The 48,920-nt window shown below is 35.1% G+C and carries 42 protein-coding genes and 1 pseudogene (1 of these 43 only partly in view); 19 read left to right on the forward strand and 24 right to left on the reverse strand.

All coding sequences use genetic code 11. From position 1 onward, the window contains the following. Window positions 1-822: the 5' portion of an MDR family MFS transporter gene (locus CO726_RS20420; RefSeq protein ID WP_099685497.1), read on the reverse strand. It extends 792 nt beyond the left edge of the window; only the first 822 of its 1,614 coding nucleotides appear in the window; the start codon lies at window positions 820-822; the stop codon falls past the left edge of the window. Window positions 823-841: 19 nt separating this feature from the next. After that, entirely contained in the window at window positions 842-1,300 is a 459-nt protein-coding gene (locus tag CO726_RS20425) for a MarR family winged helix-turn-helix transcriptional regulator (protein ID WP_001132362.1), read from the reverse strand. Between the two features lie 270 nt (window positions 1,301-1,570). On the opposite strand from CO726_RS20425, the gene glpT reads away from it, so the two are divergent. The 6 genes from glpT (at window position 1,571) to opp4A (ending at window position 8,839) form a co-directional block, all read left to right on the forward strand. Continuing rightward, a complete protein-coding gene (glpT, locus tag CO726_RS20430) occupies window positions 1,571-2,920 on the forward strand; it encodes a glycerol-3-phosphate transporter (protein ID WP_099685498.1) in 1,350 nt (449 codons plus the stop codon). A gap of 283 nt (window positions 2,921-3,203) precedes the next feature. Further along, a complete protein-coding gene (locus CO726_RS20435; RefSeq protein WP_098761544.1) occupies window positions 3,204-4,223 on the forward strand; it encodes an ABC transporter ATP-binding protein in 1,020 nt (339 codons plus the stop codon). Beyond that, window positions 4,210-5,136: an ABC transporter ATP-binding protein gene (locus tag CO726_RS20440; RefSeq protein ID WP_099685499.1), complete on the forward strand. Its 927-nt coding sequence runs from the start codon at window positions 4,210-4,212 to the stop codon at window positions 5,134-5,136. Before CO726_RS20435 ends, CO726_RS20440 begins: the two co-directional genes overlap by 14 nt. A 14-nt stretch (window positions 5,137-5,150) precedes the next feature. Continuing rightward, a complete protein-coding gene (opp4B, locus tag CO726_RS20445; protein WP_099685500.1) occupies window positions 5,151-6,119 on the forward strand; it encodes an oligopeptide ABC transporter permease in 969 nt (322 codons plus the stop codon). A gap of 18 nt (window positions 6,120-6,137) precedes the next feature. Further along, on the forward strand, window positions 6,138-7,043 hold the full coding sequence (locus tag CO726_RS20450) for an ABC transporter permease (protein ID WP_000880731.1): 906 nt from the start codon (window positions 6,138-6,140) through the stop codon (window positions 7,041-7,043). 14 nt (window positions 7,044-7,057) lie between these two features. Then, the gene (gene opp4A, locus CO726_RS20455; protein ID WP_099685501.1) at window positions 7,058-8,839 is read left to right on the forward strand and encodes an oligopeptide ABC transporter substrate-binding protein; all 1,782 of its coding nucleotides are present in this window, start codon (window positions 7,058-7,060) and stop codon (window positions 8,837-8,839) included. A 104-nt stretch (window positions 8,840-8,943) separates the two neighbouring features. On the opposite strand, the gene CO726_RS20460 is transcribed toward opp4A, so the two are convergent. From CO726_RS20460 to CO726_RS20475, 4 genes are all read right to left on the reverse strand, one after another. Continuing rightward, window positions 8,944-9,069 (reverse strand): DUF4027 family protein, encoded by a 126-nt coding sequence (locus tag CO726_RS20460; RefSeq protein ID WP_000738299.1) that lies wholly within the window; start codon window positions 9,067-9,069, stop codon window positions 8,944-8,946. Window positions 9,070-9,428: 359 nt separating this feature from the next. Then, complete coding sequence (locus CO726_RS20465; RefSeq protein WP_098761548.1) at window positions 9,429-9,851, reverse strand: universal stress protein; 423 nt, start codon at window positions 9,849-9,851, stop codon at window positions 9,429-9,431. A 65-nt stretch (window positions 9,852-9,916) separates the two neighbouring features. Then, window positions 9,917-11,368 (reverse strand): SulP family inorganic anion transporter, encoded by a 1,452-nt coding sequence (locus CO726_RS20470; RefSeq protein ID WP_099685502.1) that lies wholly within the window; start codon window positions 11,366-11,368, stop codon window positions 9,917-9,919. A gap of 305 nt (window positions 11,369-11,673) precedes the next feature. Further along, window positions 11,674-12,885, reverse strand: a complete 1,212-nt coding sequence (locus CO726_RS20475) for a cell wall-binding repeat-containing protein (RefSeq protein ID WP_099685503.1) — start codon at window positions 12,883-12,885, stop codon at window positions 11,674-11,676. Between the two features lie 174 nt (window positions 12,886-13,059). Here CO726_RS20475 and CO726_RS20480 point away from each other — a divergent pair, with 174 nt between their 5' ends. From CO726_RS20480 to CO726_RS20500, 5 genes are all read left to right on the forward strand, one after another. Beyond that, a complete protein-coding gene (locus CO726_RS20480) occupies window positions 13,060-13,737 on the forward strand; it encodes a response regulator transcription factor (RefSeq protein ID WP_099685504.1) in 678 nt (225 codons plus the stop codon). An 11-nt stretch (window positions 13,738-13,748) separates the two neighbouring features. Beyond that, complete coding sequence (locus CO726_RS20485) at window positions 13,749-15,143, forward strand: sensor histidine kinase (protein ID WP_099685505.1); 1,395 nt, start codon at window positions 13,749-13,751, stop codon at window positions 15,141-15,143. Between the two features lie 958 nt (window positions 15,144-16,101). Continuing rightward, the gene (locus CO726_RS20490) at window positions 16,102-16,863 is read left to right on the forward strand and encodes a class I SAM-dependent methyltransferase (RefSeq protein ID WP_169513058.1); all 762 of its coding nucleotides are present in this window, start codon (window positions 16,102-16,104) and stop codon (window positions 16,861-16,863) included. A 320-nt stretch (window positions 16,864-17,183) separates the two neighbouring features. Continuing rightward, window positions 17,184-18,494: a CapA family protein gene (locus CO726_RS20495; RefSeq protein WP_099685507.1), complete on the forward strand. Its 1,311-nt coding sequence runs from the start codon at window positions 17,184-17,186 to the stop codon at window positions 18,492-18,494. Between the two features lie 29 nt (window positions 18,495-18,523). Beyond that, window positions 18,524-19,813, forward strand: a complete 1,290-nt coding sequence (locus CO726_RS20500; protein WP_099685508.1) for an MFS transporter — start codon at window positions 18,524-18,526, stop codon at window positions 19,811-19,813. Between the two features lie 249 nt (window positions 19,814-20,062). Here CO726_RS20500 and CO726_RS20505 read toward each other — a convergent pair whose 3' ends face one another. From CO726_RS20505 to CO726_RS20550, 9 genes are all read right to left on the reverse strand, one after another. Continuing rightward, window positions 20,063-20,443 (reverse strand): OsmC family protein, encoded by a 381-nt coding sequence (locus CO726_RS20505; RefSeq protein WP_099685509.1) that lies wholly within the window; start codon window positions 20,441-20,443, stop codon window positions 20,063-20,065. Next, window positions 20,418-21,845 carry an amino acid permease gene (locus CO726_RS20510; protein WP_099685510.1) on the reverse strand — a complete coding sequence of 476 codons (1,428 nt, stop codon included), beginning with the start codon at window positions 21,843-21,845 and terminating at the stop codon, window positions 20,418-20,420. Before CO726_RS20510 ends, CO726_RS20505 begins: the two co-directional genes overlap by 26 nt. Before the next feature lie 204 nt (window positions 21,846-22,049). Beyond that, complete coding sequence (locus tag CO726_RS20515; RefSeq protein WP_099685511.1) at window positions 22,050-22,694, reverse strand: amino acid ABC transporter permease; 645 nt, start codon at window positions 22,692-22,694, stop codon at window positions 22,050-22,052. Beyond that, window positions 22,695-23,351 (reverse strand): amino acid ABC transporter permease, encoded by a 657-nt coding sequence (locus CO726_RS20520; protein WP_099685512.1) that lies wholly within the window; start codon window positions 23,349-23,351, stop codon window positions 22,695-22,697. A 100-nt stretch (window positions 23,352-23,451) separates the two neighbouring features. Then, window positions 23,452-24,279, reverse strand: a complete 828-nt coding sequence (glnH, locus tag CO726_RS20525; protein ID WP_000916482.1) for a glutamine ABC transporter substrate-binding protein GlnH — start codon at window positions 24,277-24,279, stop codon at window positions 23,452-23,454. Between the two features lie 12 nt (window positions 24,280-24,291). Next, entirely contained in the window at window positions 24,292-25,020 is a 729-nt protein-coding gene (locus CO726_RS20530) for an amino acid ABC transporter ATP-binding protein (protein WP_169513059.1), read from the reverse strand. 135 nt (window positions 25,021-25,155) lie between these two features. Next, window positions 25,156-26,616 (reverse strand): alanine/glycine:cation symporter family protein, encoded by a 1,461-nt coding sequence (locus CO726_RS20540; protein WP_099685514.1) that lies wholly within the window; start codon window positions 26,614-26,616, stop codon window positions 25,156-25,158. A 157-nt stretch (window positions 26,617-26,773) separates the two neighbouring features. Next, window positions 26,774-27,745: a phosphotransferase enzyme family protein gene (locus tag CO726_RS20545; protein ID WP_099685515.1), complete on the reverse strand. Its 972-nt coding sequence runs from the start codon at window positions 27,743-27,745 to the stop codon at window positions 26,774-26,776. 23 nt (window positions 27,746-27,768) lie between these two features. Continuing rightward, window positions 27,769-28,455 (reverse strand): CPBP family intramembrane glutamic endopeptidase, encoded by a 687-nt coding sequence (locus CO726_RS20550; RefSeq protein ID WP_099685516.1) that lies wholly within the window; start codon window positions 28,453-28,455, stop codon window positions 27,769-27,771. Between the two features lie 150 nt (window positions 28,456-28,605). Here CO726_RS20550 and gerKA point away from each other — a divergent pair, with 150 nt between their 5' ends. Genes gerKA through gerKC form a run of 3 tightly spaced genes read left to right on the forward strand, consistent with a single transcriptional unit; the run spans window position 28,606 to window position 32,300 of the window. Next, complete coding sequence (gerKA, locus tag CO726_RS20555; RefSeq protein ID WP_099685517.1) at window positions 28,606-30,108, forward strand: spore germination protein GerKA; 1,503 nt, start codon at window positions 28,606-28,608, stop codon at window positions 30,106-30,108. After that, on the forward strand, window positions 30,089-31,195 hold the full coding sequence (locus CO726_RS20560) for a GerAB/ArcD/ProY family transporter (protein WP_098761565.1): 1,107 nt from the start codon (window positions 30,089-30,091) through the stop codon (window positions 31,193-31,195). Before gerKA ends, CO726_RS20560 begins: the two co-directional genes overlap by 20 nt. Further along, entirely contained in the window at window positions 31,176-32,300 is a 1,125-nt protein-coding gene (gerKC, locus tag CO726_RS20565; RefSeq protein ID WP_099685518.1) for a spore germination protein GerKC, read from the forward strand. The genes CO726_RS20560 and gerKC overlap by 20 nt, the downstream gene beginning before the upstream one ends. A 32-nt stretch (window positions 32,301-32,332) precedes the next feature. Here gerKC and treC read toward each other — a convergent pair whose 3' ends face one another. The 3 genes from treC to treR all read right to left on the reverse strand — a co-directional run bounded on the left by treC (window position 32,333) and on the right by treR (window position 36,286). After that, window positions 32,333-33,994, reverse strand: a complete 1,662-nt coding sequence (treC, locus tag CO726_RS20570) for an alpha,alpha-phosphotrehalase (protein ID WP_099685519.1) — start codon at window positions 33,992-33,994, stop codon at window positions 32,333-32,335. Window positions 33,995-34,007: 13 nt separating this feature from the next. Next, window positions 34,008-35,435, reverse strand: a complete 1,428-nt coding sequence (gene treP, locus CO726_RS20575) for a PTS system trehalose-specific EIIBC component (protein ID WP_099685520.1) — start codon at window positions 35,433-35,435, stop codon at window positions 34,008-34,010. Window positions 35,436-35,575: 140 nt separating this feature from the next. Next, on the reverse strand, window positions 35,576-36,286 hold the full coding sequence (gene treR, locus CO726_RS20580) for a trehalose operon repressor (RefSeq protein ID WP_099685521.1): 711 nt from the start codon (window positions 36,284-36,286) through the stop codon (window positions 35,576-35,578). A gap of 450 nt (window positions 36,287-36,736) precedes the next feature. On the opposite strand from treR, the gene CO726_RS20585 reads away from it, so the two are divergent. After that, entirely contained in the window at window positions 36,737-38,134 is a 1,398-nt protein-coding gene (locus tag CO726_RS20585) for an amino acid permease (RefSeq protein WP_099685522.1), read from the forward strand. A 28-nt stretch (window positions 38,135-38,162) separates the two neighbouring features. On the opposite strand, the gene CO726_RS20590 is transcribed toward CO726_RS20585, so the two are convergent. The 3 genes from CO726_RS20590 to CO726_RS20600 form a co-directional block, all read right to left on the reverse strand. Then, window positions 38,163-39,869 carry a putative bifunctional diguanylate cyclase/phosphodiesterase gene (locus tag CO726_RS20590; RefSeq protein ID WP_099685523.1) on the reverse strand — a complete coding sequence of 569 codons (1,707 nt, stop codon included), beginning with the start codon at window positions 39,867-39,869 and terminating at the stop codon, window positions 38,163-38,165. Window positions 39,870-40,360: 491 nt separating this feature from the next. Next, window positions 40,361-40,702: a cobalt transporter gene (locus CO726_RS20595; protein WP_099685524.1), complete on the reverse strand. Its 342-nt coding sequence runs from the start codon at window positions 40,700-40,702 to the stop codon at window positions 40,361-40,363. 28 nt (window positions 40,703-40,730) lie between these two features. Then, complete coding sequence (locus CO726_RS20600; RefSeq protein WP_245916706.1) at window positions 40,731-41,003, reverse strand: hypothetical protein; 273 nt, start codon at window positions 41,001-41,003, stop codon at window positions 40,731-40,733. A gap of 136 nt (window positions 41,004-41,139) precedes the next feature. Here CO726_RS20600 and CO726_RS20605 point away from each other — a divergent pair, with 136 nt between their 5' ends. The 3 genes from CO726_RS20605 (at window position 41,140) to CO726_RS20615 (ending at window position 45,577) form a co-directional block, all read left to right on the forward strand. Next, entirely contained in the window at window positions 41,140-42,669 is a 1,530-nt protein-coding gene (locus CO726_RS20605; protein WP_099685525.1) for a cardiolipin synthase, read from the forward strand. A 127-nt stretch (window positions 42,670-42,796) separates the two neighbouring features. Then, window positions 42,797-43,690, forward strand: coding sequence for an ATP-binding protein (locus tag CO726_RS20610; RefSeq protein ID WP_099685526.1), 894 nt, complete (start codon window positions 42,797-42,799; stop codon window positions 43,688-43,690). A 3-nt stretch (window positions 43,691-43,693) separates the two neighbouring features. Then, window positions 43,694-45,577, forward strand: a complete 1,884-nt coding sequence (locus CO726_RS20615; RefSeq protein ID WP_099685527.1) for a vWA domain-containing protein — start codon at window positions 43,694-43,696, stop codon at window positions 45,575-45,577. 38 nt (window positions 45,578-45,615) lie between these two features. Here the strand turns inward: CO726_RS20615 and CO726_RS20620 are convergent, their stop codons facing one another. Genes CO726_RS20620 through CO726_RS20630 form a run of 3 tightly spaced genes read right to left on the reverse strand, consistent with a single transcriptional unit; the run spans window position 45,616 to window position 48,298 of the window. Beyond that, complete coding sequence (locus tag CO726_RS20620) at window positions 45,616-46,038, reverse strand: NUDIX hydrolase (RefSeq protein ID WP_099685528.1); 423 nt, start codon at window positions 46,036-46,038, stop codon at window positions 45,616-45,618. Window positions 46,039-46,097: 59 nt separating this feature from the next. Further along, the gene (locus CO726_RS20625) at window positions 46,098-47,063 is read right to left on the reverse strand and encodes an L-threonine 3-dehydrogenase (RefSeq protein ID WP_099685529.1); all 966 of its coding nucleotides are present in this window, start codon (window positions 47,061-47,063) and stop codon (window positions 46,098-46,100) included. 44 nt (window positions 47,064-47,107) lie between these two features. Next, window positions 47,108-48,298, reverse strand: a complete 1,191-nt coding sequence (locus tag CO726_RS20630) for a glycine C-acetyltransferase (RefSeq protein ID WP_000095906.1) — start codon at window positions 48,296-48,298, stop codon at window positions 47,108-47,110. A gap of 174 nt (window positions 48,299-48,472) precedes the next feature. On the opposite strand from CO726_RS20630, the pseudogene CO726_RS20635 reads away from it, so the two are divergent. Continuing rightward, window positions 48,473-48,790 (forward strand): annotated as a pseudogene (locus CO726_RS20635) (SAM-dependent methyltransferase); the annotation flags it as partial. Window positions 48,791-48,920: the final 130 nt, after the last annotated feature.

The raw sequence follows: 48,920 nt of genomic DNA on the forward strand, positions 1-48,920 counted from the left end.
AAAGAATCCAATCGCATTCAGTAATGTAAATGTACGATTTTTAAAGAAATGCATCGGTAAAATTGGTTCTTCTGCTTTCGTTTCAACGATAACAAAGCTAACGATACCAATTAGAGCTAATGCAAATAACCCGATAATTTGCCAAGAATCCCATGGGTAATCTTTTCCGCCAAATGTTAACGCAAGTAATAAACTTACAACACCGAGAATCATCGTGAAGATTCCAGCGATATCAATTTTAATTGGTCCTGTTTGTTTATGTGACTTTAATCCCATTGCGATAAAGATTGTCGCTAAAATACCAACTGGTAAGTTAATGTAGAACACCCATCTCCAGTTCACTGCGTCTACAATCCAACCACCAACTTGTGGTCCAATTACAGAAGCAAGACCGTATAACGCCCCAAAAATCCCTTGCCATTTCGCACGTTCTTTTCCCGTGAACATATCTCCGATAATAATCATAGCCATTGGCATCATAATACCGCCACCAAGCCCTTGAATACCACGGAAAATAATTAATTCTGTCATACCATTTGCCATACCACATAAAGCTGAGCCACCCATAAAGATGACTAGCCCTGTTATATATACGTTACGACGACCAAGTAAATCCGCTAATTTACCCGCAATTGGTACAACTGTCGTTGATGTTAACATATAAGCTGTCGTTAACCATGTCATTAAGCTTAGTCCGCCTAGTTCACCGACGATACGCGGCATTGCTGTACCAACGATTGTTCCATCTAATGCTGCAAATAACATCGCAATTACTAAACCGATTAACAGCAACTTTCTATTTATATTTTCTTGTTGCTCCATGTAATCTCCTCAATTCCTCTTAGTTATTCTCTTTTTTCTCTTGTGTCCCGCAAATAATTGTTTCTAGCTTCTCAAAGAGGCGTAACAAATCTTCTCTTTCTTGCAACTCTAAATGTGAAAAGTATTTTGCAATATGCTCGTTACGAGCGGCCATTGCCTCTTCTACTCTAGCTTTCCCCTTTTTTGTTAACTCAATGACAACAACACGACGGTCATCTTTGTCGTGATAACGTTCTACAAGCTCCTGATCAATTAGGCGATCGATCATCACTGTAATTGCACTAGGCTTTACATACATCTTTTTTGCTAATTTTGTTGCTCTTGACGCTCCATAATGATCTAAAATCTTTAAAATATAAAACTGCGGTGGTGTAAGTCCTGTTGCTTGCATTTGTTCTAATAACTCCGTCTGCATTTTCTTTCCAATCGAAAAGGCAAGAGCTTGAATTTTATCGATATGCGTCATATCATTTGGCATGTTATCCACCTCTTATTTAAACAATAAAATATTTAACCTATTTAAATATTAATACCACGAATAAAATCCGTCAACACTTTTTATTTATAAAAACGTTTACATTTTTGTCACAAAGTTGTATAATTTTCGTCGAAGTTAATATTGACAGTCACGGAGAATTGGAATACACGGCTATGAATCATAAAAAAGGAAACTTTTTTATATTTCATGGCCTTTTTATATTCTCTGTCTTACAACACTTCGAATTAATTAGGGGAGGATTTTCATTTTATGTTTTTCACACAATTCTTTAAACCTGCGCCCCACGCAGAACGCTTACCAGCTGATCGCGTTGATAGCGAATACCGTAAATTACGTTTACAAGTATTCTTGGGTATCTTCATCGGCTATGCAGGTTACTACTTTGTTCGAAAAAACTTTTCACTAGCAATGCCATACTTAATCGAACAAGGATTTAGTAAGGGGGAACTTGGAGTTATCCTTTCAGCAGTTTCTATCGCTTACGGATTAAGTAAATTTCTTATGGGTATCGTATCCGATCGTTGTAATCCTCGCTACTTTTTAGCAGCTGGGCTATTTTTATCAGGTATCATTAATATTATTTTCGGCTCATTTTCTTTCATTACAACGAGCATTATACTTATGTTTGTACTTCAGTTTTTAAATGGATGGGTACAAGGTATGGGATGGCCTCCTTGTGGCCGTACGATGGTTCATTGGTTCTCTATTAGTGAACGTGGTACAAAAATGTCTATTTGGAATGTCGCTCATAATGTCGGTGGCGCACTTATGCCTTCTCTTGTGACATTAGGGTTATATTTCTTTGCAAATGACTGGAAGAGTATTTTTTACTTCCCAGGTATTCTTTCAATTTTAGTTGGTGTTTATGTATTAATTACAATGAGAGATACACCTCAATCTTGCGGATTACCTTCTATTGAAGAACATACTGGAGAATATCCACCAGATGAAAAAGTACAAGATCGCGAACGCGAACTTTCGGTAAAGGAAATTTTATTTAAATACGTACTAAACAATAAATTTTTATGGTATATCGCTATTGCGAACGTTTTTGTTTATTTCGTTCGTTACGGTGTTGTAGACTGGGCTCCTACTTACTTAGTAGAAGAAAAAAACTTTACTCATAGTAGCTCACGTACTGCTTACGCTCTATATGAATGGGCTGGTATTCCAGGTACACTTCTTTGCGGATGGATGAGTGATAAACTATTTAAAGGACGCCGCGCACCTGCTGGCATTTTATTTATGGTTGGTGTATTTATCGCAGTCCTTGTTTATTGGCTAAACCCTCCTGGTAATCCAATGGTTGATAGTATCGCACTTGTCGCAATTGGATTTTTAATTTACGGACCCGTTATGTTAATTGGTCTACACGCCCTTGACTTAGCACCAAAGAAAGCTGCTGGAACTGCAGCTGGCTTAACTGGCTTCTTCGGTTACTTAGGGGGAGCATCTTTCGCTAGTGCCGCTATGGGCTTTATCGTCGATGCATTTGGATGGGATGGCGGATTCATCTTATTACTTGCATCTTGTGTACTTGCAATGTTCTTCCTTGCCCTTACTTTAAATACAGGGTCAGTAAAACAAAAGCAAGCTTAAGCACTAATATTATTCTTATCAAAAAAAGAGAGACTGTTCTTTCGAGAATGCCTCTCTTTTTTCTACAAATAAATCTTTTTTCTTACAAAAGATTTATTTGTCCCCATTATGCATGTTAGCGTTTCCAAAACACTCCAACTACTTATATAAATGCATCCAATCTTTATATAAAAAGATTTTTGAATATTTTCTTAACTTATGCTTGTCAAACATTGTCAATTTATATTAAAATAACAACAACATACAAAATATTTAGTCTTTTCAGAAAGATGGAGGGATAGCCATGAAGAATCCACTTCTTCGCATTGAAAACTTACAAACTTCCTTTCGCATACAAGATCAATATCATGCAGCAGTTGATAATGTTTCGTTAACTGTCCATGAAAATGAAATTGTCGCGATAGTTGGTGAATCAGGTTGCGGAAAAAGTGCACTTGCCCTTTCTATTATGCGACTGCATAATGAAGCAAATACAAAATTACAAGGGCAGCTTAACTATAGAGATAAGGATTTACTAACTATGTCAGCCGCAGAGATGAATAAAGTACGCGGATCAAACATCGGCATGATTTTCCAAGAACCTCTTACAGCACTTGATCCTCTTATGACAGTTGGAAAACAAATCGAAGAAAACTTAGACTACCACACAAGCCTTTCAAAAGTTGAAAAGAAAGAACGCACCTTAGAACTACTTCATCAAGTTGGTATTCCAAAACCAGAACTTACATATAAACAATACCCACACGAATTATCTGGCGGAATGAGACAAAGAATTGTTATCGCAATTGCAATTGCTTGTAACCCAGCACTCATTATTGCGGATGAGCCAACAACTGCACTTGACGTAACAATTCAAGCACAAATTTTAGACTTACTAAAATCTATTCAAGAACAAACAAAAATGGGCATCATTTTAATTACTCATGATTTAAGTGTTGTCGCAGAAACAGCCGATCGTATCGTCGTTATGTACGCTGGACAAGTTGTAGAAACAGGAAAAGTTGAAGAGATTTTTAACAACCCTCTTCACCCATATACTCGTTCTCTATTAAACTCCATTCCATCTGCGTATGCTGAAAAAGAAAAATTACATGTAATTCAGGGGGTGGTTCCTACGTTAGCGAAGCTTCCTCGCACAGGTTGCCGCTTCCAAGCTCGAATTCCATGGATTAGACCTGATCAACACGAGGAAAATCCAATTTTACATGAAGTAAAACCAGACCACTGGGTGCGTTGTACTTGCTACAAGCATTTCAACTTCCAAGATAAGAAAGGAGATGACGTAACTCATGGCACTGCTTAAAGTAGAAGATTTAAAAGTACATTTCCCAATTAAAGGTGGTTTCTTCGGCCGCACATTAGATTACGTTCGTGCTGTTGATGGCGTAAGCTTTGAACTACAACCTGGCGAAACGTACGGAATCGTTGGGGAATCTGGGAGTGGCAAATCAACAACTGGAAAAGCAATTATGCACTTAACGAAAGCAACAGGCGGTAGCATTCATTTTAATAATAGAGATTTAACAAAGTTAAGTCGCTCTGAGCTACGTGAACAACGAAAAGATATTCAAATGATTTTCCAGGACCCATATTCATCATTAAATCCGAAGAAACGTGTTCTCGATATTATCGCTGAGCCTCTTCGAAATTTCGAGAAGCTCTCACCTGATGAAGAACGTAGAGCCGTTCAAGAATATCTTGATAAAGTTGGTCTAAATCCAGAGTCAATTTATAAATATCCACATGAATTTTCCGGTGGGCAAAGACAGCGGATTGGTATTGCACGCGCTCTTACTTTAAAACCGAAACTTATTATTGCTGATGAGCCAGTATCTGCGCTTGACGTGTCTGTACAGGCACAAGTATTAAACTTCTTACAAGATTTACAATCTGAACTCGGACTAACGTACTTATTTATCAGTCATGATTTAGGTGTAATTCGCCATATGTGTGATCGTATCGGTGTTATGTATCGCGGACGCATTGTGGAAGAAGCAACTAGTGCAGAAATTTATAGTAATCCGCAACATATTTATACGAAGCGCCTAATATCAGCAATTCCTGATATTCGTCCAGAAAACCGCGAGCAACAACGTAATTTGCGTCGTGAGGTAAGCGCTGAGTACGAGAAATCATACGAAAATTATTTCAATGAAAATGGACGTGCTTACGATTTAAAACCAATCTCGCCAACTCACCGGGTGGCATTACCATAAGGGAGTGATAAAACATGTGGAAATTTATATTACGCCGGGTTTTAGTTATGATACCCCAATTATTCATATTAAGCGTACTCGTCTTTACACTGGCTAAAGCAATGCCAGGCGATGCATTAAGTGGCGCTGAACTAGCAAACCCAAAAGCTGATCCAAAAGTGATTGAAGAACAACGTGAAAAACTAGGTTTAAACGATCCGATTCCCACTCAATATGTACGGTGGATTTCAAATGCCGTGCAAGGGGATTTCGGTATTTCTTACGCACATAAAATAAAAGTAACAGATATTATTGGGGAACGTCTTGGCAATACAATACTGTTAGCTCTTCTTATTCTTATTCTTACTTACTTAATTGCTATTCCACTTGGAGTTATAAGTGGACGTTGGAATGATACGTGGGCTGATCGACTCATTACGCTCTATAACTTTTTAGGATTCGGTACACCACTGTTTATTTTCGGATTAGTAATGTTATTCTTATTCGGCTTTTTATATCCAATTTTCCCTACGAGTGGTAGCGTTGACCCACAAGTTGCAACCGGATCATTTGATTACTATTTAAGTAAATTAAATCATATGATTTTACCAGCTTTATCTGGGGCATTAATTGGAACTGTAGGAACTGTCCAATATTTACGAAGTGAAATTATCGATACGAAACATAAAGATTTTGTACGCACGGTAAAAGCAAAAGGTGTACCAGAATCTAAAGTATATTCCAGACATATTTTACGAAATTCATTTTTACCAATCGCAGCATTTTTAGGATATGAAATTACAGGTTTAGTTGGGGGCTCTATTATTCTAGAAAATATTTTCGGCTACCCAGGAATTGGACAACTATTTTTCCAATCTATCACTCAACGTGATTTCAGTGTCGTAACTGCTCTTGTATTATTTACTGGATTCGCAACGCTACTCGGGACTCTTCTTTCCGATATTATTCTAAGCATCGTTGATCCACGTATTCGTATTGATTAATGGAGGTGAAGAAACGTTATGTTAGCAAATCCTGAAAAACAAACTGAAGTCATTCATTACGAAAAGAGCCCTTCTGGTTTCTCCATTATGTGGCGAGAATTTCGTAAAGATAAACTAGCAATGTTTTCTCTATTCTTTTTAGCTTTAATATTAATAGCCGTTTACGCAACTTCATTTATTATGAAGCAAGAAGATATCGTCCGAGTCGATCTATTCGCCATTTATGATCCTCCTTCTGCTGAACATTGGTTAGGAACTGATTATGGGGGTCGCGATATTTTCGGACAATTAATTATTGGTACACGTAACTCCTTTACAGTTGGTTTAGCTATCACTCTTTTATCAACCCTTATCGGTCTTACGATGGGACTAATTGCTGGCTATTTTGGAGGAGTTGTCGATAACATCATTATGCGTTTTATCGACTTTATGATGATTTTACCATTCTTAATGATTGTTATCGTGTTTATCTCACTCGTTCCAACTTTCAATATTACGACATTTATTCTCATAATGACCGCTTTCTTATGGGTCGGAAAAGCAAGGCTTATACGTTCTAAAGTATTAACTGAGAAAGAACTTGATTACGTATCTGCATCAAAAACATTAGGAACACCAAATTGGAAAATAATCTTCCAGCAAATATTACCTAATTTAAGTTCTATTATCATCGTAAATATTACATTAAATCTTGCTGGTAACATCGGAATTGAATCTAGTTTAACTTACTTAGGCTTCGGTCTACCAGAGAGCACACCAAGTCTTGGTACACTTGTAAGTTACGCAACTAACCCAGATGTATTGCAAGAAAAGTGGTGGATTTGGTTACCCGCATCAATCATGATTTTAGTGTTGATGCTGTGTATAAATTTTATTGGTCAAGCGTTAAAGCGTGCGGCTGATGCGAGACAAAGAAAAGGATAAGGGGTGGAGAAGTTATGAACAAACCAAAACTGTACAAAGTATTAAGTACACTTGCTGCTTCAACATTATTACTATCTGCATGTGGAGGTGCTGATAGCGGTAGTAAAAAAGCAAACACAAAAAAAGTAGAAACAAATAAATTTAGTGCTGCTGTAAAAAATGACGGTAAAGAAATTAAAGACGGATCATTAACTTATGGACTTGTTTCAAATTCACCCTTCGCTGGTGTTTTAAGTAGAGTAGTGTATGAAGTTGCTCCAGATTCAGAGATTATGGATTTCTTTGATGAACAATTATTAGCTACAGATAAAAACTGGGAAATTACAAATGACGGTGCTGCAACTTATACAATTTCTGAAGATAAAAAAACGATTACAATTAAGATTAAAGATAATGTAAAATGGCACGATGGTAACCCTGTAACAGCTGAGGATTTAGAATATTCTTACTTAATAATCGGTAATAGCAAATATACAGGTATCCGTTACGATACACAAATGCAAATGATTGAAGGTATGGAAGAATATCACACTGGAAAAGCTGACAAAATTTCTGGTATTAAAGTAGTCGATCCAAAAACAATTTCCATTACTTATAAAGAAGTAAACCCTTCACTAAAAACTGGTATTTGGACATATCCTACACCTAAAAAATATTTAGGTGATGTACCAATTGAAAAACTAGCTGAATCAGATAAAATCCGTCAAAATCCAATTGGATTCGGTCCATTTAAAGTGAAGAAAATCGTTCCTGGTGAATCAGTTGAGTATGAGCGTTTTGATGATTACTGGGGCGGCAAACCTAAGCTAAAAAATGTAACATTAAAAGTTGTAAATCCATCTATTGTTAGTGCATCTTTGAAAAAAGGTGATATTGATATTGCAGCAATTACTGCTGATCAATATCCGAACGTAAGTAAATTAAAAAACACACAACTAATTGGTAAAACTGACCTTGCTTACACTTATATCGGATTTAAGTTCGGACATATGGACAAAGCAAAGAATGAAGCTGTAATGGATAACGATAAGTTCAAAGACGTTCGTTTACGTCAAGCGATGGCACATGCAATTGATAGAGAAAAATTAGGAGAGAAAGTATATCACGGACTTCGCGTTCCAGCTAACTCTCCAATTCCACCATCTATGCCAAAGTACCATAATAATGATGTTGGTGCGTATAATTTCGATGTAAATAAAGCGAAAAAACTATTAGATGAAGCTGGGTATAAAGATAAAAATGGTGATGGATTCCGTGAAGATCCAAAAGGTAATGAATTGAAGATTAACTTCTTAACTAGTAGTGGTAGTGAAACAAGTGAACCGCTGGCTAAATTCTACATTCAATCTTGGAAAGATATCGGCTTAAAAGTAGAACTTGTTGATGGACGCTTACACGAATTTAATGCTATGCGTGACATGATTAAAAAAGATGATCCGAAGGTTGATATTTTTGCCGGTGCTTGGAACACTGGCTCTGACCCTGACCTTTCTGGCCTATGGGGCAAAAATGCCGGATTCAACTACCAGCGCTGGGTAAATGATGAAAATACGAAGTTATTAGAAGCAGGATTATCAGAAAAAGCTACTGATGAAAAATATCGTAAAGAAGTATACGATAAATGGCAAAAATTAATTCATGACGAAGCACCGATGATTCCAATTCATTACACATTTGATTTAACAGGTGTTAATAAGCGCGTAAAAAATTATGATGTCAACACTGAAGTGAATCAAATAACTTCACATTGGAAAGACGTTACTGTAACAAGTGAGAAGCCAGAAGTAGAAAAATAATCATAAAAATAGCTCTTAGCATCTACATACATGCTAAGAGCTATTTTTTATTTTCATTGCTGTTCCTACTAATGATAACAACCAATTCCTTCCCCACTCTAAAATTAAAAGATTTGATGAATCATCTTTATTACAACAGCTAACGTAACAGATGCAGCAAATCCTCCTAAACAAATAAGACCGACACCTTGACTATATGATAAATTTTGAAGTGCTTTCATTTTTTTCATCCTCCCTATCTCCCCTTCGTTATTTTTATTTTACCAATAGAATAATTTTCATAACATCGATTTTTCTGACAACAAACTTACAAATTTGTAAGTTAACAATTTCTCTTTAAACTTATATATCTAGTATGTCCACGCCCTCCTCCTTTATACGTTAAAAAAGACCTCGCATTATATGAAGGCACTGAAAAAGTGATTGCTTTGAAAAAACAACGTGCATTTTATCAATATATAGAAACAAACAAAGGGGTCCATCGCCTGTATATAGTAGGTGATGGGCTCCTTTTGCTTGTTAGGCGGACTTTTTCAGTGGCCTCCATTATATCAAGGTCTTGCTTACACTACAGAATATATCACTCAAATTATTTAATAATCATCACCGGGCATTTCACTCGTTTTGCTATTTTATGACTTACACTACCAAGCACCATCTCTTGCAGTGTATTTAATCCTCTACTCCCAGCAATAACAAGATCTATATCCCCTGTATTTACATATTGAACGATTGTATCTCCAGGATCACCATGTAATATCGTAATTGTATAAGAAATGTTCTCTTTCTTTAATAAACCTTCAATCTCTTTTAATTTATCTTTTCGACTAGCTGATACTGTTTCTAAATCTGTTTGACCTTGTATAATATCTGACTTTGCCGTTCTATTGTCTACAACATACACAACTTCAACATTTGTTTCTTCGTTAAATTTTGCAATATATGTCGCATGCTCTGCTGCTCGAAGTGCATGTTCAGAACCGTCACATGCTAATATAATTTGTTTATACATATGCTGAATCCCCTTTTCGTTATCCTACTCATATTATATAGTAAAGCCCCCTAAAAAGGAGGCTTCTAACTAGCAATTCTTTTATTATAAGTAGCTAAATTTACAACAAGTTTTAAGCTACGTTCATTTAATCCTGTTATATTTACTTTCACACCAATTTGTTCATACTTCATGATAACTTTATCAATTGATGCCACTGCTGAATCATCCCATACATGCGCATGAGTAAAGTTCATCTCAATTTCTTTTACATCTTCCTCAAATGAAAAAGCATTTATAAAATCTGCTGTAGACGCAAAGAAAAGTTGACCGTGAATTTCGTATATTTTCTTATTTTCAATATATAAATGTTTCACGTGAATCTTTGCCATATTGAATGCAAATAAAACCGCACTAATTACTGTTCCGATAATTACACCTAATGCTAAATTATGTGTAATTAGGACAATCACAACTGTTACGATCATAACAAATGCGTTTCCTTTTGGTACTTTATGAATTGTTGTTACAGAGTTCCAATCAAACGTTCCGATTGAAACCATAATCATAACCGCAACTAAAGCTGCCATCGGAATATGAACGACATAATCTCCTAAAACGAATAGTAATACGATTAAAAATCCGCCCGCTACAAATGTTGATAGGCGACCTCGTCCACCTGATTTAATATTAATAACAGATTGACCAATCATTGCACAACCTGCCATTCCTCCGAAGAAACCAGCAACAATGTTTGCACTCCCTTGTCCACGTGCTTCCTTATGCTTATTACTTTCCGTATGCGTCATATCATCTAAAACCGAAGCTGTTAATAATGACTCTAGTAAACCGATAATTGCAAGCATAACTGCGTACGGTAAAATAATCCCTAATGTCTCAAGTGTAAAAGGCACATCAGGAATGCTAAAGAACGGTAATTCTTTCGGCAGGCTTCCCATATCCCCTACTGTTTTCAACTGTAATCCACTCATAATTGCAATACATGTCACAATAATAATGGAAATAAGTGTAGACGGGACAGCCGTCGTAATACGTGGAAATACATATATAATTACAAGTCCTAATGCGACAAGTGCATACATTTGCCAAGTTGCATTTTTAAAATGCGGCAATTGTGCTGTAAAAACTAAAATTCCAAGTGAATTTAAAAAACCACTCATAACAGATTTCGGAACAAACTTCATAAATGAGCTCAGTTTGAACACGCCAAAAATAATTTGGACAATACCCGTTAATATTGTTGTAGCAAATAAATATTGCAAACCATGATCTTTAACAAGCGTTACCATTAATAATGCCATTGCACCTGTTGCAGCTGAAATCATCCCAGTTCTTCCGCCAACAAATGAAATGGTAACTGCAATACAAAAGGCTGCGTATAATCCAACGGTCGGATCCACACCTGCAATAACAGAGAAAGCAATTGCTTCAGGGATTAACGCTAAAGCAACAACTATTCCTGATAGCACATCCCCTTTCACGTTGGAGAACCAATCATTTTTTATCGTTTGAAACAAAATACCACTCCTCTACTCTTTTATCATTTGATCTTCTCCATAAGAAAATCTAGCCGACTGCACGAAAGCTATTATATAACGAGTAGAGATATCTGTGCTATGTAAAAATTTCCTAAAGAAAAAGGCCCTATCTTAGTAGCGCCTTTGCTCCTTTTACCCCGCATTAACGGGCAGTAAGACCCCACCTCAAAATTCAGCGAAAGCAAAGAAGTTAAGTGGAGATCAACTGCCCGTAAAAGCCCGATTGGTTCAACTAATAATCAATGGGGGAGGAATACCCCCCCACTGATTAAAGTTTCACTGTATTAGTGTCCACCGTGCCCTTGACCACTTTCTTGCACAATCTCTAACCTCTCATCCAATATACCTTGTGTTTCAAATGAAATATCACTCGTACTTCCTAATAAGAAGCCGTGGTTATACGGTCCAAGTGTTGGGTCATCTTTAAACTTCGGTTGAATAGTAGCAAGAAAATCATACACTGGTTGTGAAGCTTTTTCTTCCTCTAACAAGACAACAGGTGCGTGTTTACCCATATGTGAAAAAGGTGCCCCAGCAACTGCTAAGTCTGGTTTTGTGAACCCACATCCAAATTTTGTTTGTTCATCTTTAAACTTTGCAAATGCAATAGAATTTTCTACTGGAGTCTCTCCACTAATACACGTTACTTTCCCGTATTTGCTTAACTCTTTTTCTACTTCTTTTGAAACAATTTTTTCTGGCCCTAATACATATATATTTGCTTTATCTTTTCTCATTTTTAATGCCTCTATTGTCGCTTTTGGCACTTTTTCCTTTTCTGTATACAAAAGTGGCTCTGGCATATGAGAAATCCAATTTACAGCGGGTGTTGTATATAAACGTCCTTCTTCTTCAGACGAACCGATAATAACGCTATTTGGATAGCTTCCTGTTATATCGGCATATTCTTTATCCACATCTTTAGCAAATATAGCTGGATCCGTTTCTTTTATTTGCTTTACTTTATATGCTTTTAATTGTTCAAGGATAGATGCACCTACATCCCCCATCACCATAATTTGTGTGCCATCTTTCGTTCCGAGCGGATTTAATCGTTTTATTTCTTTTAACGTCATTTCGGGTATCTTTTCTTTTTCTATAAATAAAATCGGCCCGTTATTCGGATGGTGAATAAGGTCCGCACTCGCAATACCTAATTGCCATTCGTTTACTGGTACTAAAATAATAGCGCCTGGCTGATTCTCTTTATGTGTTGCTGGCCATATCGTTTGCGAAGTTAATACTGCCATTTGCAAAGGATCGTTTGTGTTTAATCTCGTTACATTTTTTAAACTTGTCGTTAATAAACCATTCGATGCACCTTCGTTCATTTCTTTCGGCGCAGTTACCACCGGATTCATTTTCATTTCCTTTTGCTCTGTTTTTTTCTCTTCTTTAGATTCATGATTTTTATGATCCGTGTTCGTTTGTCCACATGCAGCAAGACCAACTGCTGTAATTATTGTTATCCCAAAGATTCGGGTCATCTTTTTCACTATACCGCCTCCGTATGAATCGTTTTCGAGCCAATATGATTACCTAAAATGGAATTTCACCTTTACAATAACAAGCAATTCTGAAGAAATTATGCAGATGCATGATAATCTGCACCATTTCTTCATGATTTTGACTTACAATTTAAGTAATAACTACAAATGCGGAGGTACTCTATGGTCGATATACTACTCGTAGATGATGAGCCGAGAATGCTTGAATTATTAACGCTTTATCTTACTCCAATCGGATACAACTGCGTATGTACAGCGTCCGGAGAAGAAGCTATTTCACATATAGAAAATCAAAACTTCAAATTTGTTTTACTCGATATTATGATGCCAAAGATGGATGGGTGGGAAACGTGCAAAAGAATTCGATCATTTAGTAACGTTCCTATCATTATGGTAACGGCTCGTGATCAAACGGTAGATGTCATCCAAGGGTTAAAACTTGGAGCAGATGATTACGTGACGAAACCTTTCCATGAAGAGGAGCTTTTCGCAAGAATTGAAGCTGTTTTAAGGCGAACGAATCAACACGCACAAATCCAATATCACGGTATTTTATGGGATGAAGCAAAGCATTTCGTCTCTGTCTATAATGAAGAACTTCTTCTCACTCCAATCGAATTCTCTTTACTCGGATTATTTTTACATCATGTGAACTACGTGTTAAGCCGCGATCAGCTCATTGAACGAATTTGGGGACTAAATACAAATACAGAAGATAGAACAGTCGATTCACATATTCGTAATTTGCGTGATAAATTACGAAAAGTAAATTTCCCTATTGATCACCATTTAAAAACTGTTTACGGAGTCGGGTATCGATGGGTTGATACTCTAAAGTAAGGAGCAAAACGATGAAGCGAATTTCTATTCAACTCGGATTTTATTTTTTAATTGTTACACTTTTAATCGAAAGTGTTCTATTTGTCTTGCTTTATTATAGCCTTGTCAACAATAGAGTAAATGAAGAAATGACGGCTTTATTAAAGCGCGGAAATAGTCACCGAGATGTTCTTGAAAAGTATTTTGATAAGCAAACAATCTCCCATGTTGCACTAATGGAATCCGAAGCCGAAACCACTGTCGTTATTACAAATGCACATAAGGATGTGCTAGCTAAATCTAATGAAATAAATGCTACGATAAAAAAGCATATTGAAAAGATGCAAACACGAACAGATCATGACGGAGCAATTATAGAGAATCATTGGAAAACATCTAATTATATATGTACAGTTAGCCCCATTGTAGTGGCTGGAAAAACGGAAGGCTACGTATATATGTTTCTCGGAACAGAATCAATCGAGGAAATGGTTAACGGGCTAACAAGACAATTCATTATTGCCGGAGTCATTACGTTTCTATTAACTGTCATCACCATTTTTCTATTATCACGGTTGTTAACAAAACCATTGTTACACATGAAACATGCCACTGAAAAAATGAGTAAAGGCGATTTATCCGTTTCGTTAACGACTACTCGAAATGACGAAATTGGTGAACTAGCATCGTCTATTCAAACGCTTGCTAATGATTTACATTATATGAAAACAGAGCGAAGTGAATTTCTAGCAAGTGTTGCTCATGAATTACGAACACCATTAACATACGTAAGAGGTTATGCTGACATTGCTTTAAAAGAAACCACATCTCCTGAGCAACGTTTGCGATATTTATCTATTATAAAAGATGAGTCTGATTATATTACGAACTTAGTTCAAGATTTATTTTCACTTGCACAAATGGAGCAACATAACTTTTCTATTCAAGTAAAGGAAGTACATTTACACACTTTCCTGACTCGCATAGCCGAAAAACTAAATGCCATGTATAAAGAAAGATACATTACAGTCTCTTTCTCTTGTCCTCCTACACTGCTAGTAAATTTAGATGAACAGCGATTTGAACAAGTTATAATAAACATTTTAAATAACGCTTATAGACATTCAAAAGAACATTCTCATATAAATATTTCTGTTACAGAAGAACATAAAAGTATCTCTATTACAATTGAAGATGAAGGCGAAGGTATTCCTCCTGAAGACGTCCCTCACATTTTCGACCGCTTTTATCGAGTTGATAAAGCAAGATCACGAGCTACAGGCGGAACTGGTTTAGGGCTATCTATCGTAAAAGAAATTGTAGAACTACACGGCGGGAATATTACTGTAACGAGCGAAGTCAATCATGGGTCTTGTTTTATTATCACTATACCTATAAAACTTTTATTTAAATACAAGGAAAACTAAATTTCAAGTATGACTATCATTACACAACTAACTCCATTATTTTTTCAAAATTTATGAAAATAATGGAGTTATGCTATTCATATAGACTCAAACCAGTTAATCCAATTATGGTGAGCTTTGAGAAAAAACTAAGAATATTTTAATTATTTAGATATTAATCAATTAAAATTTTTAATCTCATCACAAAATAAAGTCAAATCAAGGAATCGAACATACTAAATTAATAAAATCAAGAATCATTTCATCTAGCATCTATGATGAATTCTTATTTCAAGAAAAGTAGTGGACATTCAATTGTACAACATATGAAAACAAATTCTTTAGTTAAAGCACCAGAGAATTCTTACTGTATAAACAACCACTTTAAGTTTGCATTCTACATGCCACATTTAATATTCTTTCAATATGGAGAAAGTTTAAACACACGTGAATTTATATTAGTATTCGCTATGAAACTCCTCAATTGATAAAAATGCTAACTTGGGTTTAATTTTCTATATCACAAATCCTGCTCCCTGCCCATTCATCTACTATATTTTTTAAAAAATTTATACATCTTTATAGGGATAATATAAACATATAATCAATATTCCTCTTATTATACCCTTTCAATGAATCATCCTATAGATTTCCTTCCATCTATCAATCTTAATAATATAAACTAACTTGAAAAAGTAGCATGTGTATGTACTAATCTTAGAATTAACAATCCACAATAAAAAATCTAAATACTTTTAATATAAAATCAATTTTAGTTTTAAATTTAATTATAATTACCACTCCTTATACTTAGTTAGCATATTCTATAATCCAATGCTCTCTTTAGGCTCCTTGATATTTAATACAATGGATAACAAAATAAATAATTGTAACTTAATCAATAATCAGAATATACAAAATATAACTTGACAGAATTTTTTGAATTGGTATAATATTACTCATAAGGGAGGTAATTGAATTGAATAGTAAACAAATAGAAAAACCAGTTACAGATTACGATACTAATTACTTTGATCAGTCATACCTTGATGCTCATAAAAAGATTCTAAATGATGGATTAGAAGAGCAAATAGAACTTATAAGCTCCATACTTAATTCTACAAAGGAAACGAATATACTAGATTTTTTTTGTGGTCATGGAAGACATGCTTTTAAACTCTTGGATAAGGGATTTAATGTTACTGGATTAGATATTAATGAAAAGTATTTAGAAATAATTAAAACTAGAACTAATGATACAATCAAAACTATTCACGCTGATGGCAGAAAATATATTGGTAAGGAAAATTTTGACGCTGTTTTAAGTTTAGAAAACTCTATTGGTTATATAGAAAATTATGATGACAATTTAGCAATTCTAAAATCTATACATAGTTGTTTAAAACCTAAAGGTAAATTAATCATGACCCTCATTAATCGAGATTACTTTATTAGAAAATTCCACACATTAGCCTGGTTTGAAAATGGTGAAGGGAAATATATATTAGAAAAAAGAAAATTCGATTCAAAAACCAGTGTTCTTCAAATTGAAGAAAAAAGACTAACCGTAAATGGTCCTGAACAAAATTACAAATTAAATATGCGGTTATTTGGTGCAACCGAACTAAATCAGATGTTAAAAATTGCTGGTTTTCAAGTTATTGATCTGTTTGGTGATTTTGATAAAAATTCATATCACCTTAATTCACCTGAGATGATTTATATTTGCGAAAAAATTTAGAGTTAGAGCGAAATAACTTATCCACAAATTACTTAAGGAAATGAATAAAGATGGGACTAGGTAAAATAATTCGTCGCGTTATTATAAATTAATAAACTCCTAGTCTATTTAAGGAGGTGAATACATATGAAGATGGGTGAAATCGGTCGTCGCATTATTATTATTGACTAACAAATTCCTAACTTATTTAAGGAGGTGAATACATATGAAAATGGGTGAAATCGGTCGTCGCATTATTATTATTGATTAAGAATATTAACAATTGGAAAAAGGCTACTGAATTTATCAGTAGCCTTTCCCTCTGAAAAGGACTGATTTATATGGGAAATAACAACATATCTTTCATTGCTACAGGAGATAGCTTTATAACAAGATCCGCTCCTCAAAATATTAATTTTAAAGAATTATCAGAACTAATACAACAGCACGATGTAAAACTAACAAATTTAGAAACAACTATTAGAAAAGATGAAGGATTTCCAGCTGCACAAAGTGGAGGTACTTGGGCATATGCATCACCTAACGTATTAAATACTTTAAGTTCTTATGGCTTCAATTCAATATCTTTAGCAAATAATCACATATTAGACTATTCCTATGAAGGATTAGCTGCCACAGAAAAATACGTTAATGAAGCTGGATTTATATATTGTGGGGCTGGACACAACCTTTATGAAGCAAGCAAACCCAAATATCTAGAAACTATTAATGGAAGAATTGCCTTAATAGGGGTAACTTCCACATTCCATGAGTCCTGGATTGCTGGTGAACAAAGAATAGATTGTAAAGGACGTCCTGGAATAAATCCACTAAGATATGATGTGGTCCATAAAATACATAATAATAAAATGAAAATTTTGAAGGAAATAGCTAACATAACTGAAATTAATGCAGAAATAAATATTGCTGTAAAAAACGGCAATCTTATTAATATTATTCCAGATGATTACTTCCCATTTGGGGAATATGACTTTATCACAATAAATAATGAAGAAGAAGAAGGTTCTATAACAAAATGTCATACTACAGATATTTCCAGGATATATAAATCTATTTCAGAAGCTTCTAGACAATCTGATTATGTTATTTTAAATGTTCATTCACATGAAATGAAAGGGGAATCTGAAAATAAACCCGCAGATTTTTTGGTTGAGTTTGGGAAAGGATGTATAGATCAAGGTGCACATGCAATTATATGTCATGGACCACACATAATCAGAGGAATAGAGATTTACAAAAATCGTCCAATACTATATGGATTAGGGAATTTTATTTTTCAAAATGAAACAATTGAAACATTACCATCTGATTTTTATTCGAGCCTAAATTTAGATTACTCCCATAGCACCGCTGATCTCTTAGATAAAAAAAACAAAAACAATACCACTAGTTTTGGAGCAAAAAGAAAATTTTGGGATTCATTTTTACCCTCATGGAAAATGAAGAATGGGAAATTACAAGAAATGACTCTATATCCTATTTCTTTAGAATGGGAATTACCGAGATATAAAAGAGGATGGCCTAAATTAGTACAGAATACTGATATTCTAAAAAAAGTGAATGATTTATCAGCTCCATATGGAGTACACATAGATATTCAAAGCAACGGAATCGGAAAATTAATATGGTAAACAGTTATTCACTTTAAAGGAGCATACGAATGTTATTCTTATTAAAAAAGCCTGCTTTTCTAAACTTTTGGCTAGCACAAATATTCTCAAGACTAGGTGACGCAATTGCAACGACCGCTATCATCTTTATTATTGGTTCGAATTCCTCAGATCCTTTAATTATTAGTCTAGTAATATTTGCCGAACTTATTTCAACAACCCTATTTGGACTCTTTGCCGGATTAATTGCCGATCGTTTCCCTAAACATTTAATTATGATTTACATGGATATATTCAGAATAATTGTTACTACTATCATAATTTTTAATTTAAATTCACCAATAATACTCATTTTTTTAGTATTTCTAAAAGGAATTGGGACGACATTTTTTTACCCAGCCAGAACATCCTTTATTCCAAATGTAGCAGGAGAAGAACATGTGACTGATGCAATTTCAATTTCTCAAAGTACTTACTCTACGGTATATATTATTGGTCCTATAATAGCAGGATTATTATTAACAACAACTTCTGTACTATTCATTTTTATAATAGACATAATATCCTATATATTGTCTATTATCTTTATTCTAATATCCAATTCTTTAATAACAACAAAACAGACTACCGAATTAAATCAAAAAATAAAAACAACCAACGAATCTCTTTGGTTTGCCTTATCATCAGGAATTAAAACCGTATACCGCATACCAACATTATTTTTCTTACTAATAATATTATTCCCTTTCATGTTTATAGCTGGGATTTTTGATACAACTTACACATCTATTTTATTGCAAATTTTCCAAGTATCAGCACTTGACTACGGTAATTTGGAAAGCATTGAAGGTTTAGGCGCTATTATAGGCGCTATTATAGGACCTTTCCTATTAAAAAAATTGAATCCTAGTTTATTATTGATATGTACAATAATAGCATTTGGCATATTAATGGGGTGTGTTACTCCTTTAAATTTGATACATCGATCTAATTTAGCCCCAATATATATATGGAGTTTAATAATCGGAATTGTGAATTCGCTTTTAAATATACCCATTAATACTTTATTTTTAAGTATAACGCCTATTCCATTTAGAGGTAGAGGTATTTCTATATTACAAACACTTTCTACTTTGGGTATTATACTAGGATTATTATTAGGTGGTATAGCTGCAAGATATTTCAACCCCATATTTTTTACTACTATAGCTGGTTTAACTATAATTATATTTGCAATAATGATTTGTTTTTCGAAGAAATTCAAAGAGCTTTACAAAATATCTTCTACTCCATTACCGTTAGATTCAAACATTAAATCTGAACAAGAGTTTAATGCTTGATAACAGTCAAAAAATTTTCAACTCATATGAAATCCAAACGTGAAATAACCAGCTCTTTAAAATTCAAAAAGCTGGTTATTTCACGTTTAAAAATAAAGCATTTCTTCTTCAGAAATATTCTGATAGTTACTACTTTGAACTTTATTGGTTAATTTAATTTTCACATGTACATTGCTGTCCATAGTTCATTAATAACTCCAATTTTAAAATTAACTTTACACATAATAAAACTTTCACTATTAATCTTCCCTACCTTTCAAGTAGTTCAATTGTTTCCGTAACCTTTATACTATCTTTTACAGATTGAACAATTGTGCAATTTTTCACTGCAAGTTGCAACGCCTTGTCTAGCTGCTCTTCTGTAATGTTTTCCGCTTTAATTTTATAATGTAAATGAACACTTTCAACTGGTTTTGATAAAGCTTCACTTCTACCAATTTCAGTTTCAATTGTAAACGTATCGTATAGAATACGTTTCTTTTCTAAAATCGTTCGAAAGACAATTGCACTACATCCCGCGATAGAGGAAACGAGTAATTGTAACGGTGAATATCCGTTTTCTTTTCCAATCGCTAATTGACCATACGATAAATTTGCCTCTATATCATCGTGTTTGATTGTTAGTTTCATTTGTTGTCTCCATCTCCACTTTCATCGGTTTCTTCCGTCTCTTACTCATATAATAATATATGTAGCAGAAAATGATAAATGGAATACCACAATATAACGCCATTCTTTGTTCTGGAATAAACGCTAAACTAATAACAACGATACTGTTTGTAATTAAAGCTAAAATAGGAACAATTGGATATAACGGTGTTCTATATTTTAAGTCCTCTAACTTTCCTCCGCCTTTTATATACTGACTTCTAAAGCGCAGTTGCGATAAAGCAATAATGATCCAACTTGATACAGCTGATAAACCAGCTATCGATAATAAGTACATGTATACTGTATCTTCTGCAAGGAAGCTTGTGAATAAAGAAAGACCAGCTACAGCAATCGTTACAACTAGTGCTGTAATTGGAATACCACGCTTATTTACTTTCTGGAAAGATTTTGGTGCCATTCCTTCATTTGCAAGTGACCATAGTATACGAGTTGCCGCATATAATCCTGAATTCGCTACAGATAGTAACGCTGTAATAATAACGAAGTTCATAATATCTGCTGCATACGGAATACCGATTTTATCAAATACGACTACAAATGGACTTTCAATTACCCCTGCTTCTTTCCAAGAAATTAATCCTACTAAAATTGTCATTGTTAAAATGAAGAATAACATAATGCGCCATACTGTATTACGGATTGCACGTGGAATTGTTTTTTCTGGATTTTCACTTTCTCCCGCTGCAATCCCGATTAACTCTGTTCCTTGGAACGAGAAGTTAACTGTAATCATTGTAAGTAATACAGCTGCTAGTCCATTCGGGAAAAGTCCACCTTCACTTACAAAGTTAGAGAAAAGAGGTGCTGCTTCTTTTCCGTCATATGATATAAACCCTAATAATGCACTACCACCAAGAACAACAAATGCAAGAATGGTAACTACTTTAATACTAGAGAACCAAAATTCTAATTCAGCATAACTTTTCGCCGAAATCGCGTTTGAAGCATATAAAATAACGCCGAATACAAGGCACCATACCCAAACATCAACATTCGGAAACCATCTTTTCATCATTAAACCAATTGACGTTAATTCTAAACCTACCGTTACTGCCCAACCCAGCCAATATAGCCAGCCGATCATAAAGCCCGTTCCTGGTCCAATAAACTTCGTTGCATACTTTTGGAAAGATCCTGAAACTGGCATTGCTACCGTTAACTCTCCAAGACAAAGCATTGTTAAATACATAATAAATCCGCCCACTAAATATGAAAGGATGGCTCCCCCTGGCCCAGCCTGATTAATGGTGTAACCTGAACCTAAGAAAAAACCAGTCCCGATTACACCACCTAGTGCGATCATAAATAAATGTCTACTCTTCATCGTACGATGTAATTTCTCATTCGTTGGTTGCTGCATCTAAATCCTCCCCCTACCAATACCCCTATATCTTGTTAAAATTTTCTGATAATAAAAATATACACGAAAGCGATTACAATTTCTATATAAAATTAAAACTTTTCTGATAAAATAATATAAAAAATCGAATTATCGCGAGATTTAGATTCTAATTAGAGGAAAATAAGGATAAACAAGGAAAAACCCTTACATATATTGTAAGAGTTAATGGAGTTCTAATCTTCTCGATAAAATTGATAAACTATAATTTACGATAAAGTACATACAAGCTACTACTATAAACGTTGGAATCATATAATTTACATTTTGCCCGCTAATAATTTGAGCATTATGCATAAGCTCTGGTAATGATATAACAACTGCTAATGATGTATCTTTCAGCAATGAAATAAACTGACTGACAAGCGGCGGGACCATTCTTCTTAATGCTTGTGGCAAAATAATATGCCAAAGTGCTTGAACATACGTTAATCCTGAAGATCTTGCGGCCTCAATCTGTCCTTTTTCAATAGATAATAGGCCACTTCGAACAATTTCAGATATCATTGCTGCTTCAAATATTGTTAAAGCAACAATTGTAGCTGTTATAATTTCTAATTTCAAGCCTGCTTCTGGAAGTGCAAAATACGTGAAAAATATAATTAAAAGTAGTGGTAAGTTTCGAATCACTTCAACGATAATTCCTAATATTTGTGAGACGACAGGGATTTTCATGTAGCGCAATATCCCTATTACACTACCAATAATAAAGCTAAGTACAATTGCTACGAGCGCTACCTCTAATGTGATGAGTAATCCTTTTAATAAAAAGAGGATATGATCACCTGTTACAGCTCCCTTAAAATCCATTTACACCGCCTCCTTTGCCAAGCGTTTTTCTAAATAACGCACTAGCATACTGAGCGGAATTGTTAATATTAAATAAAACATCCCGACAAATATATAAACATCGAACGTAACAAACGTCTTCGTTGAAATTAAATCTCCTTGATACATTAAATCCGTACCAGCGATAATTCCGAGTATGGAAGAGTTTTTTACTAAATTGAGAAATTGATTTCCTAAAGGAGGGATTACGATTTTCATTGCTTGAGGTAAAACAACATAGTACATTGCTTGCGTATAAGTCAGTCCTGAGGAACGTGCTGCTTCCATTTGGCCTTTCGCGACTGATAAAATACCAGCGCGAATGACCTCGGCAATAAACGCTGCAGTATATACCGTAAGCGTAACTGTTCCTGCTACAAAACCATTTAACGTAATTCCTATTACAGGTAAAGCGAAATAAAATATGAATGCAATTAATACAAGTGGAATATTTCTTACAAATTCTACAATAGCAGCTCCCAACCAATTTAAAATACGAATAGGTGCAATACGCATTACCGCCAAAATTACTCCTAAAATAAAGCTTCCTATTAATGCAATTACACTAGACATCACTGTATATTTAAAGCCCTCTAAATACATATCAATGTTATTCGTTAATATAGAAAAATCAGGCACATATTCTCCCCTCTTTCTTTACAAGAAGAGGATGAGTATCCCTCATCCTCTTACTATTTATCAATGGGAATAAGGCTCTACTAATTAAAAGATCAATTTACTATTCTTGCTTTTGTCCAATCCATTTCTCATACAGTTTGTCGTACTCCCCGTTCGCCTTCATATCTTTTAGCAAACTATTAATCTCTTTCGTTAAATCATCTGCACCTTTTTGAACTGCAATTCCGTACGGTTCATCCGTAAAAATTTTCCCTACAACTTCATAATTTGAATCTTGTTTTGCCATGCCGTAAAGAATTGCATTATCTGTCGTTAAAACATCACCTTTTCCTGCTTTTAACGCCGTAAATGCCTCACTGTAATTTTCAAATTCTAAAACAGTCGCTTCCGGTGATTTTTGGCGAATGTTATTTGTAGATGTTGAACCTTTTACTGCTAACACTTTCACGCCCTTTTTCACATCATCAATACTTTTAATATCGCTCCCTTTTTTCACGAGTAACGATTGCCCTGCTTTAAAATATACATCTGAAAAATCGACCTCTTTTTTACGTTCTTCCGTAATTGTCATTGTTGCGATAATTGCATCAATGTCACCGTTTTTCAGTAGTGGAATACGCGTTTTAGACGTTACTTCTTTTAATTCTAATTTCTTTTCATCTCCGAGAATTTTTTTCGCAAGCGCCTTTGCAACATCAACATCAAATCCTTCTACCTGCCCTGTTGAAGGATTTTTCAATCCGAATAAGTTCGTATCATTCTTCACCCCAACTACTAGTTTCCCGCGCTTCTTAATTTGCTCAACGGCCCCGCCTTGCTTCGTATTCGTTTCTTTCGCCTCATCTTTTTTACTTCCGCACCCAGCAACGACAAGTACGAATAAACATGAAAATACAATTAAGGTGAACAACTTTTTCATTTTAAGCATAAAATTCCTCCTTTAATGATTTAACACTCGACTTAAAAATAAACGTGCTCTTTCTTGTTCAGGACTCGCAAAAAATTGCGCCGGTGTTGTATCCTCAATGATTTCGCCATCATCCATAAATAAAATTCGATCGGCTACTTCTCGCGCAAATCCCATTTCATGCGTAACAACGACCATCGTCATCCCTTCCTTAGCTAGCGTTTTCATAACATCAAGTACCTCTCCAATCATCTCTGGATCAAGAGCAGACGTAGGCTCATCGAATAGCATAATTTCTGGCTGCATCGCAAGTCCTCTAGCAATTGCCACCCGTTGCTGTTGTCCTCCGGATAATTGATGTGGATATACGTTAGCCTTCTCTGGAATTCCTACTTTCTCTAAATAAACCATCGCTGTTTTCTCTGCTTCCTCTTTTGAAATTTTATTTACTTTAATCGGTGCTAGTGTAATATTTTGAAGAACCGTTTTATGTGGATATAAATAAAAATGTTGAAAGACCATTCCAATATTTCGGCGTAATTCATTCATATCTGTTTTTGCATTGTGTACCTCCGTATTTTGTACAATTAACTCTCCATCTGTAATTGACTCTAGCTGGTTTATACATCGAAGTAATGTACTTTTCCCTGATCCTGAAGGCCCAACAACTACTACCACTTCACCTTTTTTCACTTGCACATTAATATCTTTTAAAACTTGAAAGTTGCCATAATATTTATTTACGTTACGAAACTCTATCAACATACTCCCCCCTTCCCCTAACAAAGCATGTACATTCTTTTTATATTCAAAAACAGTCCCAAAAATAACTTCTCCCTTCATTTTTGCCCATAAAAAAGCAAAGGGATTTCCCTTTGCTCCTTCATTTCTATTCTGTTAAGATACTTCTTCTTTCTTATCTTTCCCGTATTCATGCTCCCAAAAATCAGCATTTTTAATTCCTAATGGTCCTGGATCGAATACTGGATCTTTTCCTTCTTTTTTCTGCTTTTCATAATCCTTTAATGCAACTAATGCAGGTTTTTGTAATAGTAAAATCGCAATGATATTTACCCATGCCATAATTCCTACACCGATATCACCTAAAGCCCAAGCCGTTTCTGCTGTTTTTATACAGCCGTAGAATACAGCACCTAAAAAGACAAATTTTAGTACCATAGACAACCAAGGGCGGTCTTTCTCACGATTTAAGTACGCGATATTCGTTTCTGCAATGTAGTAATATGCCATAATTGTTGTAAATGCAAAGAATAGTAATGAGATTGCAACGAAACCGTTTCCAAATCCAGGGAAAACAGATTCTACTGCTGCCTGTGTATATCCCGGTCCTGGTTGAGCACCATTTAATTTATTTACGATAAAGTTTTTTCCGCTTGCATCAAATACGTTATACATGCCTGTAATAATCATCATAAATGCTGTTGCTGAACAAACAAATAATGTATCAATGTAAACGGAAAATGCTTGCACTAAACCTTGCTTAGCTGGATGCGATACTTCAGCAGCTGCCGCTGCATGTGGTCCAGTTCCTTGCCCTGCTTCATTGGAATAAATACCACGTTTTACTCCCCAAGAAATTGCTAAACCGATAATACCACCGAAAGCCGCCTCTAATGCAAAAGCACTTCTTATAATTAACATAAATGCTTCTGGCAATTTTTCAATATTCATAGCAACAATAACGCAAGCTACTAAAATATAACCAACTGCCATAAACGGTACGACAACTTGTGCAACGTTAACGATTCGCTTTACTCCACCGAAGATGATAAAAGCTAATACAACAACTAATAAAGCCCCTGATAATGTAGTGTTAATTCCAAAAGCTGTCTCTAAACTTACAGCAATACTATTTGCTTGCACACCTGGTAGTAAAAGCCCCGTTGCAAGAATTGTCGCTGCAACGAATACTAATGCATACCATTTCACACCTAAGCCTTTTTCAATGTAATAAGCAGGTCCACCGCGAAACTGTCCTTGATGTTTTGTCTTATATATTTGTGCGAGTGTAGATTCTACATAAGCTGATCCTGCTCCTAAAAAGGCCACTGCCCACATCCAAAATACAGCTCCTGGTCCACCGAAGGCAACCGCTGTTGCTACCCCAGCGATATTCCCTGTCCCAACGCGCCCTGATAATGAAAGTGCTAACGCTTGGAATGAAGAAACACCAGCCTCTGATTTTTCTCCTTTAAATGTTAGCTTCACCATTTCTCCTACATGCCTTACTTGTAAAAACCTCGTTCGAATAGAAAAATATAAACCTGCTCCTAAACATAAATAAACAAGTGCTGGACTCCAAACAATATTATTTAACCAATTTACGAAAGCTTCCAATATTCCCCCTCCTTTTTATCAAGAATATTCAGAATATATAAAAATTATAAATGTATACCGAATCTATGACAATATTATTTTAATAAAACAAACATATTTTTGTATAAAAAAACAAAGTATATATTTGTTTTATATACTTTGTTTTGAACAAAATGTATTATATATTCACAATCGCTTCTTTACTTATAATCCTTTCATATAATTCTTCAGATAATTTCTGGAAGTTATCTGGCATATCTTTCCCCTTAAACTTCTTTTGAAGTGTGCCGTATAAACCAACATCACGTAGACGTAAAAATAACGGTAACGATTCATACCAACTATCCACCAGCCTATGTTCACATTCGTATCCTTTTCTTAATGCTTGTAATTGTTTACGAGCGAATGTCGTCTTCTCCTCCGCTGTCCACGGTGTAAAAAGGACGGAGTAATAAAGAACCATTGCCAAATCATGAATGAAGTAATTATAAGCCGCATCATCAAAATCAAAGATTGTTAGCTCTTTACCATCATAATGAAAATTACCTGGATGAATATCACCGTGCATAAGGCCGAACGTTTCTCTTTCGACTGGAAGAGCCTTAATTTCATCCATTAATACCGCTGCAATCTTTTTCACTTTCTCATCTTCTAATTCATTAACAATCCCGCTCTCGTCTTCTTCCCACGTATCACGATAGTCTGTTTTAGGATAGTTCATTGTTAGGCGATGCAGTTGTCCAATCGCTTTTCCCCATGCTTCAAAATAAACATCTCCCCAATAAGGCGATTCTTCTCCTTTTACTTGCTCACCTTTTGCATATGTAAATAAGGAAGCGAAAAAGAAAGTTTCATCCTCTGCTCGGATTTCTTCTACAAGATTTTGAGACGTTGAATAAAGAGGCCCTGCTACCTTTGCCCCATTCTCCGCAACATATCGTAAAAAATCTAGTTCAGCTTCGACTTCTTTTTTAGAACGATGAGAAGAGTGAGTTAAACGTAATACGTAATCTTCACCACGATCACCCTTCGCCTTAAAAATATAATTTTCAAAATCTCCAAGTGGATTTTCTTCCACTGTTACATGAAATGACTTTGCTGCCCCTACTAAAATCTCTCTTGTAAAAACACGTTCTACAGCTATTTCCATATATATCCCTCCTATATATCTTCTTAATTCGACATAAATGTTAAAAGTACTGCTAGAAAGTTGAATAATGCGTGGACAATCATAGCCGATAAAATAGAATTTGTTTTCTCATATAACCAGGCAAATACTACACCACTCAAAAAATTCACCGGCAATGTGTTATATGTGGGAATATGGACAACGGTAAATATTATGGAACTGATAAACATACCGCCCCATATACCATATCTATCACGAAAAAATGTATAAAAAACACCTCGATATAAAATCTCTTCATAGATCGGTGATATAATTGCCGCTCCAATTACCGCGATACAGAATGAATATATTGATTTATCATTTTGGACCGTCTCCGTTTTACTATTTTCAAAAGAAATGCCCACTTTCTCCATTATCATTAATATAGCAACACTAACTACAATTAAGAAAATAACCGCTACAAATGTCCATAATAAATCCTTCCATGAAAGTTTCCTAACTCCAATATCTTTCCACGATAGGTTATATCTTTTTATACAAAAAAGATATACTACAGTAGTAAATATCACTGCCATTATAAGTCCCATTAATACCCCAGCATATAATGATTTACCTATTATTTTTAAAGCATAATCATAAAAAAGAGCTTCAATTGTTACTGGAACAATAATGAATACAAACACAAATAAATATAAAATTTCTTTCCATCCCCACATACTTTTCAAAATCATATACACCATCCCTCTACTCCGTGTTTCCTTAAGTATAAAAGATGACGCAACGTAACTTTCAATCCTCTTCTTTTAAATAATCCAAGCATAAATTTCTCACAAAAAACAAAAATTAACAGAAGTGACTTTATTCTAAAAGAGGTGGAAATTATGGCAGATTACAAAGACGAACAAAAGAGTAAGAATCAAAAGCATATGTTTCCATCACTTCCGGAGAACATTAATTACATTGAAAATAAACTTTCCCATTCTGATGACATAAAAAAATTAGATCTCCCTTTTCAAAATGGAAAAGGAACGATCTTATATATCGAATCTTTAGCCGACCCAAATTTAATTCATCAATTAGCTGTTGAGCCTTTATTAACTCGGCCAGATTTACCTTTAGATAAAGCTTTTTCTACGCTAAATATGAAAAAAGAAACAAATTTAAATTACGGTGTACAACTTTTATTACAAGGTAAATCCTTATATTTTCATGAAAATGTCGATAGCTTTTGTATTTTCGAAACAACTTTATCTTTAAAGAGAGATATAGCAGAGCCTGATAATGAAGGCATTGTACGTGGACCACATACTGGTTTTGTAGAAGATTTAGCAACCAATTTAGCTTCCATTCGTAAACTCATAAAAAGTCCAAATATTGTCGTTAAATATTTCACACTTGGTGAAGAAATGCATACGAAAGTGGCAATTGCTTATATGCAAAACATAGCGAATGACGATTTAGTTACAGAAGTAAAAAGAAGGTTAGAAACGATTAAGACAGATGCGCTTATGCCTCCAGGATATATACAAGAATTTATAGAGGATACGTCTTTCTCACCATTTCCGCAGCAATTAAATACAGAGCGTCCAGATAGAGTCGCAGCAAATTTAATGGAAGGACGGATTGCTATTTTATCTGACGGAGATCCAACAGCGCTCATCGTACCTGTTACGTTATTCGCTTTCTACCAATCACCAGATGATTATAATAACCGCTGGATTGTCGGTTCTTTCGTCCGAATGATTCGCTTAGTAAGTTTTTTAATTGCCTTTCTCTTGCCAGCTTTATATATTGCAACTGTCGCTTTTCATCCTGATGTGTTGCCGCTCGAACTTGTGTATACAATTAAAGCTTCATTAGAGAAAGTACCGCTCCCTCCCATTTTTGAAGCTCTCTTAATGGAATTAATCTTTGAATTGTTACGAGAAGCTGGTATTCGTCTGCCGAGCCGAGTTGGACAAACAATCGGTATTGTAGGTGGTTTAGTAATTGGTGATGCAATTGTAAAAGCCGGCCTTGTTTCTTATACAATGATTATCGTTGTAGCTTTAACTGCAATTTCATCTTTTCTTGTCCCATCAAACGATATGAGTTCAGCAGTTCGGATTCTTCGTTTTCCATTAATGATTCTTGCTGCTATATTCGGATATGTAGGAATTTCATTTGGCTTGATTATAACTTTTGTTCATTTATGTCAGCTTCATTCTTTTCATACACCATATCTTTCTCCTATTGCTCCAATGCGAATAAAAGATATGAAAGATTCTTTCGTAAGACTCCCAATTTGGTCATTTTGGGAACGGCCTCATGATCCAAAGCCCCAAAAAATGCAGCGCCAGCATGTAACGAGAGAGGATGAGAACGGTGACAAACACGCAAAGTAAAATTTCGCTTGCTCAATTTACCTTTTTCGTTATTCAATGCCAGATCGGGGTTGGTATACTTTCTCTACCTAACCGCCTTCACTCAATAGCAAAAGGTGGTGGATGGATTTCCGCTCTCATCGCTGGGCTTGCAATTCAGCTTATTATTTTACTTATGTGGCTTTTCTTAAAACGATTTCCTGATGCAAATATGTATGAAAGTGTTTGTATGCTATTTGGTAATAAGTTAGGAAAACTATTGGGCTTTGCTTATGTTTTTTATTTTACCCTTATTGGTATGACGGTTATGTTAAGTGCTTGTAATGTCATTAAAGTTTGGATTTTACAAGCAACTCCTTGGTCTGCCATTCTCATGCTATTTACAATAGCTTGTTGTTATGTAGCTTATAACACTTTTAAAGTCATCGTACGATTTTATGTCATGGCCTCTATTCTCATTATTCCAATGGCCCTTTTAATTGCCCTAGGGCTTTCCCGAGCTGATTTCTCTTATATTTTTCCTATTACAGAAGCCGGCTGGTGGAATATAATTCAAGCATCCAAGGAAACAATTACAGCCATGTATGGTTTTGAAATTATTCTTATCGCTTTCCCAAAAGTAAATGGGAGTTCTATTGCAAAACTGAAGGCCATTTCTATCGCCAATGGATTTGTAACTCTTTTTTATACTTTTACCGTTTGGATTTGCTTTATCGTATTTAGTCCAAAACAAGTTGAACTCATTCCAGAGCCAGTTGCTTACTTATTACGTTCCTTACATATTGGGATTATAGACCGGACTGATTTACTATTCATTCCAATATGGATGATAACCGTTGTGGCTTCTATCGCTAGTTATTATTGCGCTGCTTCAATCGGAGTAGGACATATATTTAATCTTGCTAATCATAAAAAAGCTGTTCCAATCATTGGTATTATTGCTTTTAGTGTAGCCTTATTTATAGATACACCTGAAGAATTAAAAGTAATTTCAACTTTCACTGATAAGTTCACCTATATTTTCATCGTTGTCCTGCCTCTTTTATTTCTACTTTATTCAGTAATAAGGAATAAGAAAGGAGAGCAGTATGTTCAAAAAAAGAACTAAATTACTTTTTATATTATGTACTAGTTCCCTCCTTTCTGGCTGTTGGGATCAAGAACCATTAAGGGAGGCAAGGTTAGCTTATAGCATTGGATCTGATATTACGGAAGAGAATAAACTCCAGCAAACAGTCGAGCTCGTAAAAAGTTCAAGCGGAGAGCAATCTTCATTCGAGAATGAAATACATTCAGCAACCGGGCATAACATAAGGGATACAAGCGATGCCCTAAAAAAAAATGTGACTGGAAATATCCGCTATTTTAAATATGGTGTTCAATTACTAGGAACCAAAATTCTAAAAAAGGGTATACTACCCTATTTAGATGTTAGTTTTCGAGACCCAACAAATCCAACTGCTTTAGTAAAAATTATTGCAGTAGATGGTGAAACATCGGAGATACTAGAAAAAAAGAAAGTAGGGAATTTACTGATTGGAGATTTCCTAAAGAAAAAAGTGAAAAGCTTAGAGGATATGAGTGTGTTTCCAAAAGAAACTTTAGAAACAGCTGCTACAAAGATGTTAGATCCGGGTAAAGATTTTACCCTCCCTTCTATAAAAATAAAAGGAAAAGAAGTTATCACAAACGGGTTAGCTTTATTTAATAAAGACAAATTAACTGGACATTTACCTTTGAAACAAGCTGTTTTATTCGTTTTATTAACCGAAAAAATGGGAACAAGTGCCCGTATAACTCAAAAACTTACTAGCGATGAATCAGAGAAGACATCTGATTATTTAACAATGGAAATTAGCAATCGAAAGTTAAAACGAGACTTAAAAATAACAACAGATAAAAAAGGAAATGTTTATGCTCACATTAAGCTTCAATTAAAAGTTATAGCGCTTGAAGCTCCGAGAGATAATCTTTACAAAATGGATGAAAGAAAAAAACTAAATAAAGAACTGTCTAAACAGCTTACGAAAGAAGCTAAAAAGATAACGAAAAAGTTACAAAAAGCAAATTGTGATGCTTTCGGAATTGGTAGACATCTCATTGCTTATCATCCTGACTTATGGAAGAAAAAAAATTGGAATAAAGATTATGCAAAAGTAAAATTTAAGCCTGAGGTAGAAGTAAACATTTTGTATAGTGGTGTTTTAAAATAAAAGGTTGTATGCCACGCGGGCATACAACCTTTTTATTTCGTATATCGATATACAATTGATTCATATGGCCTTAAGTTAAGTTTTGTAATATCCTTGCTGGAATCTTTATAATTCGACAGTATTACTTCTTGTTTCATTTCATCTAATTGAACATGAGCTGGTACAGAATACGTTATTTCTTCTCCATAAAAGTTATTAATAACAAGTAATACCTCATCATTTACAGTACGTGTATATGCCCAAATCTTAGGATGATTTTTATCTAAAATAGCATATTCCCCTTCTGTAAGAACATCATACGTTTTTCTAAGTTCAATTAACTTTTTATAATGATAAAATACAGATTCCTTATCTTCTAATGCCTTCTCTACGTTTATTTCTGTAAAGTTTTCAGCCACTGAAATCCAAGGTATACTTGTTGTAAAACCACTGTTTATCTCTTCATTCCACTGCATCGGAGTACGTGAATTGTCACGAGATTTTTGTTTTAGAATCCCGATAATCTCTTCTTTTGATAAGCCTTCTTCTAACTTTATATCATATATATTTAACGATTCCACATCTCGATATTGCTCAATAGACTCGAATTTAGGATTCGTCATACCGATTTCTTCGCCTTGATAAATGTAAGGTGTGCCCTGCAACATATGCATAGATGTCGCTAACATTTTCGCAGATTCATTTCGGTACTTTCTATCATCACCGAAGCGTGACACAATACGAGGCTGGTCATGATTACACCAAAATAATGCATTCCATCCGCCGCCCTTTTGCATTTCAATTTGCCAATTAGACATAATCTCTTTTAATTTAATAAAATCAAAATCCGCTTTCGTCCACTTATCACCATTCGGATAATCTACTTTTAAATGGTGGAAACTAAATGTCATGCTCAGTTCATTACGATCAGGATTCGAATATTTAATACAATTATCAATTGTCGTAGATGACATTTCTCCAACTGTAATGACATCTTTCCCTTCAAAAACATTTCGGTTCATCTCTTGTAAATATTCATGAACGCGCGGGCCATCTGTATAATATTTACGGCCATCGCTTGTCGCCGTACTTCCGTTATCATTTAAAAACTGTTGATCTTTTGAAATTAAATTAATAACATCTAATCGGAATCCAGTTACCCCTTTATCAAGCCAAAAGCGCATCATATCATATACTTCTTCACGAAGTTTTTCATTTTCCCAGTTTAAATCCGCTTGTGTCTCATCAAATAGATGTAAAAAATATTGCTCTGTCTTCTCATCATATTTCCAAGCAGACCCACCAAACTTAGATTGCCAATTATTTTTTTCATCACGCCAAATGTAATAATTACGATATGGACTATTTTTATCTTCCTTCGCTTCCTTAAACCACTTATGCTCCGTCGAACTATGATTTACAACGATATCCAGCATAATTTCAATGTTACGTGCCTTTGCTTCTTCTAAAAGCTCTTCAAACTCTTCCATCGTTCCGTAAGATGGATCAATACTGTAGTAATCACTTACATCATATCCATTATCATTTTGTGGCGATTGGTATATCGGTGTTAACCAAATATAATCTACTCCGAGTTCTTTTAAATAATCTAGTTTTTCTGTAACCCCTTTTATATCACCGGTTTCTTTATTGTAATAGCTATTAAAGCTCTTCGGATAAATTTGATAAACTACACTTTTATGCCAATCCTTCATGTTTAACTTCCTCCTACTTCTGTTTTACTCGTTTTGCAAATAACCACGTTAACGTAAACGGGATTACAACTGCGATAACCATTCCTACAATAAACATTGGAATCGATTTCGGAATGATAGAAATAAATGCTGGTAATCCGCCAATTCCGATAGCAGGTGCTAATACACCATTTAACGTAATAAATATCGCTGCCACAGCCGATCCTATAATCGCTGCATAGAACGGGAATTTATTTCGTAAGTTTACACCAAACATCGCTGGCTCTGTAATACCGAAATATGCTGAAATCGCTGATGTGGATGCCATGCTTTTATCATTTTGATTTTTAGAAATCCAGAACATCGCAAGTGCCGCACTACCTTGCGCAATGTTAGAAAGAGCAATCATCGGCCAAATGAATGTACCACCGTGCTGTGCAATTAATTGTAAGTCGATAGCAATAAACATATGATGCATACCTGTAATTACTAGCGGTGCATATAATGCTCCAAACAATACTGCTCCAACTACTGGTACTGTTTCATATACACCTACTAATCCAGCTGTTAATAAATCTCCAATATGCCGTGTAACTGGACCAATAATCCCTAATGCTAACACCCCTGTTACGACAATCGTTGTAATTGGTACAACTAATAATTGAATTGCATTTGGTACATGTTTCTTTAAGAAAACTTCCACTTTACTTAGTACGAATGCTGCTACTAAAACCGGTAGAATTTGACCTTGATACCCTACTTTTTCAATTTGAAATAGTCCTAAAATATCGAAGTACTCAATCTTTTGTCCATCTAAACCAGTCGCTGCTTTTCCGTAATCCCACGCGTTTAATAAGGCTGGATGCACAAGCATTAATCCCATAACAATCCCTAATATCGGACTACCACCAAAACGCTTCGTTGCTGACCAACCGACAAGTGCTGGTAAGAATACGAATGCTGTATTCGCCATCATATTAATTAAATCCCAAAGCCCACTTAAGTTTGGATACACATCTAATAAATTTTTACCTTCAAAAAATAAGTCCTTCGCTCCTAATAGATTGTTAATTCCCATTAGTAAACCAGCTGTTACGATTGCTGGTAATATCGGCATAAATACATCTGAAAATACTTTTACAAACTTTTGAGCTGGATTTAACTTTTGATTTCCGGAATCTTTTACGTCAGCTACTGTCGCTTCCTTCATACCTGCAAGCGTTATCAATTCGGCATATACTCGATCAACATCTCCTGGACCGATTACAATTTGAAATACCCCAGCGTTATGAAACGCTCCCTTCACTAATGAAACAGACTGCAAATTATCGTTATCTATTTTACTTTCATCTTTTAAAGCGATACGGAGCCTCGTTACACAGTGCGCAGCTTGTTCAATATTGTCTTTCCCACCAATATACTGCAACACTTCCTCTGCTGTTTTACGATAGTCTTTCCCCATATTCCCGTCCCTCTTTTCTTTTTTTGATACCGTTTACACTTACATATTAACTCGTATATATAAGTTAGTCAACACTCGTATATACGAGTTTTAAAATTTTTTATAAAAAAAGAGATGAAACGTTATTTCGTCCCATCTCCTTATTTTCTCCGTGCCACATCCGAAAAATGAAAAATATCTAAACGATGGCGGGATTCTGTATATTCGAACTGACTTCCATCATAAAAATGTGTAAAGTTTTTCACAACTACAACATAGTCTGTTCCATTTAAATCTAAATACTTTCTATCGTCCTCTGTACATGGCTGCACTTCAATTACCCTCTGTGAGTAACTAATATGAAGACCTAGTTCTTTCTCAATGTATTTATAAATAGACTCCGCTGCAATTTCACCCGTTAATCCAGGAATATATTCCGATACAAAATGATTGATATCCAAAATTACTTTTTCTCCATCAATATTTCGAACGCGTTTAATATGATCTATTTCTGTTTTCTCTTTCACATTTAACAGCTTTGCAACCTCTTTTGTCGCTTGTACTTTCTCCATTCCCACGACTTCTGTAATACAATGGCGCCCTAAACGTTCATTTTCTTCTTGGAAACTTACAATACCACCAAAGTTGAATTCAATGTTTTTTCGCTTTAAAACAAAAACACCTTTTCCGTGTATTTTTTGAACATATCCACGCTCTTGTAATAAATCTACAGCTTTTCTTACAGTACCACGGCTCGCTTCATACTGCTTCATTAATTCAGTTTCTGATGGGATTTTGCATCCCTCTTTTAATTGCTTATTATCAATAGACTTACTGATTTCTGTATAAATTTGTTCATACTTACTCATCATCTACAATAGCCCCTTGTCACCTTCTAATTCTATATATATTATACCATGCTACACTCTTCTGCCAATCTCTCACTTATTTTCCAGTATAGGAAAAATACAGGTAAATATTTAATCTATAAAACGTATTTTTATAAAAATTTTTATATTTTTCTTTTCATTCAAAAAAACATGTAGTATACTAACTTCAAAATCAGAGGAGAAAGGGAGCAAAGAACTATGCTTACTTATACAACAATTGTAGTTACATTTGCACAAAAACATCATCATCATACGTAACCCTTGAAACCTAGCGGAAAAATTACGCGTAGGTACAAGGGTTATTCCCGTTGTACCTACGCTTTGGCGAAGAGCCATGTAGGTATTTTTTATCTACATGGCTCTTTTTTTATTGCCAAAAAGCTAGTAAAAAATGATGTTTACGCAAAACTTACTACAAAGGAGTTAACAAAAATGGAAACAAAAAAATGGGGATTATGGGTTTTAACAGCTTTTGTTATCGGGAACATGGTTGGCGGTGGCGTATTTATGCTCCCAGCAAATTTAGCACAAGTATCAGGTCCAATGGGTTCTACACTTGCATGGAGTATTACAGGCCTTGGCGTATTTATGATCGCCCTCGTATTTGGAAATTTAGCAATTCGCAAGCCAGAATTAAAGGCAGGACCACAAAGTTACGCTCAAGCAATGTTTCCTTCAAAAAAAGCGGGTAAAGTTGCAGGATATAGTATGGCGTGGGGATATTGGGCTGCGAACTGGGCTGCAACAGCATCTGTTATCATTTCCTTTTCTGGATATTTATCAACATTTTTTCCAGTTTTACAAAGTAAGCAAATTCTCTTTTCAATAAATGGATTTTCACTAGAACTAGGAAAAGGATTAACTTTCCTCGTATGTAGCCTTATGTTATGGGGAATTCAATATATTCTTTCTCAAAATATTGATCGAGCTGGAAATATGAATCTTCTTGCTACCATTGCAAAAATTATCGGATTTACAATGTTTATTGTGATTACATTATTCATTTTCAACGCTTCTAATTTCGGAGACGGTCAAACATTTATGAATGAAGCTGGACAATCGATTTCGTTAGGTGGACAAATCAATTCAGCTGCTATTGCAACACTTTGGGCGTTTATCGGCATCGAATCAGCAGTTATGCTTTCTAACCGCGCAAAATCACAGCGTGATGTGAAAAAAGCTACAATTTTCGGCCTAATTATTGCTCTTATTATTTACATGTCAATTACTTTACTTACAATGGGAGCTCTTCCACAAGAAGCTTTAAAAGAATCTCAAAAACCATTAGTAGACGCATTAAATTTAGCAATTGGCAATAAAGGCGCATATATAATGGCTTTACTTGCACTTATATCTTTATTTGGATCTACAGTTGGCTGGATCGTTGTTAGTTCAGAAGTACCTTACCAGGCAGCAAAGAATGGACTTTTCCCTAAGTTGTTCGCGACAACAAATAAAAAAGGTAGTCCTTCAAAATCATTATTTATTACAAATGTGATGACGCAAATTTTCTTATTCTCAACGATTTCTGGTACTGTATCAGAAGCTTATAATTTCGCTATCGTTGTAGCAACATTAGCTTATTTAATTCCATACCTTGTTTCTACGCTGTACCAATTCAAATTAGTTATTACAGGAGAAACGTATGATATACTGCCTGGCTCTCGAATAAAGGACGGGATCATTACTACATTAGCATTTGTATACTCTATTTGGGTTATCAAAACGGGAACTGCTGATTTAAAAACGTTCTTCTTAGGAATCGGATTGTTCGTATTAGGTCTTATTCTTTATCCAGTACTAATGAACAACTCACAAAAAATGAATTAAAAAAAGAGAAGCTACCGGCTTCTCTTTTTTATTCAAAATCTGTAATTAACTTTTCTTTTAACTCTCCTACTGATAAAGGTTTCGCATAATAAAATCCTTGTACATAGTCACACCCCATAGAGTGTAATAAACTTTCTTGCTCTACTGTTTCTACCCCTTCAGCAACTACTGCTAAATTTAAGCTATGGGCAATTTCAATAACAGACTTTACAATCGTTCGCTCTGGCTGTGCGTGATCATAATGAAATTCACGAATAAAGTTACGGTCAATTTTCACTATATCCAGTGGTAGTTGTTTTAAATAATATAAGGAAGAATAGCCCGTTCCGAAGTCATCTAAAGCAATTAAAATACCCATATTTCTTAATTCTTGTAATGTAGCAATAATATAATCAAAATGACGAACAGCAATGCTTTCCGTTATTTCTAAAATTAAACGATTTGGTGGAAAGCCAGTTCTCCTTAAAATGCTACGTACCGATAAAATAAAACGTTTTTGCATTAATTGTTGTATGGATAAATTCACAGACAACTTTAGTCCGTCTTGATACTCTGGCAATGTTTTAAACAAGCGACATGACTTTTCTAATACCCAGTCTCCTAATTTTATAATAAGCCCAGATTCTTCAGCTACTGGGATAAATTCGCCTGGCGAAATAGGTCCTTCTTCTGTCGAACAACGTGCTAAAGCCTCGATACCAGTATATTTCTTCGTTTTCAAATCAATAATAGGCTGTAGCGCTACATCTAACTCTTCATCACGAATTGCCTTTTGCAAAGCAAATTCAATTTTCATTCTACGATTTATTTTCGCACGTAACTCATCTGTAAAGAAACACGCTGCATTTCTACCTTGTTCTTTCGCACTGTACATAGCTAAATCCGAATTTTTCAATAGTGTTTCCACATCTTGTCCGTCTTGTGGATATGAGCACAGTCCTAGACTAGCTGAAATGTATACTTCATGACCTTCAAGCATAAAAGGTGCCTGAAAACACGACAACACAGATGTCGCTAACTGCCTCATTTCATCTTGTGTATGTTTTTTTGTTAACAGCACAAATTCGTCGCCACCCAGCCTAGCCAGAACATCTTTCTCTCCTAGCACATAATGCAACCGTGAAGCAACTTCGCTTAAAAGTAAATCCCCTATCATATGACCTAGCGTATCATTTACTAATTTAAATCGATCCAAATCAAAGTAAATCATACCAAATTCTTTTTTACCTGCAATCATCTCGTTTACAGTCGTTATTAACTGCAATCGGTTCGGTAAACTCGTTAAAGCATCATGATACGCAAGCTCCCTATAACGACTTTCGCTTACCCGTAACCTCTGTTCTGCTTCTTTCCTACTACTAATATCATTTCGGATTGCAATAAATTGATATGGCTCTCCTTTTTCATTTAAAAATGGCACAATTGTTGTTTTAACCCAATAATATGTACCATCTTTTGCTTGATTTCGAATCTCACCCCTCCATACTTTTCCGCTCAAAATGCGCTTCCATAGAATTTTAAAAAATGTTTTTGGGTGATATCCTGAATTTAAAATACGATGATCTTTCCCTATTAACTCTTCTCGTGTATATTTGGAGATTTCACAAAACTTATCATTTACATATGTAATACGACCATTTCGGTCTGTAATCGCAACAATTGAAGACTCATCTAATGCTAACTTTAAATCTCGCAATGAAGAGTCATATAATGCATGACCTCTTTGTTCTAGCATGCGCATCTCTCCTTGCTTCCTATCTGACTAAAACACAACTTGTTTCTTTCCATAGAAATAGAGATATTTCATTTCCTAATAATCGTCCTTTACATAAATCACTTTTTGAAATATGACGATTAAAATAACATAATATTATTTGTAATAAAAAGCAATATAATACCGTTTCAATTGTAAATAGTAGTTTCTTATCGCTATAATTACCTTACTTTATTATACCTTATTCATTCTCTTACATTCCTTTATAACTAGCTCTATACGACCATTGTTTCCTACTCGTCCCGCTCACATCTAACCTCTTTACTTTACTAGTGAAATAGAAATTCGAGCACACTATACAACTATTCACGAATAATAATATAAAAATTAAAATTGGTATATATGTTTTTGAATTACAATAACAAAATATTAACATATTTTTACCTTTATTTTGGAAGTATTTTATAAATACTTTATTAAACTAAAAAAAGAGGAAAGCCTCTTTTTTTAGTCTAATACGGATATGGTATTTGCTGATAACCCGGATATGGCGTTGGATATGGTGCTGGGTATGGAGCTGGATAAGTTACTGGGTACGGCGCTGGATAGTAGCCTCCACTTGCTGCCCCCGTTAATGCGCCAGCTGTAAGCCCACCTAACATACCTCCAGCAAAACTTCCAGGAAAGAATCCACCGCCCCATGAGCCCCCACCCCAGCCCCATCCGCCTCCGTGATGGTGGTGATGATCATAGTGATTATGCCCTCCATGGTGGTGATGTCCACCGTTATGGTTGTGCCCTCCATGAGGATGCTGATTACGATAATACACTCCGTTATTTTCTATATAATTCATGTTTCCCGCCCCTTTTCATTTTCTCACTTTAATATGTGTTGTATGAATAATATGGAACTTGTTGATAATCCGTATAGTAAGAATAATCCTGATAATACGGATAACTATATCCCCCATAGCCAAAACCAGGGCTTAGCAATGCACCTGCTACAAATCCTGGAAAAAAACCTCCGCCAAAAAACGGCGAGTGTTCAAAACCACCCTGGAAGCCCCCATGACCAAAACCACCTCCGTGACCAAATCTTCCAATTGGACGACCATATCCTCCCTTTCTCTTTAAAAACGTAACAATACACTGTATGTAGGACAAATGCGGAACGTATGGGGAAATACCTACATTTTGTAAAAAACAGAAAACACTTTATAATAAAAATGTCACATTACATCTGCTATTTAGGAAGTCTATATTGAAGAAAGATTAGAGGAATTATATAGAAATGAAGAAACCTATCGTTCAATTACTATTAATATTTACAATTGTATCTATCGTTCTTTTCCTATTAAATACATCTTATATTTCGTTATATACATTTGTCGGCGCTCTCTGGTCCATCACAATTGTAGGAATTTCATTCGTTATTTTTATCGAAAATAGGTCTCCTCAAAGTACCTTAGCGTGGTTTTTAGTATTAGCACTTCTTCCCGTTGTAGGTGTGCTTTTATACTCTATTTTCGGGCGTAGCCGTTGGAGAAGAAAAAAGCATCTCCATCGTTCAGAAGAACAAAGAAAATTATTCCGTGAAATATTAGAAGGAAGACGACTAGAGTTATCACTCAAAGTCCCATTAAGTGAACGCTCTGCCCATTTAACAGAAGTCGTACAAAAATTTGGAGGCGGGCCTGCCGCAGATAAAACAACGACAAAGCTTTTAACAAATGGTGATCAAACATTCTCAGAAATTTTGCAAGCTATCGAGCAAGCAAAACATCACATACATATTCAATACTATATTTATAAATCTGATGAGATTGGTACAAAAGTTCGAGATGCTTTAATAAAAAAAGCAAAAGACGGTGTTATTGTACGCTTCCTTTATGATGGACTCGGAAGTAATACGTTAAGAAGACGCTTTTTAAAACCCATGAAAGAAGCTGGTATTGAAATTGTTGAATTTGACCCCATTTTTTCAGCTTGGTTACTTGAAACTGTCAATTATCGTAACCACCGTAAAATCGTTATTGTAGATGGAGAGATTGGTTTTACTGGGGGACTCAACGTTGGTGATGAATATCTTGGCCGTTCAAAAAAATTTCCCGTTTGGCGTGATAGTCATTTAAAAATAGAAGGAAAAGCCCTATATAAATTACAAGCAATTTTTCTAGAGGACTGGCTCTATGCATCTAGTGGGTTGAATACTTATTCTTGGGATCAATTTATGAATAGACAATACTTCCCAGGTAAAGAAATTTCAAGTGCAGAAGGTGCCGTTCAAATTGTAGCAAGCGGACCAAGCTCAGATGATAAAAGTATTCGTAATACCTTACTAGCTGTTATGGGATCTGCCAAAAAATCTATTTGGATCGCTACACCATACTTTATTCCGGATCAAGAAACTTTAACATTATTACGTTTAAGTGCAATATCTGGCATAGATGTACGCATTTTATATCCTGGTAAGAGTGACAGTATTATTAGCGATCAAGCGTCTCAATCCTATTTCACTCCACTTTTAAAAGCTGGTGCTTCTATTTACAGTTATAAAGATGGATTTATGCACGCAAAAATTGTACTCGTTGACGATAAAATTGCAACCATTGGAACAGCAAATATGGATGTACGTAGCTTTGAATTAAATTATGAAATTATTAGCGTACTTTATGAATCTGAAACAGTTCATGATATTAAACATGATTTTGAAGAAGACTTTAAGCATTCCACTGAAATTAAATGGAACTCTTTCCAAAAAAGAAGTATAAAAAAACGAATATTGGAGTCTTTTATGCGACTCATTTCTCCTTTACTATAAGCAATCAATGTACTATTGATTGCTTTTTCTTTTATATTTGTCCTCTCCCCTTTTCTTTGCATACCATATTAAAACAAGTTATCATAAGGTGTATTACTTTATGAAAATAATGTTAGGTGGGAAATACATGTTAGAACAATTTCATATACATGCTGATTTAAAACAGCAACTTTCTACAATTCACGAAAAGAATAAGCAAGAAGCTGGTGAAAATGCACATTTAATTGGAAAGAAAATATATAAAGCATCTGATAATAGCATTATTGAAGATGCCATTACAGCACTTCTTCTTGGCAAAAATATTCTATTAAAAGGACCGACTGGTAGTGGTAAAACGGTACTAGCAGAAACTCTTTCTTCTTTATTCCAAAAGCCAATGCATAGCATTAACTGTTCTGTTGACCTAGATGTAGAAGGTATTTTAGGATACAACACATTACAAACGAAAGAAGGCGCATCTGAAGTTACATTCGTTAACGGTCCTCTTATGAAAGCTATGAAGAACGGCCATTTCCTATATATTGATGAAATCAATATGGCAAAACCTGAAACGTTACCACTTCTTCACGGCGCATTAGATTACCGTAAAATGATTACAAACCCGTTTACACAAGAAGTTGTATACGGTGATGATGAATATCGTGTAATCGCTGCAATTAATGAGGGCTATGTTGGAACAAGTGAACTAAACGAAGCGTTAAAAAACCGTTTCGTTATTATTGAAGTTCCTTACATTCAAGGTGATACATTAAAAGAACTATTATTAGCTGAATCAAAATTAAAAGATGTTGCAACAATTGAAAAGTTCGTTGCATTTGCAAGCGACCTTATGCCTTTAGCTCGTGATGGACGTGTAAGTGAAGAAGCAGCAAGTATTCGTGGCATTATCGACGCATGTGATTTAGGCGTATATATTCCTGTTATGCGCGCTATCGAACGAAGCATTATCGCAAAATTAAACGATGAAACAGAACAAATGACTGTCCGTGAATTAGCAGAAAGTTATTTCTTTGAGGGATAATTCATGAGACAAATTTTTAGTGACAAAAAAATTGATGCGTCGCTGTTTCTACAAATGGAAAACTTAATGTATGCTCTTCTAAAAGAAGACGATGCCTACCTTGAGTATGGCTATAAAGCATACTACGACGAAATTGAAAAAAAGGTTGTCATTAGTCACTTTTGGGATGATCGAAAAGAAGAGGATACAGTAATCGGATTAAAAAGCGAAGTGTTTTTAAAAGCACTTGGTAATAAACATTACTCGGACATGACTTTAATTCGTTCTTATGCGATTGACTTACAAGACTCACCCTTAAAAAAGTTTTTAACACAATTATTTGTTCTATTAGAAGATTTACGGGTTGAGGAAATCGTCAAAAACTTACGCCCTGGCACAAAGCATGTTTTTAAAAGAAGAAAAGAAATGTATCGCAATTACTTTGGCTCACAAAATGAAATCAATCGCGTTCGTAACTATCACGGTGATCGTCTATTTTGTCTATGCTATCTTTCATTAACGAGCGATAAATATGAAATGTTTAATAATGAATATTTCGAGCAAATTGAAGCAATTTTGCATGAAACATTCCAAGCTCGTAATACGGAAGATATTATGTATATCGTTGAAAAAATTCGCTATCGTTTAGAAGGACTTCTTGAAAGTGATATGCTTAATAATTATTTCGGACATGCTCCGCTTTATTTATCTGTCATTGCAGACGAAAAGAACTGTCGCGTCGAAGATTTAGCAAATGATGATACGCAACTCATAGATGACGATGAAAATAAAAACAAAATGGATGAAAGTTTCTCCACATGGCATCGTGAAAATAAAAATAACGAAAACGAGAACTTTTTACGCTTTGAATTAGAAAGCGGAACAAAAACAAACATGATGGGCGATACTGCTCGTGAATCAGAAGATGGCGACCAAGCACTTGGTTCTGTACAAGGTACTTCTCAAAAAAGTACACAATCCAACTTTGATGGCGCTGATACAGAGGAAGCAAGAGCTTCACACGCTTCTAGTCAAAACGACGGTGCATACGGTAAGTATAATGTAGGTGCTTCTCATACATTTAAAGAAGCTCGCAAAGCAAATACCGATGAGAAAAAGGATTACCAAGCTATCAAATCAGTCGTTAATAAAGATGTAAAAGAATTAAAGAAAATTATCGAAAAAACGATTGAAAATAAAACGAATGCAAATAGTGATAAATATTACGGAAGACTTCGTAAGAAATTCCTTCGTATTTATACTGAAAAGCAGCCTCGCATGTTTTATAAAAAAGGGCAAGAATCACAAGAGCTCGACGTTGCATTCCAATTACTAGTTGACTGCTCTGGTTCTATGTATAACAAAATGGAAGAAACGAAAAAGAGTGTGGTCCTATTCCACGAAGCATTGAAATCTTTAAAAATCCCGCACGCTATTAGCGGATTTTGGGAAGATGCTTCTAGTGCTAAGCCTGAAGATAAGCCGAACGTTATCCATGAAGTTGTAACGTATAAAAACTCAACGTTACCAAACGTTGGTCCCGAAATTATGCAGCTTCGCGAAGAAGAAGATAATCGTGATGGATATATTATTCGTATCGTTTCTGAAAAGCTTGCCAAAAGACCAGAAAAGCATAAATTCTTACTTGTATTTACAGACGGCGAGCCTTCTGCTTTAGACTATCAACAAGACGGTATTTTAGATACGCATGAAGCTGTCAAACTTGCTCGTAAAAGTGGTATGGAAGTAATCGGAATCTTCATCGAAGAAGGCGAAGCGAAAGAAGCAACTTATCAATTAATGAAGAACATTTATAACCATCACTTCCTAGTTGCAAATCACGCTGAAGATTTACGTTTGAAGATTAAACCACTATTGAAAAAGTTATTACTGAAGACGATTGAATAGAAAAACAGGAGCCTTGCGCTCCTGTTTTTTTCTTTCAATCACTTTGTTTCTGGCTGAAACTTGTATGGAATGGCTACTTCTAATAATGACTCGAATCCTCCATCGTAGAATGGGAATCGTTCATTTGCGATTGCTCGATCCACCCACTCTATTGCAGAAATTTCCTCTTCATCTTCTGCAATAAGTTCACCTGTTACTACATTCGCTCGGAATGTAAAAAATAGCGCATGATTCCCTGATTCTTCAAAGAATTTTTCATTGATCGCAACAATTCCACCTTCCACAGCAATTAAACCTGTCTCTTCTTTCACTTCTCTTATTAGTGCTTCCTCTAATATTTCACCTTTTTCCACAGCCCCGCCTGGCAATGACCAAACGTTTTGTTCTACATTATGTACCATTAATATTTTATCTGTTTCTTCGTCATGTATTAGCGCATATACGACGTCAACTCTTTGCATGAGACTTCTCTCCCTCCAAAAATAATGAAGAGCCAATTCCTAAGAATCGGCTCTTCCTATTAATTCATCACTAACTCAGCTGTGAGCTTTTTTTTTAACTTAGCCAACATGTCCGTTGTCATTTTGTCTAAATTGTATTCTGCTTTAAAGCCCCACTCTTTCATTGCTGCTGTTGCATCAATAGAATTTGGCCAGCTATCAGCGATTGTTTGACGAGCAGGATCTACAGCGTAATCCATTGTAAACGTCGGGATGTGTTTACGAATTGACGCTGCGATTTGCTCTGGCTCAAAGCTCATTGCTGTAATATTGAACGCGTTTCTATGCACAAGTTTACTTGGATCAGCTTCCATTAATGAAATGATCGCTTGTAAAGCATCTGGCATATACATCATATCCATGTATGTTCCTTCTGCAATGTATGAGGTGTATGTGCCTTTTTTAATCGCCTCATAATAAATTTCAACTGCATAGTCAGTTGTTCCGCCTCCTGGAGGAGCTACGTAAGAAATTAAACCCGGGAAACGTACACCGCGCGTATCAACGTCAAACTTTTGATGATAATAATCGCATAGTAATTCTCCTGCTACTTTGTTTACCCCATACATCGTAGTAGGACGCTGAATTGTATCTTGTGGCGTATTATCTTTCGGCGTTGATGGACCGAATGCACCGATAGAACTTGGCGTGAAGAATTTACAGTTTAATTCACGAGCTGCTTCTAATGCATTTACAAGTCCACCCATATTTAAATTCCAAGCAAATAACGGATTTTTTTCTGCTGTTGCTGAAAGTAAAGCTGCTAAATGAATAATTGTATCTACTTCATTACGCTTTGCGATATCATGTAGTTTTTGTCCATCTGTTACATCTAACGTTTCAAATGGACCAGACGTTACTACTTCACTATCTGTTTCACGAATATCTGTTGCAATAACATTTGATGCGCCGTATACATCACGAAGTTTCATTACTAGTTCAGAACCAATTTGCCCTAAAGAACCGGTTACTAGAATTTTTCTCATTTTCCCCACTCCTCATTTGCAAGCTATTCAAAAGATGTCGTTACTTAAATGATGCCCATTTCTTTCCCTACTTTTTCATACTTACGAATTGCTTCATCTAACATTTCTTTCGTATGAGCTGCTGTAGGCATATTACGAACGCGTCCCGTTCCTTTAGCTACAGTTGGGAACACGATAGATTTTGCATATACGCCTTCTTCATTTAGACGTTTACTAAATTCTTGTGTTAATACTTCATCACCAATAATACAAGGTGTAATTGGCGTTTCACTTTCTCCGATGTTAAAGCCAAGTTCTTTTAATCCTTGTTTTAAATAGCGGCCATTTTCCCACAGACGATCATGCAATTCTGTGCTTTCCATTAAGATTTCAATTGATCTCATGCAAGCTGCTGCATCAGCTGGTGTTAATGCTGTAGAGAATAAGAATGGACGTGAACGAACTTTTAACCAATCAATTAAGTTTTGTTTTCCTGCTACATATCCACCAATTACCCCAATTGCTTTTGATAATGTACCAATTTGGAAATCAACTTTATCAGACAGACCGAAGTGCTTTACAGTTCCTGCACCTTTTCCAAGTACACCTGAACCGTGTGCATCGTCTACATATGTCATTAAATCTAATTCTTCTGCAATCTCAACAATTTCTGGTAATTTCGCAACATCTCCATCCATTGAGAAGACACCGTCTGTAATTACCATTAATTTATTGTAAAGACCTGATTCTTTCGCCGCGATTGCTTTTTGGCGTAAATCTTCCATATCAGAATGTTTATAAACAATAATTTTTGCTTTTGATAGACGACTACCATCAATAATAGAAGCGTGGTTTAATTCGTCTGAAAGAATCGCATCATTTTTATCCATAACGGCTGAAATCGCTGCCATATTACAGTTAAATCCTGATTGGTAAGCAATTGCTGCTTCTGTATGTTTAAACTTTGCAATTGTCTCTTCTAATTTAATATGCAAATCTAAAGTACCGTTAATTGTACGAACAGCTCCTGCTCCAACGCCGTACTTATGAATCGCGCCAATTGCTGCTTCTTGCAAACGGCTATCTGTTGCTAATCCAAGATAGTTGTTTGAAGATAAGTTAATATATTCTTTTCCGCCAATTGTAATGATCGGTCCATTTGAACTCTCAAGCGGATCAATTACGTTATAAAGCCCCTTTGATTTTAAATCCTCTAAATTTTCTTCTAAAAATTTTGCAAGTGTTTTACTAGACATCGTGAAGCCTCCCATCGTTCATGTAAGCGAATTATTGTCTTAATAGTTCTAATAATCCCTCTACTAGCTTAACACGTTTTCAGAATTTATTATAGAAAAATAGTTAAAAGTAACCGCTTACAATTCTAGATTATATATGATTCATTACAAGAAATCTATCATTTACTTTTCATATATGAAACCTTTACTTTTAGCGTTCAACATCCTATTATTACCTCTTCATTTGAAAGCTTACAAATGAGTGGTAAAAGAACTAGCTGGCTCGTCGATGATTATTTTAAACTAGGCAAACGGGTTGAACCATGGATTGACCAGGATGTTATTAAATATCATCGCACAACAGAAGAGTATTTCACATTGTTACAACAAGCCGGATTTACAATTACATCCTTAAAAGAAGCTACACCAAATCAAACTTATTTTCAGAGCGAAGAAGAATATGAACGACGTTTACGAATTCCCCTCTTCCTCTTATTCTCTTGCGAAAAATAAAAAGGAGTTGTCCCAAAAGCTCCTTTAAATGACTAAAAGCCACAGAGAAAATTTATTTTCTTCGTGGCTTTTGTTATTTTTTCGATTTTCTTCCTCAAACGAGCGGTTCTTTTCCGCTTGTTTGAGGAAG

Source organism: Bacillus fungorum, assembly GCF_002746455.1.
Lineage (GTDB): Bacteria > Bacillota > Bacilli > Bacillales > Bacillaceae_G > Bacillus_A > Bacillus_A fungorum.

Excerpts from the sequence above, each read along its gene's own strand:
- CO726_RS20425 (WP_001132362.1), bottom strand. The coding sequence starts at position 1,300 with ATGCCAAATGATATGACGCATATCGATAAAATTCAAGCTCTTGCCTTT.
- glpT (WP_099685498.1), top strand. The coding sequence starts at position 1,571 with ATGTTTTTCACACAATTCTTTAAACCTGCGCCCCACGCAGAACGCTTA.
- CO726_RS20435 (WP_098761544.1), top strand. The coding sequence starts at position 3,204 with ATGAAGAATCCACTTCTTCGCATTGAAAACTTACAAACTTCCTTTCGC.
- CO726_RS20440 (WP_099685499.1), top strand. The coding sequence starts at position 4,210 with ATGGCACTGCTTAAAGTAGAAGATTTAAAAGTACATTTCCCAATTAAA.
- opp4B (WP_099685500.1), top strand. The coding sequence starts at position 5,151 with ATGTGGAAATTTATATTACGCCGGGTTTTAGTTATGATACCCCAATTA.
- CO726_RS20450 (WP_000880731.1), top strand. The coding sequence starts at position 6,138 with ATGTTAGCAAATCCTGAAAAACAAACTGAAGTCATTCATTACGAAAAG.
- opp4A (WP_099685501.1), top strand. The coding sequence starts at position 7,058 with ATGAACAAACCAAAACTGTACAAAGTATTAAGTACACTTGCTGCTTCA.
- CO726_RS20460 (WP_000738299.1), bottom strand. The coding sequence starts at position 9,069 with ATGAAAAAAATGAAAGCACTTCAAAATTTATCATATAGTCAAGGTGTC.
- CO726_RS20465 (WP_098761548.1), bottom strand. The coding sequence starts at position 9,851 with ATGTATAAACAAATTATATTAGCATGTGACGGTTCTGAACATGCACTT.
- CO726_RS20480 (WP_099685504.1), top strand. The coding sequence starts at position 13,060 with ATGGTCGATATACTACTCGTAGATGATGAGCCGAGAATGCTTGAATTA.
- CO726_RS20485 (WP_099685505.1), top strand. The coding sequence starts at position 13,749 with ATGAAGCGAATTTCTATTCAACTCGGATTTTATTTTTTAATTGTTACA.
- CO726_RS20495 (WP_099685507.1), top strand. The coding sequence starts at position 17,184 with ATGGGAAATAACAACATATCTTTCATTGCTACAGGAGATAGCTTTATA.
- CO726_RS20500 (WP_099685508.1), top strand. The coding sequence starts at position 18,524 with ATGTTATTCTTATTAAAAAAGCCTGCTTTTCTAAACTTTTGGCTAGCA.
- CO726_RS20505 (WP_099685509.1), bottom strand. The coding sequence starts at position 20,443 with ATGAAACTAACAATCAAACACGATGATATAGAGGCAAATTTATCGTAT.
- CO726_RS20510 (WP_099685510.1), bottom strand. The coding sequence starts at position 21,845 with ATGCAGCAACCAACGAATGAGAAATTACATCGTACGATGAAGAGTAGA.
- CO726_RS20515 (WP_099685511.1), bottom strand. The coding sequence starts at position 22,694 with ATGGATTTTAAGGGAGCTGTAACAGGTGATCATATCCTCTTTTTATTA.
- glnH (WP_000916482.1), bottom strand. The coding sequence starts at position 24,279 with ATGCTTAAAATGAAAAAGTTGTTCACCTTAATTGTATTTTCATGTTTA.
- CO726_RS20545 (WP_099685515.1), bottom strand. The coding sequence starts at position 27,745 with ATGGAAATAGCTGTAGAACGTGTTTTTACAAGAGAGATTTTAGTAGGG.
- CO726_RS20550 (WP_099685516.1), bottom strand. The coding sequence starts at position 28,455 with ATGATTTTGAAAAGTATGTGGGGATGGAAAGAAATTTTATATTTATTT.
- gerKA (WP_099685517.1), top strand. The coding sequence starts at position 28,606 with ATGGCAGATTACAAAGACGAACAAAAGAGTAAGAATCAAAAGCATATG.
- gerKC (WP_099685518.1), top strand. The coding sequence starts at position 31,176 with ATGTTCAAAAAAAGAACTAAATTACTTTTTATATTATGTACTAGTTCC.
- treC (WP_099685519.1), bottom strand. The coding sequence starts at position 33,994 with ATGAAGGATTGGCATAAAAGTGTAGTTTATCAAATTTATCCGAAGAGC.
- treP (WP_099685520.1), bottom strand. The coding sequence starts at position 35,435 with ATGGGGAAAGACTATCGTAAAACAGCAGAGGAAGTGTTGCAGTATATT.
- treR (WP_099685521.1), bottom strand. The coding sequence starts at position 36,286 with ATGATGAGTAAGTATGAACAAATTTATACAGAAATCAGTAAGTCTATT.
- CO726_RS20585 (WP_099685522.1), top strand. The coding sequence starts at position 36,737 with ATGGAAACAAAAAAATGGGGATTATGGGTTTTAACAGCTTTTGTTATC.
- CO726_RS20590 (WP_099685523.1), bottom strand. The coding sequence starts at position 39,869 with ATGCTAGAACAAAGAGGTCATGCATTATATGACTCTTCATTGCGAGAT.
- CO726_RS20595 (WP_099685524.1), bottom strand. The coding sequence starts at position 40,702 with ATGAATTATATAGAAAATAACGGAGTGTATTATCGTAATCAGCATCCT.
- CO726_RS20605 (WP_099685525.1), top strand. The coding sequence starts at position 41,140 with ATGAAGAAACCTATCGTTCAATTACTATTAATATTTACAATTGTATCT.
- CO726_RS20610 (WP_099685526.1), top strand. The coding sequence starts at position 42,797 with ATGTTAGAACAATTTCATATACATGCTGATTTAAAACAGCAACTTTCT.
- CO726_RS20615 (WP_099685527.1), top strand. The coding sequence starts at position 43,694 with ATGAGACAAATTTTTAGTGACAAAAAAATTGATGCGTCGCTGTTTCTA.
- CO726_RS20620 (WP_099685528.1), bottom strand. The coding sequence starts at position 46,038 with ATGCAAAGAGTTGACGTCGTATATGCGCTAATACATGACGAAGAAACA.
- CO726_RS20625 (WP_099685529.1), bottom strand. The coding sequence starts at position 47,063 with ATGAGAAAAATTCTAGTAACCGGTTCTTTAGGGCAAATTGGTTCTGAA.
- CO726_RS20630 (WP_000095906.1), bottom strand. The coding sequence starts at position 48,298 with ATGTCTAGTAAAACACTTGCAAAATTTTTAGAAGAAAATTTAGAGGAT.